51 protein-coding genes and 5 pseudogenes (2 of these 56 only partly in view) are annotated in these 56,551 nt (G+C 64.4%); 22 read left to right on the top strand and 34 right to left on the bottom strand.

Features of this window, described 5'->3' with window-relative positions; all coding sequences use genetic code 11:
• Both RS901_RS34115 and RS901_RS34120 read right to left on the bottom strand, forming a co-directional pair.
• On the bottom strand, nt 1–759 hold the 5' portion of the coding sequence (locus tag RS901_RS34115; protein WP_316155037.1) for a TauD/TfdA dioxygenase family protein. It extends 90 nt beyond the left edge of the window; only the first 759 of its 849 coding nucleotides appear in the window; its start codon is at nt 757–759; its stop codon lies beyond the left edge, outside the window.
• A 58-nt stretch (nt 760–817) separates the two neighbouring features.
• Nucleotides 818–1,789, bottom strand: a complete 972-nt coding sequence (locus RS901_RS34120; protein ID WP_316155038.1) for a quinone oxidoreductase — start codon at nt 1,787–1,789, stop codon at nt 818–820.
• A 145-nt stretch (nt 1,790–1,934) separates the two neighbouring features.
• Here RS901_RS34120 and RS901_RS34125 point away from each other — a divergent pair, with 145 nt between their 5' ends.
• The gene (locus RS901_RS34125; protein WP_410054208.1) at nt 1,935–2,993 is read left to right on the top strand and encodes an AraC family transcriptional regulator; all 1,059 of its coding nucleotides are present in this window, start codon (nt 1,935–1,937) and stop codon (nt 2,991–2,993) included.
• A 4-nt stretch (nt 2,994–2,997) separates the two neighbouring features.
• On the opposite strand, the gene RS901_RS34130 is transcribed toward RS901_RS34125, so the two are convergent.
• Nucleotides 2,998–3,990 (bottom strand): AraC family transcriptional regulator, encoded by a 993-nt coding sequence (locus RS901_RS34130; RefSeq protein ID WP_316157360.1) that lies wholly within the window; start codon nt 3,988–3,990, stop codon nt 2,998–3,000.
• Between the two features lie 225 nt (nt 3,991–4,215).
• On the opposite strand from RS901_RS34130, the gene RS901_RS34135 reads away from it, so the two are divergent.
• From RS901_RS34135 to RS901_RS38955, 11 genes are all read left to right on the top strand, one after another.
• Nucleotides 4,216–5,274: a 3-keto-5-aminohexanoate cleavage protein gene (locus tag RS901_RS34135; protein ID WP_316155040.1), complete on the top strand. Its 1,059-nt coding sequence runs from the start codon at nt 4,216–4,218 to the stop codon at nt 5,272–5,274.
• A 105-nt stretch (nt 5,275–5,379) separates the two neighbouring features.
• Entirely contained in the window at nt 5,380–6,717 is a 1,338-nt protein-coding gene (locus RS901_RS34140) for an MFS transporter (RefSeq protein WP_316155041.1), read from the top strand.
• Between the two features lie 65 nt (nt 6,718–6,782).
• The gene (locus tag RS901_RS34145) at nt 6,783–8,795 is read left to right on the top strand and encodes an acetoacetate--CoA ligase (RefSeq protein WP_316155042.1); all 2,013 of its coding nucleotides are present in this window, start codon (nt 6,783–6,785) and stop codon (nt 8,793–8,795) included.
• A gap of 39 nt (nt 8,796–8,834) precedes the next feature.
• Nucleotides 8,835–9,815, top strand: coding sequence for a quinone oxidoreductase (locus RS901_RS34150; RefSeq protein WP_316155043.1), 981 nt, complete (start codon nt 8,835–8,837; stop codon nt 9,813–9,815).
• A gap of 16 nt (nt 9,816–9,831) precedes the next feature.
• Entirely contained in the window at nt 9,832–10,680 is an 849-nt protein-coding gene (locus RS901_RS34155) for a TauD/TfdA dioxygenase family protein (protein WP_316155044.1), read from the top strand.
• Nucleotides 10,681–10,688: 8 nt separating this feature from the next.
• Complete coding sequence (locus RS901_RS34160; RefSeq protein ID WP_316155045.1) at nt 10,689–12,368, top strand: fatty acid--CoA ligase; 1,680 nt, start codon at nt 10,689–10,691, stop codon at nt 12,366–12,368.
• A complete protein-coding gene (locus tag RS901_RS34165; protein WP_316155046.1) occupies nt 12,358–12,783 on the top strand; it encodes a carboxymuconolactone decarboxylase family protein in 426 nt (141 codons plus the stop codon). The genes RS901_RS34160 and RS901_RS34165 overlap by 11 nt, the downstream gene beginning before the upstream one ends.
• Before the next feature lie 14 nt (nt 12,784–12,797).
• Nucleotides 12,798–13,130 carry a Rieske (2Fe-2S) protein gene (locus RS901_RS34170; protein ID WP_316155047.1) on the top strand — a complete coding sequence of 111 codons (333 nt, stop codon included), beginning with the start codon at nt 12,798–12,800 and terminating at the stop codon, nt 13,128–13,130.
• A gap of 137 nt (nt 13,131–13,267) precedes the next feature.
• The gene (locus RS901_RS34175; RefSeq protein WP_316155048.1) at nt 13,268–14,305 is read left to right on the top strand and encodes an AraC family transcriptional regulator; all 1,038 of its coding nucleotides are present in this window, start codon (nt 13,268–13,270) and stop codon (nt 14,303–14,305) included.
• A 19-nt stretch (nt 14,306–14,324) separates the two neighbouring features.
• Complete coding sequence (locus tag RS901_RS34180; protein WP_316155049.1) at nt 14,325–14,981, top strand: hypothetical protein; 657 nt, start codon at nt 14,325–14,327, stop codon at nt 14,979–14,981.
• Nucleotides 14,982–15,289: 308 nt separating this feature from the next.
• Nucleotides 15,290–15,436, top strand: coding sequence for a hypothetical protein (locus RS901_RS38955; RefSeq protein ID WP_410054248.1), 147 nt, complete (start codon nt 15,290–15,292; stop codon nt 15,434–15,436).
• Nucleotides 15,437–15,468: 32 nt separating this feature from the next.
• Here the strand turns inward: RS901_RS38955 and RS901_RS34190 are convergent, their stop codons facing one another.
• The gene (locus RS901_RS34190; RefSeq protein WP_316155050.1) at nt 15,469–16,605 is read right to left on the bottom strand and encodes a zinc-binding dehydrogenase; all 1,137 of its coding nucleotides are present in this window, start codon (nt 16,603–16,605) and stop codon (nt 15,469–15,471) included.
• A 262-nt stretch (nt 16,606–16,867) separates the two neighbouring features.
• On the opposite strand from RS901_RS34190, the pseudogene RS901_RS34195 reads away from it, so the two are divergent.
• Nucleotides 16,868–16,987 (top strand): annotated as a pseudogene (locus tag RS901_RS34195) (porin); the annotation flags it as partial.
• Between the two features lie 70 nt (nt 16,988–17,057).
• On the top strand, nt 17,058–17,273 hold the full coding sequence (locus tag RS901_RS34200) for a hypothetical protein (RefSeq protein WP_316155051.1): 216 nt from the start codon (nt 17,058–17,060) through the stop codon (nt 17,271–17,273).
• A gap of 95 nt (nt 17,274–17,368) precedes the next feature.
• Here RS901_RS34200 and RS901_RS34205 read toward each other — a convergent pair whose 3' ends face one another.
• The 10 genes and pseudogenes from RS901_RS34205 to RS901_RS34240 form a co-directional block, all read right to left on the bottom strand.
• The gene (locus RS901_RS34205) at nt 17,369–17,722 is read right to left on the bottom strand and encodes a hypothetical protein (RefSeq protein ID WP_316155052.1); all 354 of its coding nucleotides are present in this window, start codon (nt 17,720–17,722) and stop codon (nt 17,369–17,371) included.
• Nucleotides 17,723–18,665: 943 nt separating this feature from the next.
• Nucleotides 18,666–19,868 (bottom strand): annotated as a pseudogene (locus RS901_RS34210) (2-isopropylmalate synthase); the annotation flags it as partial.
• A 28-nt stretch (nt 19,869–19,896) separates the two neighbouring features.
• Nucleotides 19,897–20,994, bottom strand: coding sequence for an amino acid dehydrogenase (locus RS901_RS34215; protein ID WP_316155053.1), 1,098 nt, complete (start codon nt 20,992–20,994; stop codon nt 19,897–19,899).
• A gap of 272 nt (nt 20,995–21,266) precedes the next feature.
• Nucleotides 21,267–22,667: an amino acid permease gene (locus RS901_RS34220; RefSeq protein ID WP_316155054.1), complete on the bottom strand. Its 1,401-nt coding sequence runs from the start codon at nt 22,665–22,667 to the stop codon at nt 21,267–21,269.
• 265 nt (nt 22,668–22,932) lie between these two features.
• The gene (locus RS901_RS34225; RefSeq protein WP_316155055.1) at nt 22,933–24,027 is read right to left on the bottom strand and encodes a branched-chain amino acid aminotransferase; all 1,095 of its coding nucleotides are present in this window, start codon (nt 24,025–24,027) and stop codon (nt 22,933–22,935) included.
• A 3-nt stretch (nt 24,028–24,030) separates the two neighbouring features.
• Nucleotides 24,031–24,471: a DUF6537 domain-containing protein gene (locus RS901_RS38960; RefSeq protein WP_410054249.1), complete on the bottom strand. Its 441-nt coding sequence runs from the start codon at nt 24,469–24,471 to the stop codon at nt 24,031–24,033.
• A 42-nt stretch (nt 24,472–24,513) separates the two neighbouring features.
• Nucleotides 24,514–24,702 (bottom strand): annotated as a pseudogene (locus RS901_RS38965) (hypothetical protein); the annotation flags it as partial.
• Nucleotides 24,703–25,433: 731 nt separating this feature from the next.
• Nucleotides 25,434–25,553: pseudogene (locus RS901_RS39045) on the bottom strand (IS30 family transposase); the annotation flags it as partial.
• A 152-nt stretch (nt 25,554–25,705) separates the two neighbouring features.
• Nucleotides 25,706–26,749 carry a virginiamycin B lyase family protein gene (locus tag RS901_RS34235; protein ID WP_316155056.1) on the bottom strand — a complete coding sequence of 348 codons (1,044 nt, stop codon included), beginning with the start codon at nt 26,747–26,749 and terminating at the stop codon, nt 25,706–25,708.
• A 331-nt stretch (nt 26,750–27,080) separates the two neighbouring features.
• Nucleotides 27,081–27,980, bottom strand: a complete 900-nt coding sequence (locus RS901_RS34240) for a LysR family transcriptional regulator (RefSeq protein WP_316155057.1) — start codon at nt 27,978–27,980, stop codon at nt 27,081–27,083.
• A 123-nt stretch (nt 27,981–28,103) separates the two neighbouring features.
• Between RS901_RS34240 and RS901_RS34245 the strand changes: the two genes are divergently transcribed.
• The 3 genes from RS901_RS34245 (at nt 28,104) to RS901_RS34255 (ending at nt 30,686) form a co-directional block, all read left to right on the top strand.
• Entirely contained in the window at nt 28,104–29,066 is a 963-nt protein-coding gene (locus RS901_RS34245) for a tripartite tricarboxylate transporter substrate binding protein (protein WP_316155058.1), read from the top strand.
• A gap of 40 nt (nt 29,067–29,106) precedes the next feature.
• Nucleotides 29,107–29,931 (top strand): substrate-binding domain-containing protein, encoded by an 825-nt coding sequence (locus RS901_RS34250; protein WP_316155059.1) that lies wholly within the window; start codon nt 29,107–29,109, stop codon nt 29,929–29,931.
• A 236-nt stretch (nt 29,932–30,167) separates the two neighbouring features.
• Nucleotides 30,168–30,686 (top strand): ATP-binding protein, encoded by a 519-nt coding sequence (locus tag RS901_RS34255; RefSeq protein ID WP_316155060.1) that lies wholly within the window; start codon nt 30,168–30,170, stop codon nt 30,684–30,686.
• A gap of 211 nt (nt 30,687–30,897) precedes the next feature.
• Here the strand turns inward: RS901_RS34255 and ilvD are convergent, their stop codons facing one another.
• The 3 genes from ilvD to RS901_RS34270 form a co-directional block, all read right to left on the bottom strand.
• Nucleotides 30,898–32,757 carry a dihydroxy-acid dehydratase gene (gene ilvD, locus RS901_RS34260; protein WP_316155061.1) on the bottom strand — a complete coding sequence of 620 codons (1,860 nt, stop codon included), beginning with the start codon at nt 32,755–32,757 and terminating at the stop codon, nt 30,898–30,900.
• 75 nt (nt 32,758–32,832) lie between these two features.
• Nucleotides 32,833–34,062, bottom strand: coding sequence for an ISAzo13 family transposase (locus RS901_RS34265; RefSeq protein ID WP_316149395.1), 1,230 nt, complete (start codon nt 34,060–34,062; stop codon nt 32,833–32,835).
• Between the two features lie 362 nt (nt 34,063–34,424).
• Complete coding sequence (locus tag RS901_RS34270) at nt 34,425–35,783, bottom strand: IS1182 family transposase (RefSeq protein ID WP_316153348.1); 1,359 nt, start codon at nt 35,781–35,783, stop codon at nt 34,425–34,427.
• A 116-nt stretch (nt 35,784–35,899) separates the two neighbouring features.
• Here RS901_RS34270 and RS901_RS34275 point away from each other — a divergent pair, with 116 nt between their 5' ends.
• Both RS901_RS34275 and RS901_RS34280 read left to right on the top strand, forming a co-directional pair.
• Nucleotides 35,900–36,235, top strand: coding sequence for a DUF3175 domain-containing protein (locus RS901_RS34275; RefSeq protein WP_316155062.1), 336 nt, complete (start codon nt 35,900–35,902; stop codon nt 36,233–36,235).
• 85 nt (nt 36,236–36,320) lie between these two features.
• Nucleotides 36,321–37,343 (top strand): class I fructose-bisphosphate aldolase, encoded by a 1,023-nt coding sequence (locus RS901_RS34280; protein WP_316155063.1) that lies wholly within the window; start codon nt 36,321–36,323, stop codon nt 37,341–37,343.
• Nucleotides 37,344–37,357: 14 nt separating this feature from the next.
• Here RS901_RS34280 and RS901_RS34285 read toward each other — a convergent pair whose 3' ends face one another.
• From RS901_RS34285 to RS901_RS34295, 3 genes and pseudogenes are all read right to left on the bottom strand, one after another.
• A complete protein-coding gene (locus RS901_RS34285) occupies nt 37,358–38,200 on the bottom strand; it encodes a LysR substrate-binding domain-containing protein (RefSeq protein WP_410054250.1) in 843 nt (280 codons plus the stop codon).
• An 87-nt stretch (nt 38,201–38,287) separates the two neighbouring features.
• Nucleotides 38,288–39,646 carry an IS1182 family transposase gene (locus tag RS901_RS34290; RefSeq protein WP_316153348.1) on the bottom strand — a complete coding sequence of 453 codons (1,359 nt, stop codon included), beginning with the start codon at nt 39,644–39,646 and terminating at the stop codon, nt 38,288–38,290.
• An 80-nt stretch (nt 39,647–39,726) separates the two neighbouring features.
• Nucleotides 39,727–39,858: pseudogene (locus RS901_RS34295) on the bottom strand (helix-turn-helix domain-containing protein); the annotation flags it as partial.
• A gap of 114 nt (nt 39,859–39,972) precedes the next feature.
• Here RS901_RS34295 and RS901_RS34300 point away from each other — a divergent pair.
• Nucleotides 39,973–40,917 carry an NAD-dependent epimerase/dehydratase family protein gene (locus RS901_RS34300; RefSeq protein WP_316155064.1) on the top strand — a complete coding sequence of 315 codons (945 nt, stop codon included), beginning with the start codon at nt 39,973–39,975 and terminating at the stop codon, nt 40,915–40,917.
• A 183-nt stretch (nt 40,918–41,100) separates the two neighbouring features.
• On the opposite strand, the gene RS901_RS34305 is transcribed toward RS901_RS34300, so the two are convergent.
• From RS901_RS34305 to RS901_RS34350, 10 genes are all read right to left on the bottom strand, one after another.
• Nucleotides 41,101–41,631, bottom strand: a complete 531-nt coding sequence (locus RS901_RS34305) for a VOC family protein (RefSeq protein WP_316155065.1) — start codon at nt 41,629–41,631, stop codon at nt 41,101–41,103.
• Nucleotides 41,632–41,664: 33 nt separating this feature from the next.
• On the bottom strand, nt 41,665–42,609 hold the full coding sequence (locus tag RS901_RS34310) for a Gfo/Idh/MocA family oxidoreductase (RefSeq protein ID WP_316155066.1): 945 nt from the start codon (nt 42,607–42,609) through the stop codon (nt 41,665–41,667).
• 137 nt (nt 42,610–42,746) lie between these two features.
• The gene (locus tag RS901_RS34315; RefSeq protein WP_316155067.1) at nt 42,747–43,085 is read right to left on the bottom strand and encodes a Dabb family protein; all 339 of its coding nucleotides are present in this window, start codon (nt 43,083–43,085) and stop codon (nt 42,747–42,749) included.
• Between the two features lie 56 nt (nt 43,086–43,141).
• Complete coding sequence (locus RS901_RS34320; protein WP_316155068.1) at nt 43,142–43,444, bottom strand: YciI family protein; 303 nt, start codon at nt 43,442–43,444, stop codon at nt 43,142–43,144.
• Between the two features lie 13 nt (nt 43,445–43,457).
• Nucleotides 43,458–44,339, bottom strand: a complete 882-nt coding sequence (locus RS901_RS34325) for an intradiol ring-cleavage dioxygenase (protein ID WP_316155069.1) — start codon at nt 44,337–44,339, stop codon at nt 43,458–43,460.
• Between the two features lie 30 nt (nt 44,340–44,369).
• Entirely contained in the window at nt 44,370–45,338 is a 969-nt protein-coding gene (locus tag RS901_RS34330) for a sugar ABC transporter substrate-binding protein (protein WP_316155070.1), read from the bottom strand.
• 64 nt (nt 45,339–45,402) lie between these two features.
• On the bottom strand, nt 45,403–46,368 hold the full coding sequence (locus RS901_RS34335) for an ABC transporter permease (RefSeq protein WP_316155071.1): 966 nt from the start codon (nt 46,366–46,368) through the stop codon (nt 45,403–45,405).
• A complete protein-coding gene (locus RS901_RS34340) occupies nt 46,365–47,345 on the bottom strand; it encodes an ABC transporter permease (protein ID WP_316155072.1) in 981 nt (326 codons plus the stop codon). The genes RS901_RS34335 and RS901_RS34340 overlap by 4 nt, the downstream gene beginning before the upstream one ends.
• Nucleotide 47,346: 1 nt before the next feature.
• A complete protein-coding gene (locus RS901_RS34345; protein WP_316155073.1) occupies nt 47,347–48,855 on the bottom strand; it encodes a sugar ABC transporter ATP-binding protein in 1,509 nt (502 codons plus the stop codon).
• Nucleotides 48,856–48,864: 9 nt separating this feature from the next.
• Nucleotides 48,865–50,205 (bottom strand): amidohydrolase family protein, encoded by a 1,341-nt coding sequence (locus RS901_RS34350; protein ID WP_316155074.1) that lies wholly within the window; start codon nt 50,203–50,205, stop codon nt 48,865–48,867.
• Between the two features lie 224 nt (nt 50,206–50,429).
• Here RS901_RS34350 and RS901_RS34355 point away from each other — a divergent pair, with 224 nt between their 5' ends.
• The gene (locus RS901_RS34355) at nt 50,430–51,344 is read left to right on the top strand and encodes a LysR family transcriptional regulator (protein WP_316155075.1); all 915 of its coding nucleotides are present in this window, start codon (nt 50,430–50,432) and stop codon (nt 51,342–51,344) included.
• A 39-nt stretch (nt 51,345–51,383) separates the two neighbouring features.
• On the opposite strand, the gene RS901_RS34360 is transcribed toward RS901_RS34355, so the two are convergent.
• Together RS901_RS34360 and RS901_RS34365 are read right to left on the bottom strand one after the other, a co-directional pair.
• Complete coding sequence (locus RS901_RS34360; protein ID WP_316155076.1) at nt 51,384–52,256, bottom strand: NAD(P)-dependent oxidoreductase; 873 nt, start codon at nt 52,254–52,256, stop codon at nt 51,384–51,386.
• Nucleotides 52,257–52,299: 43 nt separating this feature from the next.
• The gene (locus tag RS901_RS34365; protein ID WP_316155077.1) at nt 52,300–53,376 is read right to left on the bottom strand and encodes a maleylacetate reductase; all 1,077 of its coding nucleotides are present in this window, start codon (nt 53,374–53,376) and stop codon (nt 52,300–52,302) included.
• Between the two features lie 794 nt (nt 53,377–54,170).
• Here RS901_RS34365 and RS901_RS34375 point away from each other — a divergent pair.
• The gene (locus tag RS901_RS34375) at nt 54,171–54,869 is read left to right on the top strand and encodes an alpha/beta hydrolase (RefSeq protein WP_316155078.1); all 699 of its coding nucleotides are present in this window, start codon (nt 54,171–54,173) and stop codon (nt 54,867–54,869) included.
• A gap of 63 nt (nt 54,870–54,932) precedes the next feature.
• On the opposite strand, the gene RS901_RS34380 is transcribed toward RS901_RS34375, so the two are convergent.
• Nucleotides 54,933–56,318 carry an efflux transporter outer membrane subunit gene (locus tag RS901_RS34380; protein WP_316155079.1) on the bottom strand — a complete coding sequence of 462 codons (1,386 nt, stop codon included), beginning with the start codon at nt 56,316–56,318 and terminating at the stop codon, nt 54,933–54,935.
• A 46-nt stretch (nt 56,319–56,364) separates the two neighbouring features.
• Nucleotides 56,365–56,551: the 3' end of an HlyD family secretion protein gene (locus RS901_RS34385; RefSeq protein ID WP_316155080.1), read on the bottom strand. The gene runs 992 nt beyond the window's last position; the window shows 187 of its 1,179 coding nt (coding positions 993–1,179); its start codon lies off the right edge, out of view; its stop codon occupies nt 56,365–56,367.

Raw genomic sequence — 56,551 nt, forward strand, 5'->3', positions numbered from 1 at the left:
GTTGTCCCAGATCGCCACGCTGTCGGGTTGCCAGCGCCAGCGCACCTGGTACTCGGGGACGTATGCCTGGCTGATCAGGTACCGGAGCAGCTCGCCGGCTCCCGGGTTGGCATCCTGGCCATAGCGAACATGCGCCGCGGTGTGGAAGTTGGTGAAGTGCGTAGTGAATACATTGACGTACAGGAGCTTTTCGCCGGTCTCCGGGTGCGTCCGGACCACCGGGTGCTCGGCGTCGGGGTATTGCGCCTTGAGGGCAAGCCGCTTCTCCATCGGCATGGCCGCCCCGAAGGTGGCCTCGATGCTGTGACGGGCACGCAGGTCAGCGATCTGCGTCTTGACCCGGTCCGGCAGTTTTTCATAGGCGAGGACCATGTTCGCCCACATGGTGTCGCCGCCGAGTGGCGGGCATTCCACGCATCGCAGCACGGCGCCAAATGGCGGCGCTTCACGCCACGTGGCATCCGAATGCCAGGCGTTCTCATAGCGGTCAGGCGGCTGGTCGGGCTTCTTGTAGATGCGGACCAGGCCGGGATTTTCCGGGTCGGAGCCCGCGACCGGGTGGTCCTCCAGTTCGCCGAAGCGGCGCGCGAACGCGGCATGCTCGGCGCGAGTGAAATCCTGCCCACGGAGAAACAGCACACGGTGCCTGAGCAAGGCTTTGCGGAGTTCCGCAAACAGAGCGTCGTCGTGAATGGCATCGGCCAGCTTGGCACCGGTGATTTCGGCGCCCAGCGCATGAGTCAGTTGCTCGATTCGCATGGTGCAATAGGGAGAAGAAGTTCGGTCGATGCGGAGGTTCCAGTGCTATGCGCGCTGTTCAAGGCACCAGCACGGTGGCGCCAGTCGTCTGCCGCGATTCCAGCGCGCGATGGGCGTCGGCGGCGTCGCGCAGCGCGTAGGTCTGTTTCGGTTCGCTCGAGATCTTTCCGGCCAGCACGAGATCGAACAGTTCCGTAGCCATCGACAGCATGTGCGAGCGCGGCGTTGCGTAGTGCGCCATCGCCGGGCGCGTGACCCAGATGGAGCCCTTCAGCGCGAGGGTCAGCGCATCGAACGACACGGGGCCAGAGCTGGTACCGTTGCTGACCAGTGTGCCGCGCACCTGAAGGCTGTCCAGCGACGCCTGCAGCGTGTCCTTGCCGACGGAATCGAACACCACTGGCACGCCCTTGCCGTCGGTGAGTTCGCGCACGCGCTCGGCGATGTTTTCGCGAGACGTGACGATCGTGTGTGTACAGCCGTTCGCCCTGGCGATCTCGGCTTTCTCGTCGCTGCTGACTGTGCCGATCATCGTCACGCCCAAGGCGCGCGCCCATTGGCAGGCAATCAGACCTACACCGCCCGCCGCGGCGTGATAGAGAATCGTCTCCCCACCCTTGAGCGGGTAGACCTGGCGGAACAGGTACTGGGCGGTCATTCCCTTCATGATCAGCGTCGACGCCGTACGATCGGAGACGCCATCGGGCAGGGGAATCAGGACGTTCGCGGGCATCACGCGAACATCCGAATAGGCGCCCTGGGGTCCCATCAGGTAGCCGACGCGGTCACCCGCGCGAACATCAGTCACGCCGGGGCCTACTGCCTCGACGACCCCCACGGCATCCGAGCCCAGGCCACTCGGCAGGGCCAGCGGGTAATAGCCAGTGCGGTGATAGACGTCGATAAAGTTGACGGCGATATAGCTATGTCGCACACGCGCCTGGCCTGGTCCCGGCTCCCCGACGTCCACGTCTTCGAGCTTCAGGACTTCCGGACCCCCGGTTTCGTACAAGCGGATTGCCTGTGGCATCTGAGTTCTCCCAATTGGCGCTGGCTGTCTTCAGCACGCGGTGAAGTTGTTGGCTACTATATGGCGGCAGCGCGAAGTGTCTTTTAGTTTTCGCGCCATGTTTTTAATAATTGGCGCCAGTGCGCGTAAACACCGAGGCATGCCAATGACCATCACTCGCCAGAGAAACCAAGTGTCGGAAAACAGTCCTGATGCGCGAGCGGCTGCGCTCACCAGCTACCCGCAGGTAGCCCTGCGGCTCGGTCTGAATCCCCACGAGTTCATGCGCCGATTCGGTCTTGACCCGGCCACCCTGATGAACCGGGAACAGCGCATTCCGTTTGCGTCGCTGTGTCACCTGCTCGAAGCGACCGCTGCGGAATCATCGACGCCTTCCGTGGGCATCCAGATGGCCGAAGCGCGCACGGCGTTCGACTTTGGCGTCATCGGCGTGCTGCTCGCGCATAAGCGGACGTTGCGGGAGGTATTGAATGCGATGATGCATTACCGTCACCTGCTCAATGACGCCCTCGGGCTCTATGTCGAGACCACGGGTTCGCAGGTGATTGTTCGTGAGGAAAATCTCTGTGATATCGGTGTCTGGCCGCGGCAGACAATGGAGCTTGCAGTCGGCGTCCTGGTGCGTACCTGTGGCGCGGTGCTCGGACCCGACTGGCGTCCCGCCAGCGTACATTTCACGCATGCCGCCCCGGCGGACCTCCGGGTCCACAGCCGGATCTTCGGCTGCCCGCTGGTGTTCGAGAGCGAGTTCAACGGCTTCGTCTGCCTTGCGAGCGATTTAGACCGGCTGAACCCGATGGCGGATCCCGAACTGGTGCGCTACGCGGAGGGACTCGCCGAGTCCGCCAGCGCCGGCGGCCGGCAGACCATCAGCGCCGAGGTCCGCAACGCGATCTACCTGTTGCTCCCGGTCGAGCAGGCCACGGCCGAGCACGTGGCGCGTCACCTGCACCTGAGCGTGCGGTCGCTGCAGCGCCATCTGGAAGATGCAGGAACTACGTTTTCAAACCTGCTCGACGAAGTACGGCAGGAGCTTGCCGTGCGCTATATGAGCAACGAGCGCTACCCGATCGGACGGGTGGCCTCCCTGCTCGGTTACACACAGCAAGCATCCTTTACCCAATGGTTTTCCCGGCGCTTCGGCATGGCGCCGCGCACCTGGCGCGCGACACGGCCATCGCATCCGGACACGCGCGCCACCTGAGCCGCTACTTGACGCGCGCGGAACGCCACGCACGCGGCGTAGTGCCGAACCTCGCAGTAAACCACTGCGTAAACGAAGACTGGCGGGAATAGCCCAGCAGCGTCGCCACCTGGCCGATCGGGTAACGCCCGTTGGTCAGGTACCGCACCGCAAGCTCGTGGCGCACGTCCTCGACAAGATTCGAGAAACTCGTGCCCGCCGCCTCGAGCTGACGCTGCATGGTCCGCACGCTCAGATGCAGATACAGGGCGACCTCGTCCACGGTGGCTTGCTCGATCGGCAGCAGCAGGTGGATGGTTTTGCGCACGTCGAGCACGATGGACTCGGGACCCGAAACATTGAGCGGACGGGCCATGCTTTCGGCGTACTTCACCAGTTCAGGGTCGGCATTGGGATTGGGGCGATCCAGATCCGCTGCCGCGCAGACGAGACCGTTGAAGTCGCTGTCGAACTCGACCGGGCAGCCAAAGAACTGGCGATGAAAACGCCGGTCTTCCGGAGCCGGATGCGTGAAATTTACGCTCCAGGGCTTCCAATGCTCGCCCAGCAGTGCAACGCAGGTGCGCGACAGCAGCCCGACGGCGAGTTCCGTTGCCTGACGCGTCGAAATGCCTGGGGACGCCATGATCTCCTCGCGCACCACGACCTTGTCGCCGCCGCTCTCCACATGGATGGCGAGGGCTTCATTCAACAAATGGCGATACTGCATCGCAGCCAGCAAGACTTCGCGCAACGTGCGTTTGTGCGACAGCACCAGCTCGATCATGCCGAAATCGAAGGGCTGGCGCGTATCGGCCATCTGCAACCCGAACGTCGCGCAGTTGGACTTTCCGGCAGCCGTCTCCAGTAGCTGGCAAACGGATGAAATGGGAAGGCGGCGCTCGGAATCCGCCAGGACGGCCGCATCCAGCCCGACTTGCCGCAGGAGATCCTGCGGAGACAGGCCGAAGCGTCTTGCCACCTGCAAAAAGCCACTCAGGGCTCGTGCACGAACCATCGGATCGGCCACTTTCTTATCCTTGTCTTTAAAAGACCGCTCACGGGATCACTTCTTCGCGTTTACGCGGAGTGGCGCGAAAACGAAAAACTATGGCGCCTGAACCGAAAAGTCTAATGCATCGGCCGCCTACAGTGGAGCCCATGCCGAAGCCCACTCCGACCGGACCGGCATCCGACACACCCGAAAGCGCCAAGGCGGCGCAATCCCATCCAGGAGACAACCATGCAATTCCTCGACGATTCGCTGCACCCCGAAAACCAGCAGAAGGTAGTCATCACCGTCGCACCGTACGCCCCGGAATGGATGCCGTCGGACTTTCCCGAAGACATCGCCGTGACCATGGAGGAGCAGATCCAGAAGGCGGTCGACTGCTATGAAGCGGGCGCCCGTGTGCTTCACCTGCACGTTCGAGAACTCGACGGCAAGGGTTCCAAGCGCCTGTCGAAGTTCAATGAACTGATCGCCGGCGTGCGCAAGGCTGTGCCTGAGATGATCATCCAGGTGGGCGGCTCGATCTCGTTCGCGCCGGAAGACGAAGGCCAGGCAGCGAAGTGGCTGTCGGATGACACCCGGCACATGTTGGCGGAACTCGATCCCAAGCCGGACCAGGTGACAGTGGCCATCAATACCACCCAGATGAACATCATGGAACTGATGACACCGGACACCGTGGCGGGTACGACGCTTTCCGAGCCGGCGCTGCAGCACGCCTACCGCGAAATGACCGTGCCGGCCGGCCCGGGCTGGGTGGAGGAGCACCTGCGACGCCTGCAGGCTGCCGGCATCCAGCCGCACTTCCAGCTCGCCGGTATTCACTCCTACGAGACACTCGAGCGCATGATCCGCCGCGGCATCTACAAGGGTCCGGTGAACCTGACCTGGATCGGCATCGCCGGTGGCGTGGACGGCCCCAATCCGTTCAACTTCATGCATCTCCTGCAACGCGCGGCAGATGGCATTTGTGTCACGTCCGAATCGCTTCTGCGCAACGTCCTGCCGATCAACATGATGTCGATGGCCATGGGCTTCCATCCGCGCGTCGGCACGGAAGACACCCTGACGGACCAGCGCGGCAACCGCATGACCTCTGTGCAGCAGATCCAGCAGTGCGTGCGCGTCGCCAATGAACTCGGCCGCGAAGTTGCCAGCGGCAAGGAAGCGCGCGAGATCTACCGCATTGGCACCTGGTACGACAGCGTCGACGAGACGCTCGCTGCCAACGGCATGGCGCCCAACCGTCTGCCGGGAGTCCGGGGCGTGCCGCTGCGCGCCGTAGCCTGACGGCGTGCCGCCTGGCCCGCCATCAAGGTGGGCCAGGCACCGACCGCACCGACCGAATACACAGGGGGCTTTCAAAGCAAAAGCCCCCGACTCGGAGACCGCATCATGAACTTCCATTCCGCCGCCCCGGGCAACAATGACCGCGACGGCTACCTCGTCAGCAAGCCGAAGGCCTGGTTCGCCTTTGCCATGACCTTCGCGCTGATGCTGTTCGACTACATCGACCGGCAGGTCATCGTCTCGCTGTTCCCGCACCTGAAAGCCGCCTGGGGGCTGTCGGACATGCAGCTCGGTGGCCTGGTGTCGATCATCTCGATCGTCGTTGCCGCTGGCGGCCTGCCCGTGGCGCTGCTCGCCGACCGCTTCGGGCGGGTCAAGAGTATTTTCGTGATGGCAACGGTGTGGAGCCTTGCCACGATCTCCTGCATGTTCACCCGCAACTACAGCCAGCTCTTCCTGGCCCGTGCCATCGTCGGTGCGGGCGAAACCGGCTACGGCTCGGTCGGCGGCGCCCTGATCGCGAGCCTGTTTCCCAAGCGGCTGCGCGCCACGCTGCTGGGCGCCTTCCTCGCTGCGGCATCGATCGGCTCCGTGCTGGGCGTAGTGCTGGGCGGCGTCGTCGCAGCGCGCTGGGGCTGGAAAGCCGCGTTCGGCGTGGTTGGAGTTCCCGGCTTGATCCTGGCCGGCCTGTACTTGCTGGTGCCGGATTACAAGACCGTAGAGATTGCACCGCGCACCGAGCGCCAGCCATCGACGATGGGCTTCGTCACGCAGACCGTGCGCGCACTGACTGGTTCACCTACCGTCTGGTGGACATGCATCGGCGCGGCGTGCCAGCTCATTGTCGTCTCGACGATCTGGTCGTGGCTGCCCAGCTACTTCAACCGGTATCACGGCGCCGCCGCCGACAAGGCGGCCATGCTGGCCGCGATCATCGTGCTCTGCGGCGCAGCGGGATCCTTCTTCTGGGGCGTGGCGGCCGACGCCGTCGCCGTCCGCCGTCCGCGCAACAAGCTGGTGCTGATGGCCTCGCTGTCCACCGCGACGCTGCTGGTTTTCATGACCGCCTTCGGCGTCCCGATGGGTGCCAACGCGCAGTTTCTGCTGATTGCCTTCGGCGGCCTGCTGATGATGTGCACGGTCGCGCCCGCTTCCAGCGTGGTATTCAACGTGATCCATCCCGGCCTGCGCTCCACGGGTGCGGCGATGCTGGCCCTGTTCCAGAACCTCCTCGGGCTGGCTGTCGGGCCCTTCGTGGGCGGCCTGGTATCCGATGCGTGGGGCCTGCAGACGGCGCTTGCGGTCATGCCTGCCTTCGGGCTGCTTGCCGCGCTGTGCTTCCTGCGCGCCATGCGTACGTATGAAGCGGACCTGGCCAAGGTTGCCGACGTCCGCATGGATGCCGCCACGCGCGCAGTGTCCCCGGTCGCCGTATCCGCCTGAGACCACACCGACTTTCACCTTCCGGCTGCGTCGTGACACGACGCAGCCACCTTGAGTATCCAGCAATGAGCAATTCCACTACCTCGGCTTCCGTAGTCAGCTTGCCTGAAGCCGAAGCGCCCGCCTGGGCGCCATCGCCGGACGTCGTCCGCCGCGCGCGCATCACGGCGTTCCAGCGCTGGCTTAAGCAGGAGCGCGGCCTTGTCTTCGCCGACTACGACGCCTTGTGGCAGTGGTCGGTGGAAGAGATCGACGCCTTCTGGCTGGCGCTGTGGCAATGGGCCGACATTCCGTCGCCGCAGGCACCCCGCGTGGCGCTCGCCGACGCCAGCATGCCGGGCGCGACCTGGTTCCCCGGCGTGCAGATGAACTACGTCCAGCAGGTGTTTCGCCACGCCACCACAGAACACCCCGCTATCGTTCATCGCAACGAGTCTGGCGAGACAGGCGAGATAAGCTGGGCCGAACTCGAACGGCAGGTGGCGTCGGTGGCCGCGACACTGCGCGGCATGGGCGTGGACCGGGGCGACCGTGTGGCGGCGTTCCTGCCCAACACCCCCCAGACCATTGTTGCGTTCCTGGCGGTCGCGAGCATTGGTGCGGTGTGGTCCGCATGCGCCCCGGATATGGGCGAGCTGGCGGTCCTGGATCGCTTCCGCCAGATCGAGCCCAAGGTGCTGATCGCCGTCGACGGCTATCGCTATGGTGGCAAGGCGTTCGACCGTCGGGCGCTCTTGCATACACTGTTGGCGCAGTTGCCCAGCGTGGAGCGCATCATCCTGGTTCCCGACCTGACGGAAGAGACGTCGTGCTACGACTTCCGCGGCGGCGTCACCTGGACCGAAGCGACGGCGATGGACGTCCCGCTCGACCCGGAACTAGTGCCCTTCGATCATCCGCTGTGGATCGTCTACTCCTCCGGTACTACCGGCCTGCCCAAGCCCATCGTGCACTCGCAGGGCGGCATCGTGCTGGAGCATGTCAAGCTCACCACGCTCCATCTCGACCTGAACCCGGGCGACCGCTTCTACTGGCAGGCCAGCACGGGCTGGATCATGTGGAACCTGCAGGTCGGCGGCCTGCTCGCCGGGGCGACGGTGTGCCTGTTCGACGGCAACCCTGGTTACCCGAACATGGAGACGCTCTGGCGTTTCATCGGCGAGGAGAAGATCGACTTCTTTGGCGCCGGCGCTGCCTACTTCCAGTCGTGCCTGAAGGCGGGCGTCGAGCCGCGCGCCGTAGCCGACCTGTCGCGCCTGCGCGGCATCGGGTCGACCGGATCGCCGCTGTCGCCGGAGGGCTACCGCTGGATCCTCGACCATGTCGGTCCGGTCTGGATCAACGCGCTGTCTGGCGGCACGGACTTCGCGGGCTGCTTCGTGGCCGGTGTGCCGACGCTGCCCGTCTACCTCGGCGAGATGCAGTGCCGCTGCCTGGGCGCCCGCGTCGAGGCCTTCGACGAAGCCGGCCGGCCGCTGATCGACGAAGTCGGCGAACTGGTCTGCACCGCGCCCATGCCGTCGATGCCGCTCTGCTTCTGGAACGACCAGGACAACCTGCGCTACCGCGACAGCTACTTCGACACCTACCCCGGCATCTGGCGCCACGGCGACTGGGTGCGCATCACGCCGCGCGGCGGAGCCGTCATCTACGGCCGCTCGGACGCCACCATCAACCGGCACGGCATCCGCATGGGCACGAGCGAGCTGTACCGCGCCGTCGAGGAACTGCCTGAGGTGCTGGACAGCATGGTCGTCGACCTCGAATACCTGGGCCGCGAGTCCTACATGCCGCTGTTCGTCGTGCTGCGGCCCGACGTCGAACTGACGCCCGAACTGCAGGGCACCATCCGCGACCGCATCAAGGTGGCGCTGTCCGCCCGGCACGTGCCCAACGACGTCTTCCAGGTGGCCGCCATCCCGCGCACGCTGTCCGGCAAGAAGATGGAACTGCCGATCAAGAAACTGCTGTTGGGGCAGCCACTGGAGAAAGTGGCGAATCCCGACACCATGGCGAATCCCGAAAGCCTGGCCTGGTATGCCGGCTTTGCACGCGACCGCGCTGCGGCCGCCCGGTGAATCCGCCAGTCAACCATGGAACGAATCAGGAGAACGAAGATGGCGAAGGCTGTCCGCTTTTATGAAACCGGTGGTCCCGAGGTCCTCCGTTATGAAGATGTTGAAGTCGGAGAACCCGGCCCGGGCCAGGTGCGACTGCGCCACGAAGCCGTGGGGCTGAACTTTGCCGACATCTATTTCCGCACCGGCCTGTATCCGGCGCCGCTGCCGTCGGGCATCGGCACCGAGGGCGCTGGCGTGGTGGTGGCCGTGGGGCCGGACGTGACCAATGTGTCGGTCGGCGATCGCGTGACCTACACCGGCGCCTACAACACGCTCGGCGCCTACTGCACCGAGCGCCTGATCCCCGCCGCCCCGCTGATCCGCCTGCCCGACGGCATCGCCTGCGAGACCGCCGCCGCGATGACCATGCGCGGCCTGACGTCGTCCTACCTGATGCGCCGAATCTATGACTACAAGCGCGGCGACACCATCCTGCTGCACGCCGCCGCCGGCGGGGTCGGGCTGATCGTGTCGCAATGGGCCAAGCTGCTCGGATTGACGGTGATTGGCACCGTCTCCAGCGAAGCCAAGGCCGAGGTGGCGCGCGCCCACGGTTGTGACCACACCATCAACTACAGCACCGAGAACATCGCCAAGCGCGTGCGCGAACTGACCGACGGCGCCGGCGTCAATGTAGTGCTCGACAGCGTCGGCAAGGACACTTTCGAAGCCAGCCTGGACTCGGTCAAGCGCCGTGGCCTGGTGGTGTGCGTGGGCACCTCGTCGGGCCCGATCCCGCCGTTCAATCCGCACATCCTCGGCCTCAAGGGTTCGCCCTTCCTGACCCGCCCGGCGCTGGCCGACTACATCGCCGACCCGGCGGAAAAGGCCGCGCTGGCAGGCGAATTGTTCGACCACGTGGCGTCCGGCCGCATCCGCATCGAGACCAACCAGCGCTACGGCCTGGAAGATGCGGCGCAGGCCCACCGCGACCTGGAGTCGCGCAAGACGACAGGCTCGTCGGTCTTCATCCTCTGACGACGGGACCCGCATTATGCATATCGAGCAACTGACCCATGCACTGGGCGCAGAAATCACCGGCGTGAAGCTCGCCGACGCCATCCACGACGACGGCCTCTTCGCCGAACTCCGTAGCGCGCTGCTGAAGCACCGTGTCATCTTCCTGCGTGACCAGGACATCAGCCGCGCGGAACACGTGGCCTTCGCCCGCCGCTTCGGCGAATTGGAAGATCACCCGGTCGCCGGCAGCGACCCGGAGCACCCAGGCCTGGTGCGGATCTACCGCACGCCCGAGCAGCCGAACGACCGCTACGAGAATTCCTGGCATTCCGACGCGACCTGGCGCGAGGCGCCGCAGTTCGGCGCGGTGCTGCGCTGCGTTGAATGCCCGCCGGTCGGGGGCGACACCATGTGGGCCAACATGGTACTCGCCTATGAACGGCTGCCGGAGCACGTCAAGACCGAGATCGCCGACCTGCGCGCCCGCCACAGCATCGAGGCAACCTTCGGCGCGGCCATGCCCATCGAGAAGCGGCTGGCGGTCAAGGCGCAGTACCCGGACGCCGAGCACCCGGTGGTGCGCACGCACCCCGAGACCGGCGAGAAGGTCCTGTACGTCAACGTCTTCACTACCCACTTCACCAACTTCCATACGCCGGCCCGCGTGCGCTATGGCGCCGACGCCAATCCCGGCGCTGCCGACCTGCTGCGCTACCTCATCAGCCAGGCCACCATCCCCGAATACCAGGTGCGCTGGCGCTGGCAGCCCAACAGCGTGGCGATCTGGGACAACAGCGCCACGCAGCACTACGCCGTGATGGACTACCCGCCCTGCCATCGCAAGATGGAGCGCGCCGGGATCATCGGAACCAAGCCTTTCTGAACACCGACATGCAAGAGAACCTGATCACGCCGACGCCGTCGGCCTATGCCTTCCCGCTGCTGGTCAAGCAGTTGCTGCTGAATGCGATGAGCATCCACGGCGAGCAGGAAATCACGTACCGCGGCGAGCGCCGCTACCGCTTCAGGCAATTCCGCGAGCGCATCGGCCAGCTCGCCTCCGTGCTGCGGGCGCTGAACGTCCGCCACGGCACCACCGTCGCGGTCATGGACTGGGACAGCCACCGCTACCTCGAAAGCTATTTCGCCATTCCGATGATGGGCGCCACGCTGTTCACGGTGAATGTCCGGCTATCGGCGCAGCAGATCCTCTATACCCTGAACGACTCGAAGGCGGAAGTCATCCTCGTACATGCCGACTTCGTCCCCATGCTGGAGGAGATCAAGGCGGAACTGAAGTCGTTGCGGCGCGTGATCGTCATCGCCGACGGTGAGGCGGTTCCGGCCAATACCCTGCCGTTGGCCGGCGAGTACGAGGCGCTGATGGACCAGGCTTCGGCCGACTTCGACTTCCCCGAGTTCGACGAGCGTACCAAGGCCGCGACGTTCTACACGACCGGCACGACCGGCGACCCCAAAGGGGTCGCCTACAGCCACCGCGACATCGTCATGCACGCGATGTCCACCGCCATGAGCCTGTGCTCGCCGCGCGAGGGGCAGCGCCTGCACCGTGAGGACGTCTACATGCCGATCACGCCCATGTTCCACGTGCTGGCCTGGGGCATGCCGTACATCGCGATCATGCTGGGGCTCAAGACCGTGCTGCCAGGCCGCTACATCCCCGAGCGGCTGGTCAGCCTGCGCGAGTCGGAGGGCGTGACGTTCTCCCACTGCGTGCCGACTATCCTCCAGATGCTGCTCGATGCGTCCGACGCGCAAGGCAAGGACCTGTCCGGCTGGAAGCTGATCATCGGCGGTTCGGCCATGTCGCCGGCGCTGTGCGAGGCGGCGCTCGATCGAGGCATGGACGTGTTCACCGCCTATGGCATGTCGGAAACCGGCCCCATCGTCTCCCTGGCGCAACTGCCGCCGGGATACCAGCCGAAGGATCGCCAGGAAGAGGTGCGGATGCGCTGCGCAACCGGCCGCCCGGTGCCGTTCGTCGACTTCCGCATTGTCGACGGCAACCTGAACGACGTAGCGCGCGACGGGAAGCAACAGGGCGAAGTCGTGCTGCGCTCGCCTTTCCTGACGAAGGGTTATGTCGGCAAGCCGGAAGCATCGGAAGAACTTTGGACCGGCAGCTACCTGCATACGCAGGATATCGCCGTCATGGGCCAGGATGGCTTCGTCCGGATCGTCGACCGCATCAAGGACGTGATCAAGACGGGCGGCGAGTGGGTGTCCTCCATCGAGGTCGAAAGCCTGATCACGGGCGTGGCCGGCGTGCAGGAGTGCGCGGTGGTCGGCGTGCGTGACGAGAAGTGGGGCGAACGGCCGATGGCGTTCGTGGTGCGCAAGCCCGACGCGAACGTAGGCGTGGAAGCGATCCGTGACGGACTGATGCAGCACGTCGATTCGAAGCGCATCAGCAAGTACGCGGTACCCGATCCGGACCGCATCGCCTTCGTCGCCGAGATCCCGAAGACGAGCGTCGGCAAGATCAACAAGAAGTTGCTGCGCGAGCGTGCCGTCCAAAAACCCGTCCCTGGAGACCAGCATGAACCGTGATGCCGATCCGACCGCCACGCCAGTCTGCGATGAACTGCGGGCCAGCGGCTACTGGAATTCTGACTGGGATGCGGCCGCTGAACTCGATCCGGTCTGGACGGAACGGTTCGTGGCGATGGGCATGCATCCGCTGAAGGCGGGCGTGCTGGACCCAAAAACCATCGAGTTCATCTGCATTGCGGTGGACGCGTCCTGCACGCACCTGTACGCGTCCGGTACGCAGCGCCATATTCGCAAGGCGCTCGCACTCGGCGCCACGCGGGAACAGATCACCGCGGTGCTGCAACTCGTCAGCGTGCTGGGCATCCACTCGATGAGCCTGGGCGGCCCGCTGCTGATCGAAGAACTGGAGCGCGCGCGCAATGGATCGGACGTCACGGACGTTGGGGACGCCAACGAGCGCGCGGTGGCATGACGGAGGAAACACAAATGGACGCCACGCAGAAGCCAGTCACGGTCGCCAGGACGGACGAACTCCCGCCCGGCCAGCGCAAGCTCATCTTTATCGACGGCAAGAGCATCGTGCTGTTCAACGTCGAGGGAACCATCCACGCCATCGACAACTCTTGCCCCCATAACGGAGCGTCGCTGGCCAGCGGGAAGCTGCAGGGCACCGTCCTGCAATGCCCCGCCCACGGCTTACGGTTCGATCTGACGAAGCCCTGTGAGCCCGGCTCGGCAAGCCTGTGCCTGCGCAAATTTACCGTCCAGGCGACTGGAGACAGCCTGGCGTTGCTGGTGGACGCCGCCGGCACGCCATGATCCGGGCACTGCCCTGCCCACCGAGGTTTGGCTGGATGCATCTCTCCTCGCGGCATCATTATCAGTCCATGCGACTTGCGGTATGACGGCGCCGGGGGGCACCTTCGCCGGCATCCCGAGACTTCTGGAGACACACCATGCCCTACCTGCTGCGCAGCGGCAGTCTGGCCAACTACGCCGAAGTGGCGCGGTCCGCAGGACTGAATCCCCATCAGCTTTTGGCCAAGGCCAGCCTGAGCCGCTATGCCCTGCTCGACACGGACATCCGTGTCCCGGTCGAGGCCGTGAGCCAGCTCCTCGAGGCCTCGGCGGCCGCGTCAGGCCGGATCGACTTCGGCCTGCGCATGGCCGAATCCCGCCAGCTCGCCGACCTGGGCCCCCTGGGGCTTGCCATGCGGGAAGCGCCCAGCCTGCGCATGGCTCTCGATTCGATGGCACGCTATCTGCGCCTGCACAACGAGGCGCTTTCGCTTCATATCGAGGGATCCGGCGAACTGGTCACGGTGCGGGCCGAACTGCTCGGCACGGGTGACGGCGGCCTGCGCCAATCCATCGAACTGGTGGTCGGGGCGATCCATCGCGCGCTGCATTGCCTGCTCGGGCGCCTGCACGGCGTGCCCCTGGTACCGCACCGCGTCTATTTCACCCACGCGGCACCCGCCAACACGGCCACGCATACCCGACTGTTCGGCACAACGGTGTCGTTCAGCCAGGAGTTCGACGGCATCACGTATCGCGCCGACGACCTCGAAGTCCCGTTGAAGGCCTACGACCGTTCCACAGTATCCGAAGCGCGCAGACATCTCGATTCCATGCTCGCCGAACGCGGGGAAAGCATGCCTGACAATGTGAGGCGGCTGGTTGCATGCATGCTGCCGCAAGGCAAATGCTCGGCCGACGAGGTCGCCCGGCAGTTGGGGATCGATCGCCGCACGGTCCATCGCAAGCTCCGGCTTTCCGGCCAGAGCTACCTGACGATTCTCCATGAAGTGCGCGCCGATCTCGCGGTGCGCTACATCGCAAATATTGAACGACCGCTCTCGGAAGTTGCAGCATTGCTTGGATTCACTTCGCTTTGCGTTTTTTCCAGATGGTTCGCCATGCGGTTTGGTTGCAGTGTGTCGGAATGGCGCGGTCGGCCTGCGACCTCGGTCCAATCCGCGTCTGCGCCGTGACGGGAACAAGGAACCAACCATGCAGAACCAAAGAAAATCGGCCGATGCCATGCTGCCGACACTGGGCCGCCTGCATCGCGAGGTGCGGACGATGAGCCGGCGGGTGCATCGCCAGTCGATCTTGCGGACTCTCGATGGTGTCGGCGACTACGCCCGGAACGTGTCCGCGGTGATCAACGATATCCTGGATCAAGGCGACGCCCATGAGAGGGTCGTGTGCTTCGCTTCGGCAGTGGAGTTTGGCATCCCGATGCATCACCAGAGCGAGCATTGCCGTCTGGCAGCCATCCATACGGGTTCCAGTGCGATGCGTGTGTTGTACTGGACGGCGGTCCGGCGAATGCGATCGAACTGGCCAGCGCTGGATGCGGAAGCGGATCGCCATGCGAGGACCCGCACATCCCATGTAACTGAGGCATCCAGCCCGGCAAGGAAGCAGCCGGAGACGGTGCTTTGCCGACAATGCGAAGCCCTGCGCAGCGATGCGCGGACTTCCCACGGTCACGACGCATTGCATCCCATCTCCGGAATGTATTTCCGATTGGTTGCCAGCGGTGTGCTGACCGAAGCGTGCGAGCACAAGTGCCGAATTTGCAGCACCAGGTGGACGCAACACAGGCGTGCTGCAAGCCTGTTCGTGAGTTGGTCCATTTCGAGGCAAGCGGCTGGTACATAATGCAGCCGATTTGACCAATGATCGCGGACCTGGCTCTCGCTGAGAAACGACGGCTTTGCACTCGAAAGCTGTCGTTACAGTCGATCGAAAGCCAATGGCCGAGATGGGTCGGTCAGAGACGGCCGCGGCATCACCGGCAGCAGCCGTGACCGGCCAATTGGACAAGGGCATGACGATCTTCGCGCGGATCGCCATGCTGAGGCTGCACGCAACGCCGGGCTGGCAATGCCGCCGACGCAGGTGCTGATCTATGGCAACGCCAAGCGGGTACGCCGTTGACGCTCGCGGCACCCAGCGTTGCGCTGGACTTGCCCCTGCGCGTGCTGGTGCGCGATGACTGCCAGGGCAGCACCCGGGTGAGCTTCCACACCGCCGCGGAACTGGAAAGCGCTCACCCATTGCCGGCCGGCCGGCAGCGCCGCGCCGCTGGCTGTGGCGCAGCGGCTGATTCTTGACACGGTGGGCGCGCAAGGTGCCCCGGGGTGATTTATCCGGCCATGCCCTTGTTCGGGTTGATCAGGTACTTCTCCCCCGTCGCGCGCTTGTTGTAGACGGCGATCACGTCCAGGTCCAGCACCTCGGCCAGCGAGATCTCTTTCGAGTAGTGGCTGGCAAAGGTGGTCTTCAGCTCCGCCACCACGCGTTGCTTCAGCGCGTTGGCCCGCTCGCGCCCGATCTTCTGCAGGAACGGGAACAGCAGCCAGCCGCCCATGCCCCACGCCATGCCGAAGTTGCGGTTGAACTCGGTCGGGCTTGTGTCCAGGCCGCCGTAGAGGTAAACCTGCTTGTGGGTGGTCGAGCCATACCGGCTGTATTCGCGGGCCGTCTTGTTCAAGGCCGCTTCCATGCAGGTGAGGATCTGGCCGCCGAGCTTGCCGCCGCCCGTGGCGTCGAACGCGATCGTTGCGCCAGTGGCGACGAGTGCCTCGGTGAGGTCCTGCATGAACGTGGGCGACGCGGCGTTGCAGACGTGGACCGCACCTTGTGCCTTGAGCAGGTCCGCCTGCTCTTGCTTGCGCACGATGTTCACCAGCTTGATGCCATCCTTGAGACAGATCTGATTGAGCATCTGGCCCAGGTTGGAGGCCGCGGCGGTGTGCACCAGGGCGCTATGTCCTTCGAGCCGCATGGTCTCGACCATGCCCAGTGCGGTGAGCGGGTTGACGAATGACGACGCGCCGTCAGCAGGCGTGGCGCCTTCGGGCAGGACCAGGCACTGGTCCGCGGAAATGCAGCGGTACTGCGAGTACATCGCGCCGCCGATGGCAGCCACGGTCTTGCCCATCAAGGCTTGCGCCGCAGGGGACGAGCCTGCATCAACGACCACGCCCGCGCCCTCATTGCCAACCGGCATGGACGCATCCAGGCGGCCCGCCATGCTGCGCATCGCGCCTTCCGGAACGCGCGCGGTGACTATGGGGCGCTCGGCCGTGCCGCTGGCCTTGGCCGTGCTCATGTCGGCCGCACCGAACAGCAGGCCGAGATCGGACGGGTTGAGGGGAGAGGCTTCAATGCGGATGAGCACTTCATCCGGGCCAGGGAGCGGCGTGTCGATGCTGTCTAGCGACAGCTCGAGTTCACCGCCGCTCTTGATTTGCGAACGAAGTTGAAGTGCGGTGTGCATTCGATGTCTCCTTGGTTTGTCGGTTTGTCGGTTTGCGGTGAGCGGGGTAGCAGCGTCGGGCTGTTTTCGCCAGCAGTCAGCAATGTAGCAAGTTCCTGCGAATCCCGTACTGGGCCGGAAATTCAGGTCATGCGTCGGCCGACAGGCCATCATGCATCGCGCTGATAGCGGTGGCTATGTCAATCACCTGGCGGTCAGCGCTCCCACAATCAATCCAACCACTGGCGCCAGTGTCCAGTAACCGGGGGGGAGTCGCTTTTCGATGCAGAGTGGGGGGCTCTCGGGTTCCCGCTGGGGCCTGCGCGGGACGGAAAGCCTGGGCGGTGATCTTCAGGCGCTGTTCGTGCTCGAAAGCAGCATAGGAAGCGACAACGGCACTCTGTAGCAGGTTAATGCCTCTGCCAAGGACGCTTCCGCTACACTGGCCGGCCCATTGGAGATTTCAGTCCGGCATGGCCACCGTCGAACGTACGGCTTATCTGCATTTTCCCAAGGTCTTTTCGGCGGCGGAATTGCAGGCCTTATCTGGTCACTACACGGGCCCCACACAATTTGGGCTTCCAATATTCGGTAATTTCGAACCGATCCGGCCAGGAGAGATTTCGGAAACGGCCGTCAACCGGTCCGTCGCTGGTAATCGAGCAAGACTGAAATCTCGCCAGGCCTAGAGATAGACGGGAATCGCTGGCTGGTGGGGATTGTTAAGCAATGCGCCAACGAAAAGACGCTCTGTTGCCAGCAGAGCGTCTCGCGTTCGTCAGAGTCAAGATGCCGCCGACTGCAAAAGCTCCTCGACGCCAGGCTGCTCTTTCGTCCGGCTTTGACTAGTTTTGTTGACGTAGCCCTCCGGAGCGCACTCGCTTGGCATAACGCCTTGGTTGCGAAGGTGTGCCGCGACCATCTCGCACCATTTGAGCAACTGGTGCTTGTCAAGATCCGCGACCACGTCTTCACCGAAAAGATTCGAAAGCTCAAGCGCGACTCCTGAAAATGCGGCGCCGTCATCTCGAATGGTCAATACCCCGTCGCCATCCTGGTCGCACATCTCAATCCTTGTGGCAGACATATCCATTACCTCCTGAAGCTTCGTAACCGTCACTTGACTCGTAACCGTCATATCAGGCGCTCCCCGCCTTGTCGGTCGCTTGGCCAGCGTATCTATGCTAGAAGATCGACTTCCCTCCCACCAAGGGGAGTAATGGGCCCGGGGCCGCACCGTCCTTGACGGCCGGGCGGATTCATCTTCGGCGTAGCAGGGAGCTAAGGAGTGGGAGCGTCAAGCGTGCCATGGAGATGATGCTCGTCTCGATATGCTCGATGCAAAATGTACGAGGGACTGATCTCGGAGTGACGATGCTAACTCATGGGTCCGACGCAGCCCGACGACAATCTGGCGGCATCCACCGAAGAAAGGTCAAGTACTGCTTGGAACTCACAGTACGACCGCTCAGGGAATCAATTCCACCCTCTCACCTCTGCACCGGTGGACGGCCGAGTCGGCCGGGTCGCTGCCGTTGACTCAGGACCCAGCTACGGCGGTTCCCGGTCAGCAAGAGACGATCGCCTGCGGTATCAAGCTGATATTCGAACGGCGCATCTACATCAGATATCGGTCCTATTGGAGTTCAGTCTTCCCCCCTCAACGTGCGAGAGGTTTCGGTGCGCCAGTCGTAAAGGAGGGTTGCAGCATCCGGGCGCGGAGGGCGCAGCAGGTCGTGGAGGGCGGTGTCGGAAGCGGGCATGGGGCCCTCTGGCGTAACCCGAGCACCTGTCGGTCCAGTCGAGTTCAATGACCGTGCAGTCAGGCTGGGAAAAAGAGAGGCTGAAACATGGGTAGACCGCCCGCTATGGCGCGCACCTCGCCCATGCCATTGCCAATGCGGGCAAGACGGTGGCGACGGCGCTGCCGGTGGTCATTGATGTCGCACGCCTCGCGCAGGTACCGGAGCTTTGGCGTCGGCTTGTCCCGACGTTCGGGAAGCGGAGCAGGCGGCGCGGTCCTGAGCGCCGCCTGCTGTAGCTCCCAGCGGCGTGACCGGAAGCGCCTATCAGGCGCTGACCGTACGGGATTCCACCACGCCAAGGGCAATGTCCCTCAGATCGTCATCAGTGATCTCGGCCTTCGTATCCGCCAGTCGCTTGAAGCGAGCGAAGGCAGCGGATAAGACTTCGTCGTCGGGAAAGTGCATCCCGAGCTCCTGGACCCTGTGCCTGAAGGCATTCCGGCCGGAAAGCTTGCCAAGCACGAGCGCGCCTTTGTCCCATCCGACGTCTTCCGGTCGCATGATTTCATAGGTCTCGCGTGCTTTCAGGATGCCATCTTGATGAATACCGGAAGCATGGGCGAAGGCATTTGCACCGACCACCGCCTTGTTCGGTGGAACGCTGAATCCCGTGGCCTCGGCAACGACCCTGGACGCAGCGAGCAAATGGGTGGTGTTCACTCCAACATCAAGTCCGAACAGGTCGCGCCTGGTCTTTACTGCCATCACGACCTCTTCCAGAGACGCATTGCCTGCGCGTTCGCCAAGCCCGTTAATAGTGCATTCGATCTGACGCGCGCCACCATGTCTGACGGCCGCCAGAGAGTTGGCAACGGCCAGGCCGAGATCATTGTGGCAATGCACTGACCATACGGCCTTGTCGGAGTTGGGGATACGCTCGCGAAGCCTCCTGAGTCCTTCGGCGAATTCGGCGGGCATGGCATAGCCAACGGTGTCGGGGAAGTTGATCGTAGTCGCCCCTTCGCTGATGACACCTTCGATCACACGACAGAGGAAATCCGGGTCCGATCGACTCCCATCCTCAGGGCTGAATTCCACGTCGTCCGTAAATTTTCGCGCGAAGCGGACAGCAGTGCGGGCCCGCAGAGATACCTCCTCCGGGGTCATGCGCAGCTTCTTCTCCATGTGCAACGCTGACGTTGCAATAAAGGTGTGGATGCGGGATCTTCTCGCGCTGCTCAACGCATTGGCGGCTCTCTCGATATCCCGCTCATTGGCACGGGCAAGCGAGCAGATCACGCTGCCTTTTACTTGTCGGGAAATCTCCTTGATAGCTTCATGGTCACCATCCGAGCTGGCTGCAAAGCCAGCTTCGATGACATCGACGTTCAGGGTGTCGAGATGTTCCGCGATCGCGATTTTCTGCCTGATGGTCATCGCCGCGCCGGGCGACTGTTCGCCATCGCGCAGGGTGGTATCGAAGATGACGAGCTTGTCGTCGGCGCTGGTCGAACTGTGGGGCTTCTGGTTTCCGTTCATTTACCTACTCCTGGGTCAGGGCGACCGCTCAGTTCGGCTCGATGCCGTGCGACAACACCTCATTCGCCCACGTCACGGCCGCGCGTGCAGGCGGCTGGCCCGTCGACTCTACGCGTTGCGCCAGTCCGAGCACCCGATCGCGGATACCAGCGACTTCGTCGCGAAGGGCTGAATCGTCGACGCCGCCGAGGTACTCCCGGGCGCAACTTACGATGCCGCCGGCATTGATGAGGAAATCGGGCGCATAGAAGATGCCGCGCTGATGCAGGGTGTCACCCTCGGCCAGTGAGGCGAGTTGGTTGTTTGCGCCGCCGGCGATGATCTGGAAGCGGCAGCATTCGGCCACGGCCGCGGTGATGACGGCACCCAGCGCACAAGGCGCGAATACGTCGGCATCCACTTCCGTAATGACTTCCGGCGATACGACACGTGCGCCAAATTGCTGTTGCGCCTGCGCTGTGCGCCCGGCGTCAATATCGGCCACGGTCAGGGTGGCGCCCGCTTCATGGAGGCGGCGGCAGAGCTCCCAGCCTACCGACCCCAGACCCTGGACTGCCACAGACAGGCCGCTGAGCGCCTTGCGGTCCAGGCGGTACTGCGCCGCCGCTTGAATACCGACGAACACGCCGTAAGCCGTCCACGGCGATGGGTTGCCACCGAATCCGCCGTCGCGCGGCATGCCGCTGACATAGCGGGTTTCGGCCTGGACAGCGCGCATGTCGTCCACCGTCGTGCCCACATCTTCAGCCGTGATATAGCTGCCTCGCAGCGACTCGACCATGCGGCCGAAAGCGCGGAAGAGCTGTTGGCGGTCCATCTGCGCCGGCGAGCGCAGGATCACAGCCTTGCCGCCGCCGAACGGAAGCCCGGCGAGGGCGTTCTTGTAGGCCATGCCCTGCGACAGGCGCAGGGCGTCGGACAGCGCCTCGGCCTCGGCTGCATAGGTCCAGTACCGGCAGCCGCCGAAGGCGGGGCCCAGTCTGGTGTTGTAGATGGCGATGATGGCCTGCAGGCCGGATTCCGGATCGGTGGCGAGCGTCACGCGCTCGTGGGACAGGCCTTCGCCAGTGCCGAACAGGCGGACAGCGGCCGCCGCGTGGGTACGGTCGTTCAACTTCTTCTCCATGACGTGGGGAATGCAAAGCTGTAGCTCTGCCTTCCTTGGCACACCGCCTGGGTTGCAGTGCGGTGCGGCTTTGATGGGGCGCGGAGCCCCCATCGCGTTCGGCTGCGGGCGATCGTGTCGCGCCGGCGCCGGGTTGGCATCTTACCCAGATTCTGGGTGCGAGAAGGGCTGGGGTTTTCGCTTACTCCAGGGTCGGCCTCTACCTCCATTCACATGTTCTTTACTTGGCAAACGGTGGCGTCCATGTAGGCTTTTACGGCTGGCCCCGAGTGCTACCTGGTGCCGCCACCGTGCAGCACCGCATTGCGGCGCGCGTACAGGAAGTAGACCGACAGCCCGATCCCGAGCCAAGTGAGAAAGGCGATCCAGGTCAGCGCTTGAAGGTGCGCCATCAGGAACAGGCAGAAGCCCACCGATAGCAGCGGAACCACCGGCACGCCGGGACAGCGGAAGGCCCTCTTCAGTTCGGGACGGGTCCGCCGCAGCACCAGCACCGCGATCGAAATCAGCGTGAAGGCAGAGAGCGTGCCGATATTGATCAACTCGGCCAGCACGTTGAGCGGCACGAATGCGGCGATCATCGCAAACACGATGCCGACGGTCCAGGTGGCAAAGAACGGCGTGGCGTGCACCGGATGCACCGACGACAGCTTGGCGGGCAGCAGGCCGTCGCGCGACATGGCAAAGATGACGCGGGTCTGCCCAAATGTCATTACCAGGATCACCGTGGTCATGCCGAGAATGGCGCCCAGGTCGACAAAGCCGGCCACCCAGTTCTGTCCCGCGTACTGCAGCACCAGCGACACCGGATGGTCGATGCCGGCGAACTTGACGAAGGGGACGACGCCGGTCATGATGGCCGCGACAATCACGTATAGCACTGTGCAGACCGTCAGCGAGCCGATGATGCCGACCGGCAGGTCGCGGTGGGGATTGCGCACTTCCTCGGCGGCCGAGGTCACCGCATCGAAGCCGATGAAGGCGAAGAACACCAGCGCCGCCGCATTGAAGATGCCGGATACCCCGAACGGCGCGAATGGCTGCCAGTTAGCCGGCTTGACATGCCAGACGCCGACCGCGATGAACAGCACCACCACCGCAACCTTGATCGCCACCATCACGTTATTGAGGCGGGCCGACTCGCGCACGCCGCAGGACACCACCCAGGTGGTGATCAGCATGATCAGGAAGGCCGGCAGGTTGAACACGGTGTGTACGCCTGGCACCGCCCCCGGAGCGGCCGTCAGCGCCGCCGGTAAATGCAGGCCGAAACCCGCCGCCAGCGACTGGAAGTATCCCGACCAGCCCACCGACACCGCCGAGGTAGCCAGGCCGTATTCGAGCAGAAGGTCCCAGCCGATCATCCAGGCGATGATTTCGCCCAGAGTCGCGTAGCTATATGTATAGATCGATCCCGACACCGGGATGGCGGAGGCGAACTCGGCATAGCACAGCGCGGCGAAGCCGCAGGCCATGGCCGCAATGACGAAAGACACGGTCAGCGCCGGGCCGGCGGTCAAAGCGCCAGTGCCGGTCAGCACGAAGATGCCGGTGCCGATAATGGCGCCGATGCCCATCAGCACGAGGTCCACCGGACCCAGCACCTTCTTTAGGCCGCCAACGTGGCTGTCCGCCAGCATGGCGTCAATGTTTTTGGTTCGGAACAAGCTCATATAGGTGTCTCCTGTATGTGCTGCCGTGCGATCGCACGGGCCCGCGCCGGGGATGGCAACGAGTCATGCGGGCGCGATGGCATCCGGGGAGCGTGCTGCTGGGGTCGACGGCACGGCTTGCCAGCACGCTGGTAGCGCGCCGGCCCCGATATTTGTTGGAATTACCCGGACCGCCCAGGTCGCGGGGACAGACATCAAACCGAATCAATACGGCGCGCACGGCCCTCCGATTCCTTGCACGCCACCGAAGTGAAACACGCCGGTCTCAATCGACGTGATGAACCCATCCGAACGGGTCGGCGATCTTGCCGCGCTGGATGCCGGTCAGCAACGAACGGAAGCGTTGTGTGACTTCGCCTTCCCCACCATTGCCGATCGTGAACTCCCCACCAGCGTGACGTACCTGCCCGATGGCGGTGACGACTGCGGCCGTGCCGCAGGCAAAGGTTTCCTTAACCCGGCCACTGGCTGCATCTGCGCGCCACGTCTCGAAGTCGTATGGTGTCTCATTGACCCGAATACCCTCGTGCCGGGCCAGTTCGATGATCGAAGCGCGTGTAATGCCCGGCAGGATGGTCCCTGTTAGCGGGGGCGTGCGCAGAGAGCCGTCATCCATCACGAAAAACACATTCATGCCCTCGAGCTCCTCGATCCAGCGGTGCTCCGCCGCGTCAAGGAACACCACCTGGTCGCAGCCATTGGCCGAGCCCTCGGTCTGCGCGATCAGGCTGGCCGCGTAGTTGCCGCCGCACTTGGCCGCGCCAGTGCCGCCAGGGGCCGCGCGGGTGTATTGATCCGAAACCCATACGGTCACCGCCGACTTGCCGGGCTTGAAATACGGGCCGACCGGGCACGCAATCACGCAAAATACAAACTCGGCCGACGCGCGCACGCCGAGGAAACTCTCCGAGGCGAACATGAATGGACGCAGGTAGAGGCTACCGCTGCCACCTGGAATCCAGGCTCGGTCAATATCGACGAGCGCTTCCACGGCTTGCAGAAATGTTGCCTCGGGCAGGTCGGCCATCGACATGCGGGCAGCGGAGGCGCGAAAGCGCCTTGCGTTCTCCTGTGGTCGGAACAGGGAGATCTTGCCGTCCTCGCCACGGTATGCCTTCATGCCCTCGAAGATTTCCTGCGCGTAGTGCAGTACTGCGCAAGCGGGATCGATTTGGAAAGGATGGCGTGCTTCGACCCTGGCTTCATGCCAGCCGCGACCGTCGGTCCAACGGATCGTGACCATGTGATCTGTGAAGATGCGTCCGAACGTCGGATTTGCCAACTTGGCAGCGATCTCATCGGCGGAGGTGGGGTCGGGGCGAGGCTCTACAACGAACTGCAATTGATTTTCCGTGGTCATTTTTCAGTGTTCCAAGAATGTTGGGCCATATGGCCCTGGCCGTCGCGGTAGCGTCGTCAGGGCGGTTGCCTGACAAGGGTGGAGAGCTACTCGCCCAAAAGCGTCGCGCCTTCGCGCGCCCCACCACCGCCAAGCCGGACGCGCTCGCCACAGGAATCCAGTCTGATGCATTCGGAGCCAGGCTGCAGCACTCTGCGCGCCCCTGCGATATCGGGCCCGCAACGCCGTCCGGCGCTGCGCCGTCTTCTGCATAATGACCTCCTTCACATGGCCGAAACTGCGAATATTGTCCGGTGGTGAAGCCTGTGCGGCGGCAGGGTCCAGTTTGTCGGCGCTCAGGGACTGCGCAAGCTCAACCGCCGTGGCAAGATACTCGGCAATCAGTTGCCGCTCAGCACGTCGTTCGGTAGTCCCGCCGAATACATCGAAGGCGGTGCCGTGCAAGCCCTTCAGGCGCGCCAGCAGACAGACGCCGTCATGGCGCCAGCCCAGCGGCGGGCTCCGGTACCCGGAGATAAAGCCGGCGGTATTCATTCCCGCGGCCCGGTCGCGCGCCTATTGCAGCGGTGGCAGCCGTACCAGTGCCTGGGTGCCGCTCACGTAGACGCGGCCTTTTGCGGGAGTGTATTAGTCGTCCAGGCTGGCCGCGGCCTGGGTTTCGCGCAAGTTGGCGATAGTGTGGCAATCACGATGTCTGTCTCCGCATGCTTCTTTTGTCCGAAGGAGTGTAGGAAGCGCCCGCGCCATCGTAAAATCAAAAATTCCAAAACCTGATATCCGCATAACAAATAGCGGAAGGATGGTCACGGCCAAGTTTCGCGAGGCACCGCAAGGGTTCTGCAAGGAGACTACACTGCGGCAGTTCCGCTACTTCGCCACGACCGCCGAGATCGGGCAGTTTCGATGGCTGTCACCGCCGAGCATGTGTCGCAATCGGCCGTCCCCAATGCGGTGCAGGCACTCGAGCAGCATCAGACGGAGCGCCATTCGAGTGCCTGCCGCAAGGCGTCGCGCTGACCACCGAAGGTCACCAGTTCTACTCGCATGGAAGATCCTGGATTCGGAAGAAGACGCTCTGCGTGAGTCGCGCGTCCAGGTGCATGAATTGCAGGGCACCGTGCACCTGACCGCCTGCTGCACCGTGCTGGGCGACTTCCCTGCCCGGCCTGCTGGCGCGCGCACCAATTACCCGGACAGGGCGTGGAGGGCCTGAATCTGAAATGACGATTCGTGGAAGAAGATGGGCCTGCTGATCGACGCCCCGATGCCTGGCCGTCATTGGCGAGGACCACTTGGGCAATTGGTCGTTGTTCGCCAGTATGTGGCAGCCGAACAGGGTGTGAGCAGAGTTCCGCCGCTTCTCGACTAACGCGTCACCGCTTGAATGGCAGCTAGGCTATGCGGATTCAACCGGTCGATGCAACAGCTTGATGGAATCGTTCAGCCGGTGTATCGAAGTCTAGTGTCTTGCGCGGGCGTTCGTTGAGCCGCCTGGCGATGGTGTTGAGCTTGGCTTCGCTGCCCGAGCGCAAATAGGCACGGACGTTTCCGCTGCAGCTTTCACGCACCAAGTCTTCGGCATGCGCGAGTTCGGTGCCACACGCAGCAAGCGCACAACCCCGCGCGGGATGCTCGCAATGAGTTCCGGCACATTCGACAGCGTCACAGCAGTGCGCCATCAATTGCCGCTGGCATCGGCCGCGCCAGACCGGTAGCGCAGCAGATGGTCGGTGCCGGATTCGGACAGCCAGACTTCTCCCGGGCGGCCCATCATCTGGCGTACGTTCGCGTGCGGGCGCGGTAGCGTGAGCACTTCGAATCGCTCGGCGCGCGGGTCGAAGCGCACCAGCGCGTTGGCGCTCCATTCGCTAAGCCAAACGATGTCCCGGTCGTCGACGAAGATCGCGTACGCATGCGGGTCGTGGCCGGGCAGCCGCCATTCGCGCCATTGATGCGTTGCCGGGTCGAACACGCCGACTTTGCCAGCGCTCCACTCGCTGACCCAGATGCGTCCTTTCGAATCGGCCCATACGCGTCGTGCCCCCTGATTTGGCGTCGGCGGCTCGATGACCTGCGCCGCGCCGCTGGCGGGATCGATGCGACCGAGATAGCTGCCGGCCAGTGACGCGAAGTACAGGCTGCCGTCAGGGCTCACACAAATGCCGTAGGGGCCGGGCCCGCGCGGCGCATCGAAAACGCGCATGCTGGCGCGCGCTGGGTCGAGCTCGCCGTAGATGCCGCTCTGCCCCGTGAACCACAGATGCCCTCCCTTGTCGAAGACCGCTGTATTCAGATTGGCGTTCGGCCGGTCCTTCGGTAGCGGGAAACGCGTCACGGCAAGTGTCTTCGGGTCGACGCGCACGATCGCGTTCTGGCCGCCGTCCGTGATCCATGCCGCCCCATCGGGACCGACAATCACGCCGTGCGGCGCCGACCCTGCGCCGAGCTGCACCCTGTCGGCCTTGCCGCCGCGCGGGTCCAATCGTCCGACCGCGCCCTGTGCCTGCGCTGTGTACCACACGGTGCCGTCGGGCGCCGGTGCGATGTCGTGCGGCGCGCTGCCTGCGGGAACGGAAAACGTCTCGAACAATGGAGACTGCGCCTGTGCCGAAGCCATGGCGAGCAGGACGCTCAGGAGGGAAGATGCACATAACGGGGCCAGCACGGATTCAAGAATCCTGCTCACCGCTGCCACAACTCTTCCCTTCTCGACTTCCAGCATGTCCTCCTCCATGGCCGAGGATGCGTCGCAAAGTGCACCGACGCCTTCATTGTTGCACTGATCCCGGCCGGTGGGCAGGACTCGGCCAGTTTCGACCGTAGGGCACCGCTTAGCTTATGATAGGACCGATGTGCTAGCAAAAACGGACCCTCGCTCACGCATACGTGCCTATACCAACGGCCTGCGATGCAAATTGAAAGCCCGTCGACCTGGCACCCTTGATATTGCAGATGCTCTCGATGCAGCCACATCGCATTGACGCATCGACGGACTCCGCCTGCCCCCGACGCGCAGGCGGACAGGCAACAAGAAGCCCAGAACAGGCTTCCATCTAATTGCCCCCCATTTCCAAGGTGATCGTCTCATACAACGCCTGCGCGGCAGGCTGCAATGGCCTGTCGCGACGGCGTATCAGCGCGAGGACGCGGTCTACGTCAGGTTCGACCAGGGGGATTGCGCAGAGCCGGGGATGATCCCGAGGCACCGCCATGCCAGGCAGCACGGCCATGCCAAGCCCAGCTTCAACCAGCGCCAGCACGCCGACGACGTGGTTGGCTTCGTAATGAATGGTGGGGCGTCGCTCGAGGTGGGCGATGGCATTTTCGATCAAGGCGCGATTGCCGCTTTGCTTCGACACGCTGACCATCCGTTGCCCCGCCAACTCCTCCCAGGCCACGCACTCCCGCCCGGACCATTCGTGGTCGCGCCGCATTGCCAGGCGATAGCGCTCGGCGCGGACCGCGCGGAACTCGATGTTGGGCTCCTGGGCGCCCATGAAGTTGAGCCCGAAATCCGATTCTCCCGACATGACGCTGGCCAGTACGGCATTTGCGCTTTCGTCAATCACGCGGACGCGCACGCCCGGATGCCGGCTGGCAAACACGTGGATCGCATGGGGCAGGAAATGCAGCGCGGCAGACGGTATGGCAGCCACTGTCACCAGGCCGCGTTGAAGCGTGGCCTCGTCGCCGAGCCGGAACACCGCGTTATCCAGGATGTCCAGCGCAGCGCGGGCTTCTTCCAGGAACTGGCGGCCGATATTCGTCGTCTCCACGCGGCGCGTGGTCCGGTCCAGTAAGCGAGAGCCGAGCGTCTTTTCCAGCTTTTCGATCCGCCGGCTTAGTGCTGGCTGTGAAATGTGCAGGGCTTCGGCCGCCATACGGAAGCTTCCTTTTTCGGCCGTCGCGACAAAGGCCTGCAAGTCTTCCAGGGCGAAATTAATGCGTGGCATGCATTGAATCATCAGAACATTGCAATTCACAGAATAGTCTTGCGTCGATACGCTTGCAATGCCTGATCGGGACGTTGTGTCGTGCCGAGAAGCGCACAAGAAGACGTATCTCGGAGACTTATCTTGAAACTCGCAGTTCGCCATCTCGCGCTCGCCCTTACCCTGAGCGCCTGCACCTTTACCGCCTGGGCTGAAGCCTGGCCCGCAAAGCCGGTGAAGTTCGTCGTGCCGTTTGGACCCGGCGGCGCCAACGATCTGGTTGCCCGCGCCGTGGCCGAGGCAGCGTCGAAGCAGCTTGGCCAACCCATCATCGTAGAGAACAAGCCTGGCGCCGGTTCGGTACTGGGCGCCGACTATGTGGCCAAATCCGCGCCGGACGGCTATACCTTCCTGGCGCCAGCGGCCGGCGTGATCACCAACGGGATGATCAAGGCCCACCTGCCGTACAAGGAGCAGGATCTGGTGCCCGTGGCCATGCTGGCCGTCAGCCCGTCGGTCATCGTGGTGCCCGCCGACTCCCCGATCAAGGACCTCAAGAGCCTGGTTGCCAGCGGCAAAGGCGGAAAGAGCCTGAATTTTGCTACGGCGGGTACCGGCAGCACGCCGCACTTCGTCGCGGAGATGCTGAAGCTGGCAACCGGCGCAAAACTCGAGATCATCCCCTACAAGAGCGGCTCGGAAGGCATGGTCGCCGTTGTCGGAAAACAGGTGGACGCGACCTCAGAGGCCAGCGTGGTGGTGCTGCCGCAGGTCAAGGGCGGCAAGCTGCGAGCGATCGCTTCCACCTGGAATACGCGCATTGCCGCGATGCCGGACGTGCCCACCACCACGGAACTCGGCTATCCCGGCATCTTCATCGGTCACTGGTCCGGCGTCTTCGCACCGCGCGGTACCCCTGACGCGATCCTCGACAAGATGAACAAGGCCATCGACGCCGCCATCAAGTCACCGGAGCTGCGCGCCAGGCTGATCCCGCAAGGTATCCAGCCGATGGGCGGGACGCGGGCTGACTTTACCAAGTTCCTGGCAGGCGAAAAGGCTCGCCTCGGCCCGATCGCGCGCGCAGCCAATATGAAAGAAGACTGACGGGCGGCACGGCCCGCACCAGTGAATAACAGGAGACGACATGAAGCTGAAGATCCTTGCCACCAGGCCAACCTTGCTGGTTCTCATGCTCTGGCTGGTCTCTCCGGCCTGGGCAGACGAGATCCGCGTGATTACCTCGGGCGGCTTCACCGCCGCCTACCAGCAACTCGTGCCGCTGTACGAGGCCGCTACGCAGGACCGTGTCATCACTGCCTATGGTGCGTCGATGGGCAATGCGCCCGATTCCATTCCCAGCCGGCTGGCACGGGGCGAGACGTTTGATGTGTTGATCCTGGCGGACTCGGGTCTTGAGGAGCTGGTATCGGAAGGCAAGGTGGCCGCCGGCAGCCGGGTCGACCTGGCCCGCTCGCTGATCGGCATGTCCATGCGCAAGGGCACGCCAAAGCCGGACATCAGCACGACCGAAGCCCTGAAGCAGACCCTGCTCAACGCTACATCCATCGCGTATTCCGCCAGCGCCAGCGGGACGTATCTCTCCAACGAGCTGTTCCCCCGGCTTGGCGTCGCGGACGAGATCAAGGACAAAGCCCGCAAGATCTACAGCGAGCGTGTCGGCGCCGTGGTGGCGCGAGGCGATGCCGAAATCGGCTTCCAGCAGGTCAGCGAGCTGCTTCCCTTCAAGGAACTGGACTACGTCGGTCCGTTGCCAGCCGAGTTGCAGCAAAAGGTGTTCTTTTCCGCGGGAACGATCGTAGGCCGACAGACACCGGCATCTTCCCGGTTCGTCAGCTTCCTTGCCTCGCCGGCGGCGGCTGCGATTGTCAGCAGCACGGGATTGGAACCCGTGGCCACCCCTCTGCCGCCACCGGCGCCTCCGGCTTTGGGCCAGCCGCGGAAACCTTGACCCTGGGGCCGGTGCCCGCGGCCCGAGCCCACACTCCACCGTCAGCAACGATGGTTGCGTTTAGCTTGCCGCCTTCCCGTTCATTGCGGTACTATTTTTTTTATGAATCGGTTCCACATCAAATCGATTATTACCGCCACGAATGTATTGGCGGAATAGCTCTCGACTTGAAAGTTCGCAAGCAACCCGTCCAGAAGGCGGGTTTTTGCTTTCTGGGCCCATCAGAGGACTTGGAAATGATGAGCAAGAGAGAGGGCAGTTCGGACCAGACAGCCGTTCTGCATATGGTCTGCGGCAAAATCGCTTCGGGGAAATCAACACTGCCGAAGCGCTTGGCGTGCACGGAGAATGCTTTGGTGATCAGTGAGGACGTCTGGATGGCGCATCTCTATTCAGGCGAGATCCGCGCGTTGGAAGACTATGTACGTTGCTCGGGGCGCATCAGGCGGGTGCTCTCGGACCACGTCCGGACGCTCCTATCGGCCGGTATGTCCGTGATTCTGGATTTCCCCTTCAACACCATCGACAGCCGTGCATGGGGACGCGAGTTATTTAATGGAGCTCGCGTGGGACACCTGCTTCACTATCTGGAAGTCAATGACGAGATTTGTAAGATGCGCCTCAGGGCACGGAATGCCTCAGGCGAGCATCCGTTCGAAACGAGCGATGCCCAGTTCGATCAGATAACGCAGTACTTTGGCCCGCCTTCGACAGCCGAAGGGTTTCAGATCGTGTGGCACGCTGCTACGCAATAGGCCGCGTCAGACCAGATCAAGCGAGAGAGCCTAACTTGGAGTCCTAAAGGTCGTCGGCTTCTGAGAGCAGACATCCGCAACGTCTCGGACCACGGTCCCTTGTGGGGTCGCTTTGAGACCCTCACCCCGCCCCGCAGATCAGCGAAAAACCAAAAAAAACCGCTCCAAAGAGCGGCCTTCTCGACAAACGGGCTAGCGCTTCGCCCCGGGATCAGTCATCCAGCAACGACAAGTCCCGCACCGCGCCCTTATCCGCCGACATCACCAGCTTGGCGTAAGCCTTCAGCGCAGCAGACACCTTGCGCGGACGCGCCTTGGCCGGCTTCCACCCCTTGGCGTTCTGCGCCTCGCGGCGGCTCGCCAGTTCCTCGTCGGACAGCAGCACGTTGATCGTGCGGTTGGGAATGTCGATGCGGATCTTGTCGCCATCGCGCACCAGGCCGATGGCGCCGCCTGCCGCAGCTTCGGGCGAGCAGTGGCCGATGGACAAACCCGAGGTGCCGCCGGAGAAGCGGCCGTCGGTCAGCAGCGCGCAGGCCTTGCCCAGGCCCTTGGACTTGATGTAGCTGGTGGGGTAGAGCATCTCCTGCATGCCGGGGCCGCCCTTGGGGCCTTCGTAGCGCACGATCACCACGTCGCCGGCCTTGACCTTGTCGTTGAGGATGTTCTCCACCGCCTCGTCCTGCGATTCGGTGACGTGGGCCGTGCCTTCGAACACGAGGATGCTCTCGTCCACGCCGGCGGTCTTCACCACGCAGCCGTCGAGCGCGATATTGCCCGTCAGCACCGCCAGGCCGCCTTCCTTGGAAAAGGCGTGCTCGTAGGAGCGAATGCAGCCCTCGGCGCGGTCCAGGTCCAGGCTGGGCCAGCGCGTGTTCTGGCTGAACGCCACCTGGGTGGGAATGCCTGCCGGGCCGGCCAGGTAGAAGTTCCTGACGGCTTCGTCCCGGGTGCGGCTGATATCCCACTGCTCCAGCGCGTCCTTGAGCGTGGGGGCATGCACCGTGGGTACGTCGGTGTGCAGCTTGCCAGCGCGCTCCAGCTCGCCCAGGATGGCCATGATGCCGCCCGCGCGGTGCACGTCTTCGATGTGGTACTTGTTGGTGTTGGGCGCCACCTTGCACAGCTGCGGCACGACGCGCGAGAGGCGGTCGATATCGGTCATGCCGAAGTCGATGCCCGCCTCGCTCGCGATCGCCAGCAGGTGCAGGATGGTGTTGGTGGAGCCGCCCATGGCGATGTCCAGCGTCATGGCGTTCTCGAACGCCTTGAAGCCTACCGCGCGCGGCAGGACGCGTTCGTCCTCCTGCTCGTAGTACTGGCGGGCCAGTTCCACGATGCGGCTGCCGGCGCGCTTGAACAGCTGCTCGCGGTCCGCGTGGGTGGCCACCACCGTGCCGTTGCCGGGCAGCGACAGGCCCAGCGCCTCGGTCAGGCAGTTCATGGAGTTGGCGGTGAACATGCCCGAGCACGAGCCGCAGGTGGGGCAGGCGGAGCGCTCCACCTCGGCCACGTCGGCGTCGGAATAGGCGCTGTCGGCGGCGATCACCATGGCGTCCACCAGGTCGAGCTTCTTGAACTCCATGGCCTTGGTGACGGGGTTGGCCAGGCGCGTCTTGCCTGCTTCCATCGGGCCGCCGGAGACGAAGATCACCGGGATGTTGAGCCGCATGGCGGCCATCAGCATGCCGGGGGTGATCTTGTCGCAGTTGGAGATGCACACCATGGCATCGGCGCAGTGCGCGTTGACCATGTATTCCACCGAGTCCGCGATGATGTCGCGGCTGGGCAGCGAATAGAGCATGCCGTCGTGGCCCATGGCGATGCCGTCATCGACCGCGATGGTGTTGAATTCCTTGGCCACGCCGCCCGCGGCCTCGATCTCGCGCGCGACCAGCTGGCCCAGGTCCTTCAGGTGCACGTGCCCGGGCACGAACTGGGTGAAGGAATTGACCACCGCAACGATGGGCTTGGAAAAATCTTCGTCTTTCATGCCGGTGGCGCGCCACAGGGAGCGCGCCCCCGCCATGTTGCGGCCGGCGGTGGAGGTTTTGGAACGGTATGTGGGCATTTTATTGCTGAAGAAATATCGCAGAAAGGAAGCGGGCCACGGGAATAAGGATCCTAGCAAAAATAACTTGAACAATTACGTCTTGCGACGAGATGTTCGAGGTTTGATGCGGTAGTTCCACTCGCCATGAAATTCGTCGCGCTCAATGGCCACGGCAGCGAGTTCGGCGTCGCTGACCTTGATACCTGCGTCGTACATGTTCTCGTCCAGTTCCGCACGCACTTTCAGCCCTTCAGCGGTACTCACGCTGCCGATGAGGTTCACTACCACCTGACGCGTCAACAGCGGTCGGCCGCGCCAGTTGTTCGTGATATGGCAGAACAGGCGATGCTCGATCTTGTTCCACTTGCTCGTACCCGGCGGAAAGTGGCACACCTGCACAGCGAAACCGAGTTCGTCGGCCAGTCGCTGCAACTGCACCCGCCACAGCCGCACACGATACCCGTTGCTGCCACCGCAGTCGGCGGTGACCAGCAGTCGCCTGGCTTTCGGATACAACGGACGGCCCATCTCCAGCCACCAGCGACGGATGCTTTGAACCGCGAACTCGGCGGTGTCGTGGTTGATGCCCACGCTGACCCAGCCCTCGTTGGCCGTCACATCATAGACGCCATACGGGGCAACCTTGCCCAGTTCATCGTCGATGAAATCGTGCACACGCGCCTGCTCGGGTTGGCCCTTGGGCTGCCATTCGCGGCCAGCGTTCTTGAAATCGCCGATCAGCTCCTTCTTTTTCGTGTCCACCGAGATGACCGGCTGACGCTGGCGCTGATACTGCGCCACCTTGTCGGCGATGTAGTGGAACTGCGCGTCGCGGTCGGGGTGCTGCGCGCCTTCGCGTGTCTTGCGCACCGATTGCAAGCTGTAGCCCGTCTGCGTCAGCAGATCGCAGATCGTGCGCTGACTCACGCGATGCCCCAGCCGGTTGAGCTCTTCGGCCAGACGGGTGGTGCTCTTGCACGTCCATCGTAGTGCTGACATCGGGTCACCCCGGCTGGTCGGCTCCACCAGTGCATCCAGGTGCTCCAACAACCTCGCATCGAGCTCAGTTAGCCTCTTGCGCCCGCCTCCCGGGGCACGAATGCGCTTGGCCGTCATGTCCCGCGTCGCTCCACCGGCCGCTTCGAGTTCGGCCAGTCCCGCATAGATCGTGGTGCGCGAGATGCCTATCGCTTTGGCCACCAGACTCACGCCCCCACGCCCCAGGCTGCGCGCTTCGGCGGCGGCCCATAGGCGCAACGTCGCCTCATCAAGGCGCGCCTGCAGGGCCCGAAACTTCGCTTCGACTGCCTCGCTGATATCCATGTGCGCATCGTATAGACGCGAGGACAACTGTTCAAGTTATTTTTGCTAGGGTCCTAAGGGCCCTTGCGCGCCCGTGCGAACAACCTCTTGAGCTGCGCCCTGGGCAAAGCGGCAATTATCCCACACCGCCCGGCCTGCCATGCCACCACGCACCGGTCCCGCCTGAGCCCCCCAGGACGACGAGAAGTTGCCTAGGCTAGGAGTCCGTCGGACTTGAGCCCGGGCGAATCCGAATGATCGGTGCGACGAGATTTTTGGACGGCAATCGCGCTGATCGAACGCTCTTGATGGTTGACGAGGCACTGTGATGGCACATTGGAGCGCCTTAGGGGCTCGGCTTTGGGTAGTCGAGGCGCACTTTGCTATCCAACCGCTCGCAGAACGTGCATGCGCTTGATGTTCCAGGCCATGGTCACAAGACTCCATTCGCCTTGCGCCTTGTCCAGCCCGCGCATGCTCATCTGGCGCCAACCCATTACCCGTTTGATGATGCCGAACACCGGCTCCACCGTCTGCTTGCGCAAGCTGTAGAGGGCGCGCCCGGCTTGTGTGCCCAGTCGGTGCGCCATCTGCACAACCGGGTCCGTGGTCTGGGGCTGCGGCACATCGGGGGCAAAGCGCTCCAGCACAGGGGCATGATGCGGCTCCCGCCTTAGCGCCAGCAGCGGCTCGATCCCTGCATCGTGGCACGCGATCACGTTGGCCTGACTGAAGAAGCCGTTGTCCGTGATCAGCGTGCGCACCTCGCCCAGCACCGCAGGCAACGCCGCGATCTGCTCCAGCGTGGGCACGACTTCGCGCTTGTCGTTGCACGCCTGGCTCACGTGCTGGGTGACCACCATCATCGTCTCTGTGTCTACCCCGGCTTGCGCGTTGTAGCTTTGTTCGAAGCCACCCCCCGAGACGGGCATGATGCGTGACTCTTCATCCGTGAGGTTCACCTGATCGCCATCCTTGGGCCCCGCCTCTGGTGGCTCGGGATCCTTGCCGCGCGGCTTCTTGCCAGCGTCCCGCTGAGACTTGCGCTTAGCCGTCTTGGCCTCGTACTCCTGCTGTTCGAGTTGATGACGCTCGGCGGCGCGCTGCTCGATCTTTGCCTTGGCCAGCGCCATCGCGCTCAAGCGGTCTTCGCGTCGAGCGATCTCCGCCGGCACGTCCATGCCATCCGGGATGGCTGCGCGGTCGCTGTTCTCGGCCAGCGCAAGCAGGGCCTGCACTTCCTGTCGTAACTGCGCCTCGATCTTTTGGGCATGACCCCACGACAGGGCGCGGTGCTTGCTCGCGTTCGCGTCGATCTTGGTGCCGTCCAGCGCAATGTGCCCGAGCTTGAGCAGTTTCATCTCGCGCGCCAGCACCAGCACCTGCACAAACAGCGCCTCCACCTCCTTCAGGAATCGACGCCGGAACGTCGCCAGCGTGTCGTGATCCGGGTGGGTGTTGGCTGCCACATAGCGGAAGGCCACCGAGTCGTAGGTCGCGCGTTCGAGCTTGCGGCTCGAGTGCACGCCATTGGCATAGCCGTAGATCAGCAAGCCCAGCAACACGGCGGGATGGTGCGCCGCCGAACCCCGGCCCGCGTATTGGCGTGTCAGTTCGCTCAGATCGAGCTGCTCGATGACTTCGACTACGAAGCGCGCCAAGTGATCATCGGGCAGCCATTCGTCCACTGAGGGCGGCAACAGGTACGCGGTATCTCGGTCTACGGGAACGAAGCGGCTCATCGGGTAGGTCTTTGGTTGTGCGCCAGCGATTATCTCGGACAACGTCATCTTGCGGAAGACTGCAAAGCCCGACAAACTCCTAGACGGATCCCGATAAAGCTATGGGAGGACCGGAAATGGCTGCCGCGAAATCCACCCGCAGGCCGGCAAAGGGCCGCGCCAAGGCTGGCGCCAGCAAGGGGCGGCGCTGGTCGCAGCAGGTAACCGAGCACAGCAACGCGCTGGACCTCGAACCGCACCTCTTCGCCTCGGACAACCCCGAGGAAATTGCCGCTTCGCTCAAGCGTTCCGCCGTGAGCAGCCGGCGCCGCAAAGGCACGGCGTTCCAGTCGGCGATGTCGATGCTCAATTTCTACATCAATCGCGCCGGCCGGCATCTGCCCGAGGCGCGTCGCGCCACGCTGGAAAAGGCCAAGGGCAAGCTGCGTGAAGCGTTCGGGCGGCCACCTTAGGCAGGCGCTACGCGCCCCGCCCTGCTTGCGCGACGGCATTTTCGGGCCAATGCTTGTTCCTATGTCACCTGCACGGAGCCTGATCATGGACAGAAAAAGCGAACTGCAAGCCACCGTGGACGCCCTGGCTCAAGCGGGCAAAGGGTTGCTGGCAGCCGACGAGAGCGGCCCGACCATCGCCAAGCGGTTCGAACGCATCGGGGTGGAGTCGAGCGAGGAAAACCGCCGCGCGTGGCGCAACCTGCTCTTGTCGGCCCCAGGTCTTGGCGAGTTCATCAGCGGCGTGATCCTGTATGAGGAAACCCTCGGCCAACGCGCCGACGATGGCACGCCGCTGCCGGAACTGGCGGCGCGCCAGGGCATCGTGCCCGGCATCAAGGTGGACAAGGGCAAGATCCCGCTCGCCCTGGCACCCGGGGACGAGATCACCGAGGGTCTCGACGGGCTGGCCAAGCGGCTTGCCGGCTATCGCCAGCAGGGCGCTCGCTTTGCCAAGTGGCGTGCGGTCTACAACGTGTCTGACAAACTGCCGGGCTGGGCTGCCGTCCAGGCCAATGCAGAGGCGCTGGCGCGCTATGCCGCGATCTGCCAGGAATCAGGCGTGGTACCAATCGTCGAGCCTGAGGTGCTGATGGATGGCGCGCACTCCATGGCACGTTGCGCCGAGGTCACCGCGGCCGTGCTGCATGCAGTCTTTCATGCCTTGGACCGGCATGCGGTGGTGCTCGAGCACATGCTGCTGAAGCCCAGCATGGTGCTGCCCGGCAAGGAGGCCGGGCACGCGGCGCCGGCCGAGGTCGCCATGCAGACCGTCCAGGTGCTCCGGCGCACGGTGCCGGCGGCGGTGCCGGGCATCTTCTTCCTGTCCGGCGGCCAGACACCCACCGAGGCCACCGCCAATCTGGACGCCATGAACCGGCTTGCCCCGCTGCCCTGGCGGCTGTCCTTCTCCTACGGGCGCGCCTTGCAGGAGCCGCCCCTGCTGGCCTGGCGCGGCAACGCCGCCAACGCGGCGCAAGCGCAACGGGCGCTGCTGCAGCGCTCACGGCTGAATGCCATGGCCTGCCTGGGGCAATACGACGCGGCGCAGGAGAACGCTGCGGGCTGAGCTTGCCGATGCGCCTACGCCCCTTCGGCGTAGGCGCGCAGCCCCGCCGCCAGCGCGGCAAACGTCACCGCGCATCGCGCGCTCTCGCGCAGGTCTTCGTGCATCGCGACCCAGGTATCCATGATCACCGAGAACTGGTTGGGCAGGACCCTGACCAGCCGCGGGTCCCGCGCCGCCAGCGCCGCCTGGCACACGCCGATGCCGAATCCCGCGCGTATCGCGCCCAGTTGGGCCAGGTCGCTATTGGCGCGGAAGGCCAGGGCGTCGCGCGAGAATGCCTTGAACCTGGCCTGCAAGCGGCGGATAAAGGCGTTCTCCTGATCGAAGCCGATCAACGCAAAACGGGACAGATCCGCCAGCGACTTCGGCACGCCACGGGATGCCAGATAACTCTCGTGGGCATGCAGGCCCAGTTCGATCCCGCCGACGCGCGTGGCCACCAGCGCTGCCTGCTCGGGCCGGAACATCCGGACCGCAATATCCGCCTCGCGGCGCAGCAGATCGTCGGCCTGGTTCGACAGCACCAACTCGATTTCCAGTTCCGGATGCTCGTTGTGCAGCGCCGCCAGTATCGGCGGCAACACTTCCACGCCGATGACTTCGCTTGCCGACAGGCGCACCGTGCCACGCACGCCCGCGCCGTGGCCGCTGGCGACCCGCCGCATCGCCGCAGCCGTCGCGGCAATGCCGGCGGCATAGGGCTTCAGCTCATGCGCCGCGTCGGTCGGCGCGAATCCGTCGAATGAGCGGGTGAACAGCTTCAGCCCAAGGGCGGCTTCTAGGAGTCCGTCGGACTTGAGCCCGGGCGAATCCGAATGATCGGTGCGACGAGATTTTTGGACGGCAATCGCGCTGATCGAACGCTCTTGATGGTTGACGAGGCACTGTGATGGCACATTGGAGCGCCTTAGGGGCTCGGCTTTGGGTAGTCGAGGCGCACTTTGCTATCCAACCGCTCGCAGAACGTGCATGCGCTTGATGTTCCAGGCCATGGTCACAAGACTCCATTCGCCTTGCGCCTTGTCCAGCCCGCGCATGCTCATCTGGCGCCAACCCATTACCCGTTTGATGATGCCGAACACCGGCTCCACCGTCTGCTTGCGCAAGCTGTAGAGGGCGCGCCCGGCTTGTGTGCCCAGTCGGTGCGCCATCTGCACAACCGGGTCCGTGGTCTGGGGCTGCGGCACATCGGGGGCAAAGCGCTCCAGCACAGGGGCATGATGCGGCTCCCGCCTTAGCGCCAGCAGCGGCTCGATCCCTGCATCGTGGCACGCGATCACGTTGGCCTGACTGAAGAAGCCGTTGTCCGTGATCAGCGTGCGCACCTCGCCCAGCACCGCAGGCAACGCCGCGATCTGCTCCAGCGTGGGCACGACTTCGCGCTTGTCGTTGCACGCCTGGCTCACGTGCTGGGTGACCACCATCATCGTCTCTGTGTCTACCCCGGCTTGCGCGTTGTAGCTTTGTTCGAAGCCACCCCCCGAGACGGGCATGATGCGTGACTCTTCATCCGTGAGGTTCACCTGATCGCCATCCTTGGGCCCCGCCTCTGGTGGCTCGGGATCCTTGCCGCGCGGCTTCTTGCCAGCGTCCCGCTGAGACTTGCGCTTAGCCGTCTTGGCCTCGTACTCCTGCTGTTCGAGTTGATGACGCTCGGCGGCGCGCTGCTCGATCTTTGCCTTGGCCAGCGCCATCGCGCTCAAGCGGTCTTCGCGTCGAGCGATCTCCGCCGGCACGTCCATGCCATCCGGGATGGCTGCGCGGTCGCTGTTCTCGGCCAGCGCAAGCAGGGCCTGCACTTCCTGTCGTAACTGCGCCTCGATCTTTTGGGCATGACCCCACGACAGGGCGCGGTGCTTGCTCGCGTTCGCGTCGATCTTGGTGCCGTCCAGCGCAATGTGCCCGAGCTTGAGCAGTTTCATCTCGCGCGCCAGCACCAGCACCTGCACAAACAGCGCCTCCACCTCCTTCAGGAATCGACGCCGGAACGTCGCCAGCGTGTCGTGATCCGGGTGGGTGTTGGCTGCCACATAGCGGAAGGCCACCGAGTCGTAGGTCGCGCGTTCGAGCTTGCGGCTCGAGTGCACGCCATTGGCATAGCCGTAGATCAGCAAGCCCAGCAACACGGCGGGATGGTGCGCCGCCGAACCCCGGCCCGCGTATTGGCGTGTCAGTTCGCTCAGATCGAGCTGCTCGATGACTTCGACTACGAAGCGCGCCAAGTGATCATCGGGCAGCCATTCGTCCACTGAGGGCGGCAACAGGTACGCGGTATCTCGGTCTACGGGAACGAAGCGGCTCATCGGGTAGGTCTTTGGTTGTGCGCCAGCGATTATCTCGGACAACGTCATCTTGCGGAAGACTGCAAAGCCCGACAAACTCCTAGACTGTCGATGTGCCGGCCGACGGTCGGCTGCGTCAGGCCCATTGCCCGCCCGGCTGCGGACAGCGAGCCGGTCTCCAGCACATGAAGGAAGGCCCGGTACCACTCCCAGTCTGGTTCGCGCTTGGGCATGGCTATGCATTTATTTATAGTAGCCAGCCGATTATAGGCAATTTCCTTTTAGTCACAGAGCTTGCAGACTGAAGCCGCTTTCAGCACTGGTGCCAACTCAACAGGAGATTCGCCATGTCCAAAGTCGCTCTCTTCGGCGCAGCCGGCGCGATCGGGCAAAGCGTGGCCGCCGAGCTGCGCAGCAAGGGCCGGCCCTATCGCGTGGTCGGCCGCAGCGCAGGCAGCCTGCGCACAGCCTTCGGGACGGATCCGCTCGCCGAGGTCGTCACCTGGAATCCCGATTCGCCCGAGTCGGTGCAAGCCGCCGCCAGCGGCATCGAGACGCTGATCTACATGGTCGGTGTCGACTACTGGCAGTTCCAGCTGCACCCCGAGCTGATGCGCAAGACCCTGGATGGCGCCGTGGCCGCAGGCGTCAAGCACTTCATCCTGATCGGCACCGTCTATCCCTACGGCCGGGTCCAGACCGGCAACCCGGTTCGCGAAGACCATCCGCGCGCGCCCCATACCTTCAAGGGGCGCATGCGCAAGGCCCAGGAGGATCTGCTGATGCAGGCCGATGCCAGCGGGCGGATCCGCGCCACGGTGCTGCGGCTGCCTGACTTCTATGGCCCGGGCGTGCAAGCCAGCCTGCTGCACCGCGCCGCGCAGGCGGCGGTGAATGGCGGCACGGCTGACATGATCGGGCCCGTCGACCTGCCGCACGAATTCATCTATGTGCCCGACGTGGGGCCGGTAGTGGCGCGGCTGATCGACACGCCGGCGGCCTTCGGCAAGATCTGGCACCTGGCGGGCGCCGGTGTCACGACGCAGCGCGAGCTGGTCGCGGAAATGGAACGGCAGACCGGGCGCACGCTGAAGCTGCGCGTCGCCGGCAAGACGATGCTGCGCCTGCTCGGCCTGTTCAACCCGGTCATGCGCGAGCTGGTGGAGATGCATTACCTGATGACGGACCCGCTGGTCATGGACGACTCGGCGCTGCAGCGGCTGATCGGGCCGATTCGCAAGACGCCCTACGACAAAGGTATCCGCCAGACGCTGGCTGCAGTGCGTTGCTGAGAGATCTGTGCGCCAGTCCAGACAAGCTGCAGAGGAAACGCCGGTGCGCGCCTGCCAGAAGTCCGGAAGCTGAAATAGACGGGCCGGAAGAGCCTGTTCCCTATCCATGGCGGCGATGAGCGCATCTCCGCCTTCCGGACGCCTCGCTGCCATTTCGCAATGACCGCAGTTCGCCGGACAGCCCTAGGCTGCGTTTCTGGCTCCGTGCCAGCCCGGCATGCTGGAGAACACTTTCGCGTAGGAATGCGAAAAGCCTTCGATCACATTGCCAAAGCAGTCCTCGCAATAGACCAGCTGGTAGGGACGGTCCGGGAGAAAGGTCCACACCTTCGTGCGCTGCTTGCCGCCGTTGGCGACGATGCGCGCTGCCAGCCCTCCAAGATCGGGATCGGTGAAGCATAGGTGGAACACACCCTGGCGCCAGTATTTGAAGGTATCCTCGCGCGGCTCCACCGCCGGCGTGATGAACTGGAACAGCTCTAGTCCGACACCATTGGCGGTGACCAGGTGCGCCTGGTAGGCCTTTTCGAAGCGGGGCCCGAAGATCTCCGCCACTTCCGGCACCCCCGGCGTAAGCTCGATGGTGCGCCGGTAGATTAGCTGGAAGCCGAATACGGCGCCATACCAGGCGATGGCCCGGTCGATATCCGGCACCGTCAGTCCGACATGGTTGAATGCGCGCGGCACGGGCGTCTCGCTGTTGTTGCTGGACATTGTCCTTCCTCCGAAAAAATCCTGCTCGTCCTATTACAGCGCGACGGCTTCGCCGCCCCGTTCGCTTGATTGCACGATGGCCTCGAACAACTTGATGTTGTCCACCAGTTCGCCAGCCGTGAAAGGATATTGCCCCAGACCTGCCACGGCGTCGGCCCACGCCTCGAAATTGGCCAGCACGGCGTCATTAGCTTCATAGACGCGCTCCATGCGCGGCACCCCGGTACCGCTGCAATGCGTCAGGCGAGTGGGCAGGCCCTGGTCGACGTTGCCGTGGGATACGATCTCCACCCAGCCCTTGTCACCGAACACAGCGATACGCCCGTGGAACGGCGTGACCGAAAGGAAGCTGATGGCGGCCTGCACACCCGAGCCAAAAGCAATCGTGGCCGTGGTGAAGTCGCGCACGGGGTCCGGGAAGACCAGCGACTCGGTACGCGCCCGTACGCTGCTCGCGCCACCGGCCAGGGCGACAAAGATGTCGGTGATGTGGATGCCCACCGCCGTCATCATGCCGGCCGGCGCATGCTTCTGGTCCAGGCGCCAGTTCGACGGATCGAGTTTGCGGAACAGGTCATGGCTGACATTGGCCTCCATATGCAGCAGGCGACCCAGTTCGCCGGCACGCACCATGCGCATCAGCTCGACGATGGCGGGTTCGAAGCGGCGCTCGTGCCCCACCCCGAGTACCTTGCCCTGCCGCGCGCAGGCATCGACGATGCGCTGCGCGCCGTCCGCCGTCATCGCCAGCGGCTTCTCGCAGAAGACATGCTTGCCGGCCTCGAGTGCCGACAACACCTGCTGCTCATGCAGCGAATGCGGGGTGGCGAGGATCACGCCTTCGATATCGCTGCGCCCCAGCACTTCGGCCAGGTCGGCGGCGAGTCCCACGCCCGACTCGCGCGCGAACTGCCGCACGTCATCGGTCACCATCGGGTCGACGGCCACGACCACCTTGAACTTGGTACTTTTGCCCAATGAGCGGATGATCTGTTTTCCCCACCACCCCAAACCGGCCACTGCGACTTTCACAATCCGTCTCCTTTGAATGCTGGCCTGCCGGTCAATCGACGCCACGAATGTCGAGGCCGGTCATGCCTACCTGAATGAACGCGCTACGTGGTCAGTGATGGTTCATCGTGCGGCCCGGCGCCGTCGTAGTCGACCTGATACCTGGCGATACGCAGGTCGCCGAGCTCACGCTTGACGCGCTGGTGCTCGGGATGGCTGGCATAGCCCTCGAGCGCGCTGCGCGAGTCGAACTCCGAGTACAGGACCACGTCGCAGGCATAGTCGACGCGACTCGAGTCGACGCCGATCTCGATATGCCGCAGGCCGGGAATCCTGCCGCGCAGGCCCTCGAAGGCACCCTTGAGCCGTGCGATGGCATCCCGCTTCTCGCCTTCGTTGTCCCCGCGCAAGTTCCACATCACGATATGTTTGACGATGGGCAAAATGACCTCCCTGGCTGAAGCGTTGTCTCTCTTTGTTTCTGCGAATGTCCGGCGCCTCAGGCCGCCGGAAAACCCATCTTTTGCTGCCACATATTGTTGAAGGCGTGAATCGCGCTCGCGGCGTAGACTCCGGCCCGCGTGAACGGCTCTTCGGCCAGCCAGCGACGCGCGGCCTCGATGGACGCAAAGTCGATCACCAGCAGGCTGCCGACCATGGTTTCGCCGTCCTCGGCCAGCAGCGGGCCGGCGAAGGCGATCTGGTTCTCCACGGCGCGCAGGTAGACCTTGTGTTCCGGGCGCACGCGCAGGCGCAGTTCGCCTACGCCGGGCTTGTCGATCAGGTGAAATACGTAAAGCATGGGGCTTGCCTCGTTATCTGTTGGCCTGGGTGGGCTTGACGGGATTGAGCACGAAGTCGTAATCGAGTGTGAAGAAGGGTGCGTCCGACTTGCCGCCGTCGGGCGTCTTGCCCGCTTCATGCCGGACCCAGTCGGCCACCAGCGAGGAGCGCACACCGAACACCGCGTCGGAATCCAGGTAGGTGTCGCCGTCGCGGAATACATGGGTGACCAGTGTCTCGTAGCCAGATGCCGAGATCATGAAATGCAGATGTGCCGGACGCCAGGGATGGCGCCCCATGGCGTCGAGCATGCGCCCCACCGGGCCGTCGTGCGGGATCGGATAGCACTCCGCCACGATGGACTTGAAATCGAAGTGCCCGGACGCATCAGCGTGCAGCGTGCCACGCCCCCGTGCGCAGGTGCGCTCCGGGTCCTGCACATCGTAGAAGCCCTCGGCATCGGCCTGCCAGACTTCCAGCCTGGCGCCTGGCACGGCCTCGCCTGTGATGCTCCTGACCTGCCCGCTGACGTAGCAGGGCTCGCCCGTCATGCCGTTGCCCACGTCGGCGCCGAGTTCGTACTCGGGCGCGTCGTCGACATAGAACGGGCCGAACACCGTGGCCTCGGTGCAGCCCAGCGGCTTGCGGTGGTTCTGCGCGGTCACCAGCGTGGACAGGCCGAGCGTGTCCGAAAGCAGGATGAACTCCTGGCGGCTGGGGTTGCAGGTATGGCCCACGTCCGTCAGAAACCGGATGCCGGCGGCCCACTCCTCCTCGGTCAGCCTGATCTCCCTGGCGAACGCGTGCAGGTGTTGGATCAGGCTGGTCATGACCTCCTTGAGGCGGCGGTCCTTCATATCGGTATTGCGAGCCAGTACCGCCTGGGTAATGGTCTCTTCATCGAGATTGCGCATGGTAGTCATTCCTTGATTGCCTGCGAGGCGCTACGCCTTCGCGCCGTCTTCCCAGCGCGGGCAGGTGCGTTTTTCCACGGGCACGTCGAGCGGCTGGTAGTTCGTCTTGTCGACCACCGTGGCAGGGAGAACGATCTCCTGCTTTACCGGCAGGCCGCGCAGCTTGCGGATCGCAGCCATGGTGCCGAGACAGCCCTGGGCGAAGCCGTTGTAATCGCCGGTGGCCAGCATGGTGCCGGCCTTGATGGCGTCAATTGCTTCCTTGGTGCCGTTGATGCCGGAGACGAGCGCCTTGCGGTTGGCACCCTGCAGGGCCTCGATGGCGCCGATCGCCATGGCGTCGTTGGCGGCGAACACCCCATCGATCTGCGGGTAGGACTGCATCAGGTTCTCCATCACCTGCAAGGCCTGCAGGCGCTGGTAGTTGGCCGGCTGCGAGGCCAGCAGCTTGACGCCCGGGAAGGCCTTGAGCGCATCCTGTACGCCGCGCACGCGGTCGACATTGGTCAGCGAGCCTTTGACGCCCTCGAGAAGCACCACATTGCCCTTGCCGCCCATGGCCTTGAACAGGTGGCTGGCGGTCTTCAGGCCAAGCTCGTAGTCGCTGGCGCCCACGAAGGAAACGAAGCTGCCGACATCGCTGCGGTCAGTGACGTTGACCACCGGGATATTCGCCGCGTTGATCTTCTTCACGCCCGGACCCATCGCCTTGTAGTCCACCGGCACGAACACCACGGCATCGGACTTCTTGACGATGACGTCCTCGATCTGGCTCATCTGCTCCGGAATGCTGTCCGGCTTGGTCGGGATATAGTGCGTGAGCTTTGCATTCATACTTTTGGCCGCCGCGTCCGCGCCCTGGCGCAGTACCTGGAAGTAGGGGTTGGTCTGGTTCTTGGTAAAGACGGCGATCCTTTCGCCGTCGGCGTGGGCGGCCGGCATGGCCAGCAGGCCGAAGGCCAGCATGGCTGCGATCTGCTTCAGGTTGCGCGCTTGCATGTTCTGTCTCCTTGGTTTTGGGATATCGCCGGCGCGGTATGGGCCGGCGTTGCTGCTGTATTTCTTATCTGGTGCCAAGCCGGCGGCGCGACAGGGTGTCGAGGAATACCGCCAGCACTACGATGATCCCGGTGACCAGCGGCTGCCAGTTGGCGCTGATGGTCAGCAGGTTCATGCCGTTGAGCACCAGCGTCAGGATGATGGCGCCCACCAGCGTGCCGGATACCCGGCCCATGCCGCCGAACAGCGACGTGCCGCCGATCAGTACCGCGGCAATGGCCGGCAAGGTCAGCGTCTCGCCGATATCCCCCTCGGCGGAGTTCAGGCGCGCCAGGAACACCACGCTGGCCAGGCCGGCCATCGCGCCGCTCACCACATAGACCAGCACCAGCCGGCGCGTGACCGGCACGCCCGACAGCCTGGCGGCCACGGGGTTGGCGCCGATGGCGTAGATCTCCTGGCCGTAGGTGGTCTTCTGCGATATCGCGGTGCCCGCCACGAGGAAAGCCAGCATCAGGAAGACCGGGATCGGCACGCCCCACAGGTAGCCGCTGCCGATGGCGCGGAACTCGGGCGCGAAGCCGTGGATGGTTTCGCCGGCCATGAACCAGTAGGTCAGCCCGTGCAGCACCCAAAGCATCCCGTAGGTGGCGATAAAGGGCGGGATGCGCAGCACCGCCACCAGCAGGCCGTTGCCCAGCCCGATCAGCACGCCGCTGCCCAGGCCGACGCCCACGCCCAGCGTCGTCGAGCCGGTGGCCTTCATGACGCTCGCCGCCAGGCAGGCGGACATCGCCACATTGGCTCCAACGGAGAGATCAAGGCCGCCGGTCAGGATCACCAGCGTCAGCCCCGAGGCCAGCAGGAACAACAAGCTGGCCTGTCGCAGCACATTGAGCAGGTTGTTCAGCGTCAGGAAGGCGTCCGACGCCACCGCCAGCGCCGCACACAGCAGGCCGAGCGCGAACAGGCGGTAGGCAAAGGAGCGGGCGTCCGTCGACAACGGGGCCCATGCGGTCACGGCATTCATGCTTTCCCCTTGATGGATTCGATCAGCAACACCACCAGCACGAGCAGCCCGATAGCCGCAACCTGGATCGAGGACTGCACCCCGACCAGGTTCAGGCCGTTGCGCAACACACCGACGGCCAGCACGCCAAGCACCGTGCCCGGCAGCCAGCCATTGCCGCGATCGAAGGTGGTGCCGCCGACCGCCACCGCGGCGATGGCGTCGAACTCCAGCCCGATCGCCGCCGTCGGATGGCCGGCGTTCATGCGGGCGGTCAGCAGCAGCGCGGCAACGCCAGCCATCACGCCGCCCAGCGCGTACACCGTGACCAGCCAGCGGTTGATGCGCACGCCGGCGAACTTGAGCGCCTCACGGTTGCCGCCAAGCGCGAACACATAGGCGCCGAAGCGGGTGCGATAGAGCAGCCAGTGAAACAGGCCGTAGAACGCCACGGCGATCCACAGCGGCACCGGAATGCCGAGCAACTCCCCCGAGTAAAGCAGCGGAATGGTGTCGCCGATGCCCACCACGCTCTGGCCGTCGGTAACCACCAGTGCCAGCCCCTGCGCCACGCCGAGCGTGCCGAGCGTGGCGACGAAGGGAGGAATCCCCAGGCCGGCCACCAGCGTGCCGTTGAGCACGCCGAACAGAAGCCCGATGCCAAGCGCCGCCGCCAGCGCAAGCAACAGCGAGCCGGTCGCCACCATCACCATGGCGAGAGCCACGCCGCACAGCGTAAGGACCGCGCCCATCGACAGGTCCAGCCCTTCCGTCATGATGATCAGCGTCATCGGCAAGGCGATCAGCAGCAGGATGGTGGACTGCGTGCCCACATTGAGCAGGTTGGCGAGGCTCAGGAAGCCGTGGCCGCTGGCGGAAAAAGCCAGCGTCAGCAGCAGCAGGACCCAGACCGAGCCGGGTAGCTTGCCGAGCGCCGGCATCAGCGCCGTCACAAGCGGCAGCGCCCCGGCGCGCGGCAGAGCGCGGGTATCAGGCATATCAGGCATCGTTCATCCCCAGTTGCAAAATGCTTTCCTCGGTCATTTCCCCATGCAGGAGTTGGCCGGCGATACGGCCTTCGCGCATGACATAGGTCCGGTCGCAGACATTGATGATCTCCGGCAGCTCGGAGCTGATCAGCAGTACCGCCGCGCCCTCCTTCACCAGGCTGTCGATCAGCGCGAAGATCTCGGCCTTGGCACCCACGTCGATGCCGCGGGTTGGCTCGTCGAAGATAAACAGCCTGGATTCGGCGATCAGCCATTTGCCGATCACGATCTTCTGCTGGTTGCCGCCCGAGAGGAATTGCGCAAGCTGGTCGCCGCCGGGCGTGGCAATACGCAGCCGGCCGATCTCGCGCGTTGCCAGCGTGTCGGCCTTGCCGCTGCGATACAAGTGCGCGGGGAAGGCGCGCCGCAGCCCGGCCAGCAGCAGGTTGTCGCGCACGGTGCGGATCAGGGCCAGCCCCTCGGTCTTGCGACTCTCCGGAATCAGCGCCGCGCCGAGCGCGCGCGCCTTGTCCGGGCCGCCTTGCATCGGCTTGCCGAAGATGCGGATCTCGCCCTGGCGGATCGGGTCGGCGCCGAACACTGCCCTGGCCACCTCGCTGCGGCCGGAGCCAACCAGCCCCGCCAGGCCGACGATCTCGCCGGCGCGCACCTGCAGATTGATGTCCTCGATACCGTTGTCGGCGCTGACGCAGTGCACCTCCAGCGCGAGTTCTCCAACGGGGCCGCCGCGCGCACGGGTGTAGCTCATATCGACCTTGCGGCCCACCATGCGGGCCACCAGCTCATCGGACGTCGCTTCGCCCGGCAGGTAGCTGCCGACCTTGCGGCCGTCGCGCATCACGGTGATGCGGTCGCCCAGCGCGAACACTTCGGCCATGCGGTGCGAGATATAGATCATCGACACGCCCTCGGCCTTGAGCTTGCCGATCACCGCGAAGAGCTTCTCGGTCTCGCGGTCCGACAGCGCCGCGGTGGGCTCGTCGAGCACCAGGATGCGGGCGTCCTGCGACAGCGCCTTGGCAATCTCCACCATCTGCTGCTGCGCCACGCCGAGGCGGTGCACGGGCATATGGGTGCTAAGGTCCATGCCGAGGATATCGAGCAGGCGGCGCGCCTCGGCATGCATCCTGGCATGGTCCACCGAGCCCGGCACGCGCCCGCGCGGCTCGCGCCCGAGGAAGATGTTCTGCGCGATATCCAGGTACGGCACCAGCGAGAACTCCTGGAAGATCACGGCGATGCCGAGCCGCATCGTATCGACGGGGCTGGCCACGCGGACGCGCTGCCCACCGTGGTAGAACTCGCCGGCGTCGGCCACATACACCCCGCACAGCACCTTCATCAGCGATGACTTGCCCGCGCCGTTCTCGCCCAGGAGCATGTGCACCTCGCCAGGGTAGATCGCGAACGACACATCGTCTAGCGCCTTGACGCCCGGAAAGCCCTTGCAGATGCCGCGCATCTCGAACAGGGGGGTCACTTTGGTGATCGCGTTCATGGTCTCCTCTTATGCGTGGGCAGGCTTATGGAGCAGGCGTTCGCCGGACGCGCGCAACGCCTCCAGCTTCGCCGGCAACCCGTCGACCAGCAGGTGGCCGTGGCGCTTGCGTGCAACGCCGCCGACAAACACGCTGTCGACATTGGCCAGGCTGGCTTGCATCACTACCGCGCTGACCGGGTCGTGCAGCGGCATCATGTTGAGCCGCCGCGCGTCGATCAGCACCAGGTCGGCCTGCTTGCCTGCGGCAAGCGAGCCGATGCGGTCAGCCATGCCGAGCATGCGCGCGCCGGCCACGGTGATCCATTCCAGCGCTTCGCGGCAGCTCACTTCGTGGCTGGCGGCAATCTCGCCCTGCTGCGCGCGGAAGGCGGCATGGTCCAGCGCGCGCTGCACCCCGAGCGCGACGCGCGCGGCGATGAACATCTCGCCGGACAGGACGGATTCGAGATCCACACCCAGTGAAGGCGCTGCACCCAGCTTGCGCAGCCGGCCCGTGATGGGAAAACCGTGGCCCTGGGTCAGCTCGTTCTCCGGCGTCAGCGAGAAGCTCATGCCCGCGTCGACGAAGCGTGCAAGTTGCGCGTCGCTCAGGTTGTTGCCGTGCACGATATTGATGTGCGGTCCGAGCAGGCCGGCGGCTTCCAGCCGCTCCCAGCCATCGGGCGTGCGCGCGCCGCCGCCGCCCTGGTGCATGCTGGCCAGCAGACCGTACTCGCGCGCCAGGGCAAAGTCATGCAGCGCCACCTCCATCGTGGAATAATGCGGGCCGAGTATGGCCAGGCCCAGGCTTACCAGGCTGGAGCCCTGCAGCCGCCGCGCAAGGCGCTCGACTTCGCTGCGCGGATGCGGGGTTTCCCAGAACGGCGCAACGCCGGGCCTGGGATCCGGCTTGGGCGAGCCGTGCAGGAAGGCCGCGCGGATGCCGGATTGCTCCAGCGCGTCGAGCGCAGCGTCGCTATGGGCGGGAGTGGGATTGTTGTGGCACCAGTCGACCAGCGTGGTCGTGCCGCAGTCGAGCTGGTTCCACGCGCCGACCAGCGTGGCGACATGGATATCTTCCGGCGCGAAGCGCGTTGCCAGGCCGGCATGCATCTGGCGGAAGTACTCTGTCAGCGTCCAGCCGGCGGCCACGCCGCGCAGGGCGCTCTGCCAGGTGTGCATGTGGGCGTTGATAAAGCCGGGCGCCACGATAAAGCCGCGCGCATCGATCTGCTCGGCATCGGGTGCGTCGATATGCGGCGCGATGGCGGCGATGCGCTCGCCCTCGATCAGCAGGTCGCCGATGAACTCGCCATCGGCGGCCTCCATCGTGACGAGCATCGCCCCGCGAATCAGGGTACGCGTCATACCTTTTGTCTCCTTTGCCTGGTGGCTGGCCCTTGCGGTGCCGCCTACGCATTTCTTTCAGCGTTTCCTTGCCATGTGCTGGTCAGTACGCGTTGCAAACGTTTGCTGACTGCGCATGGGTTGGAGTCTATACTGGCAAAAAATGAAAAAAAACGGCGTACGAGGAAATCTTCTTTCCACTGCCCGAGAAAGTCAGGCGAACCGGGAAGAAGCGGAGACAAGGCATGGACCGCTGGACCGAAATTGAGTTGTTCGTACAAACCGCCGAACTTGGCAGCATCACCAAGGCCGCCGAAAGCCTGGAGATCTCGAACGCGGCAGCAAGCCGCTACCTGAGTTCGCTGGAGCAAAGGCTGTCCGCGCGGCTGGTCGAGCGCAATACACGGCGGCTCTTCCTGACGCAGGTGGGCGAGGAATTCCTCAAGCGCTGCAAGGGGGTGCTGGCGGAGATGAAAGAGGCCGAGGCCGACGTCAGCGCCACCGTGCTGGAGCCCAGCGGCACGCTGACCATTACGGCCTCGGTGTCTTTCGCGATGAAGCACCTGGCGCCGCTGATGCCGGAGTTCACCGCGCTCTACCCGAAGGTGAACGTCAATATCCTGACCGCCAACCGCTACTACGACATCATGGACAGCGGCATCGACCTGGCGATCCGCACGCGTGAGTTCGAGCCGGACTCCAACCTGACCGTGCGCCGCCTGGCGGAGACGCGACGGGTGCTGGCAGCCTCGCCGCGCTATCTCGACCACAAGGGCACACCGCGCAGCGTGGAAGACCTGGTCAATCACGAGATGATGATCTACGCCTACGCCAACCGGCCCAACGAGCTGGCGTTCACGCGGGGCGACGACCAACGCGTGGTGACGGTGCGGAGCAAGATGGAGTCCAACGAGGGCCAGGTGCTGCGCGCGGCCGCGCTGGAAGGCATGGGCATCCTGGTACAGCCCAAGTACATCATCTACGACGACATCGTCGCGGGCCGGCTGATCCCCGTGCTCGACGACTGGGATCTGCCCAGGCTGACTGTCAATATCGCATTCCAGACCAGGCATCACCTGCCGGCACGGGTGCGCCTGTTCATCGAGTTCCTGGTCAGCCACTTCCAGCGCATGGATTACGAGCGCAAGTGGACCTCGTAGGCCGCCGGGGGCGGCTGGCCTACTGGCAGCGGGCATTGACTAGCCAGGCTGCAAGCCCGCGGCCAGTCCCGCCGACTTGATCACGGCGGCATAGTCGTCGCCCGCCATACCCTGCGCGGCGGCGCCCTGCAGCATTTGTCCAAGCAACGCGGTCAGTCCCATTGGCACGCGCAGCTCCGCGCCGGCGTCGAGGATCAGCCCGACATCCTTGAGCATCTGGTCCACCGTGAAGGTGGGCGTGTAGTCATGCGCGACCAGTTGTGCGGACTTTGCCTTGACGATCGGCGAGGCCACGGCGCTCGCGGTGATCACCTCCCACATGGCGGCCCAGTCCAGGCCGCCCTTCTTGCCCAGCGTCAGCGCTTCGGCCAGCATGCCGCTGGTCAGGCCGATCAGCAGATTGACGACCAGCTTCATCAGGCGCGCCTCCTCGGCTTCGCCAAGATAGAACTGCGCCGGGCCCAGTGCAGCCAGCAGCGGCGTGACACGTTCGTAGGCCTCCTTTGGCCCCGATACAAGCGTCGTCAGCCGGGCCGCCTCGGCCATGTGGTTATTGCCCGACACGGTCACGCGCAGATAGCTGATGTCTCGCGCAACCAGCGCCGGCGCTGCGGCGGCAGACGTTGGAGGAGATATCGTGCTGGTGTCGATGTAGAGCGCGCCAGGTCTGGCCGCGGCAGCGACTTGGCCGGAAACGGCCGTGAACGCGGCATCGTTTGGCATGGAGCTGAACACCACCTCTGCCTCGGCAACCGCTTCGGCAAGCGACGCCGCAACGGAAAGGCCCGCCTGCCGTGCAGCCGCCACCTGCGTGGGAGCCACGTCGAATACCAGGACCTCATTTCCAGCCGCGGCCAGATGACGTGCCATCGGCAAGCCAATCTTGCCAGTTCCGATAAAGCCAATCTTCATGGTCTCTCTCCAGTTTCTCGTTTGTGAACTTGCATTCATGGGTTCATGCCGGACGCACGCCGTCATAGGCGGCCTGCAGCAGAGCCCGGATCGGCTCGCGCTCGATCGGGCGGGGATTCCAGTAGGGGTTGGCCAGGGCGATGTCGGTGGCGCTCTCGAGGTCTTGCTCGCGCATGCCGATATCGCGCAGAGCGACCGGTGTGCCATGGCGCGCGGCCAGGTCGAACAATGCCGCTGGCGCCGAAACCCCGGTCGCGCCGGTGGCCCGCTGAATGCGTGCCATGGCCTCCGGCGCTGCCGCCACGTTATACGCCATGGCATGGGGCAGCACGATGGCGTGGGTCTCGGCATGCGGCAGGTTAAAGCTGCCGCCCAGCGTGTGGCACAGCTTGTGATGGAGCGCCATGCCGACGCTGCCGAGGACGGTGCCACACAGCCACGCGCCGTACAGGCACTGCGCGCGCGCGTCGAGATCGGTCGGTTCACGAAAGACCGCGGGAATGCCGGCGGCGAGCGCCCGGATGCCCTCCTCGGCCATCAGCGACATCACGGGGTTGGCATCGCGGGCATATAGTCCTTCGGCGGCATGGGCGATCGCGTTCAGGCCGCTAGTCACGGTCAGCCCGACAGGCAGCCCGACCGTCAGTGCCGGATCGTAGATGACGGTGCGTGGCAGCACGCGCGGATCGCGGCCCGTCTTCTTCAGGCCTGCCTCCGTGAGTCCGTAGATGGGCGTCATCTCCGAGCCGGCGTAACTGGTCGGAATAGCCAGGATCGGCATGCCGGTTTCCAGCGCAATGGCCTTGCCCAGTCCGGTGGTCGAACCGCCGCCGATGGCCACCACGCAATCGGCGCCGGCCGTACGGACACGTGCCACCGCCTCGCGGGCGCTCTCCACCGGCACGTGCATGACGGCGCCCGGGAAGATGCCGGCCGACAGCGAGTCCAGCAAGTCGGAAACGCGCTGGGCCTCGGCAACCTGGTTGGGCGTGCAGAGGACCAGGGCGCGCCTGGCGCCGAGGCGCCCGACCTCGTCTGCAACCTGGTCCGACGTGCCGGCGCCGAACACGATGCGGACCGCATGCGCCTCATGGATGAATGGTTGCGACGACGACTGCATGGCTTCCTTCAGGTCTTGGTACGGATGAGCAGAACGCTATCTTTCCGTGCGCAGAAAGGAAATAGGCCGTCCGGAAAACACTCTTCAACAATGCGGAAGAATTGCCTGGCAGAACAGCAAGTCTGGCACGCATCCGCAGGTCCAATACCGTGAATCGAGACAGTGTGTCCCTTGCAAACAGCATGACTTCGAGCCGATGTGATCGTGCCGGCTGGGTTAACCCGGGCCTGCCCCCGGGCCACAACAACCCGAAGTCGACAGAAGACACGCTCAACCGCCACGGCTTCTTCCTGGGCGCCGCCGCGCAGTCCGATGCGGATGTGAGCGCCGAGGTGGGCGCCGCCGCTGGCCGATCTGCGCACCGCCGAGCACCTGGGCGCCCGCGTGGCCGAAGTGGCGCAGCAACTGGTCGCCGGCCGGCGCGTGCTGGCGGAGCTGAAAGAAGCCGCCTAAGAAGCCTGCCAACGGTGTAATGCCGTTCAGTTAAGGTATCAAGCCCCACCGTCATTCCCGCGCAGGCGGGAATCCAGCGTCTTCTGAAGTCACTGGGTTCCCGCCTGCGCGGGAACGACAGTGGTTAACTGAACGGCATTACTGCCAAAGGTGCCTTTTCCCGCATATGCCAAGGCTCACGAATATGAGCTCGCTTGGCCGCATCATTGTTCCTATAGTCGTATGGGGCACCGGGCCGAGCCGTCGTGGCATCGGTTGAAGCACGGGCCGCTCCGCCGAAGACCCTCGGCGTGCCGCCATGATCGGCGAGCCGTATTCATCCACGAACAGGAGTCCAGGTCATGAGCAACAAGCCTACGGTTGTGTTGGTGCACGGGTTCTGGGGCGGCGCCGCGCATTGGCGCAACGTCATCATTGAGCTGGCACGCAAGGGCTATACGTCCCTGCGCGCCGTGGAGCTCCCGTTGACCTCGCTGGCTGATGATGCCGAGCGCACCCGCAAGATGATTGCCCAGCAGGCAGGCCCGGTCCTGCTGGTGGGGCATTCATACGGCGGCGCCGTGATTACCCAGGTGGGTGACCAGCCGAATGTGGTCGGGCTTGTCTATATCGCGGCCTTTGCTCCCGACGCGGGAGAGAGCCCCGGCGCAATCACGCAGCAGCATCTTCCTGCCGCAGCGCCGAACCTGGTGCCCGACAGCGATGGCTACCTGTGGCTCAACCCCGACAAGTTCCATGAGAGCTTCTGCCAGGACCTGTCGCCGGACGAAGCCCTGGTGATGGCGGTCACGCAGAAGGCGCCGCTTGCCAGCACCTTTGGCGATACCATCACTGCGCCGGCGTGGAAGAAGAAGCCGTCCTGGTACCAGGTCTCCAGCGAAGACCGGATGATCGCCCCGGAGAACCAGCAGAAGATGGCGGCCCGGCTCAATGCCAGGAAAGTCCTGACCCTGGCGGCAAGCCATGCTTCGCTGGCGTCAAAGGCAGCAGAAGTCGCGGCCTTGATCGACGAGGCGGCATGCGAGGCCATCAAGGCGTAGCCACTGCCGACTCTGCTTGTCCTCTGGTGCAAGAATTTTCATCTGGAGGCGAGCACAAGCCCTTCATGCACCGGCGCCTGCCTCGTCCTTCCAATCACCACCCAACGCCAACAATAGCGCAATGCGCTGGTTAAGATGGTCGGCCTGCACGTTGACGAGATCCATCTCGGCGGCCACGAGTGCCTGCCGCTGCTTCAGCACGCTCCGCGTATCCGAGGCGCCGATGCCCGCGCGCGCCTCCTCTCGCTGCACCAGTACACGGCTTTCATCCACCCGCTCCCGCAGTTGCCTGGTGCGCTCGGCATAACCGGATTCGGCCTGCAGTCCCGCCTCCACCTCGCCCAGTGCCTGCAGCGCGGTGTTGCCATAGGCGATCAGGGCGGCTTTCTCTTCGGCGCTGTAGTAGTCCGCCCTGGCCTTGAGCTCTCCGCCCGTGAAGATCGGTGCGAGGAAGGAACCATTTAGTCCCTTGATCGGGCTGCCGGCCTGGTTGAGCAGGAACACGTCGCTCCGGATGCCGGTGATGGCTGCGCTGATGGAGATGCGCGGCAGGCGCGCCGCCTCCGCCGACTGCCGCATATCGAAGGCCGCCGCAACACGGTGCGCCGACGCTGTCAGGTCGGGCCGACGCCCGACCAGGTTCGCCGGCAAGCCCGCAGCCGGGGCCGGGGGCATGGCCGGCAGTTCCGGCCCGGTCGCGATTTCTCCGGCGGGATAGCGGCCCAGCAGCAGTTCCAGCGCCTGCGCGGCCTGGCTTCGGGCCTGTTCGGCTTTCCCGATCGCGTCGCGTTGCGCGCGGAGCGCATTGCGCGCTTCCAGCAGCTCGGTCTCCGGCGCCACCCCGATCTCGACGCGCTGGCCGGTGATCCGCACCAGTTCATCCTGAATGGCGGCGGTCTGCCGCAGTCGATCCTCCAGCTTCGCGTTCTGGATCAGCGTGAACCATGCCCTGGCAGTGGTCGCCGCGACCACGCGCTGGGCCCAGAGATAATCGTCCCTCGTGGCCGCATATTGCGATTCCGCGGCGCGAGACTGGGCGCGGATGCGTCCCCAGAGGTCGATCTCCCAGCTCGCGCCGATCGATAGGATCTGCGTTTCTGAATTGCCCGCCCTGCCCTTCACGCCTGCGCTCGGAAGCAGACCGCTGCGCTGGATGGCGACCAGCGCCTGCGCCTGCTGCACGCGCACCGCGGCCAGCCGGAGATCGCCGTTGTGCGCAATGGCTTCCCGCACCAGCCGCTGCAGCCCGGCATCGTCGAAGGTCGCGAGCCAGCCATTGGCGGCGGCGCCGGCCGTGGCCGCGTTCGCCCACGTGGCCTGTCCTTCGAGCGCCGGCACGGCCTGGCGTCGAAGGGCAGCGCCCTCGGGCGGTGTCTGCAGGGCGCAGCCGCAAAGCATGGCGACCGGAAGCGCCAGCAGCAAGGTCTTTTTCAGTTGAAACGACGACACGGACTTCCCTCTTCCAGATCTCTGGCAAATCGCAAATCGAGTGAACCTAGTGAAGCTTGAACACCAGGTAGTTCAGCTTGGAACTGACGCGCAGGAAGACCATGCGGATGATGTGAAACATCTCCATATGCTCTGTATAGATCGCGCCCGCTCCGACTGCCCCAACCGGAAGCATCAGCCCGCTGGATTGGTCGCGCAGATCGAGCTTGACCGCGAACCGGTTCGGCACCACA

The organism is Cupriavidus sp. BIC8F (assembly GCF_032465815.1).
Classification (GTDB): Bacteria; Pseudomonadota; Gammaproteobacteria; order Burkholderiales; family Burkholderiaceae; genus Cupriavidus; species Cupriavidus necator.

Excerpts from the sequence above, each read along its gene's own strand:
- RS901_RS34120 (WP_316155038.1), bottom strand. The coding sequence starts at position 1,789 with ATGCCACAGGCAATCCGCTTGTACGAAACCGGGGGTCCGGAAGTCCTG.
- RS901_RS34125 (WP_410054208.1), top strand. The coding sequence starts at position 1,935 with ATGACCATCACTCGCCAGAGAAACCAAGTGTCGGAAAACAGTCCTGAT.
- RS901_RS34130 (WP_316157360.1), bottom strand. The coding sequence starts at position 3,990 with ATGGTTCGTGCACGAGCCCTGAGTGGCTTTTTGCAGGTGGCAAGACGC.
- RS901_RS34135 (WP_316155040.1), top strand. The coding sequence starts at position 4,216 with ATGCAATTCCTCGACGATTCGCTGCACCCCGAAAACCAGCAGAAGGTA.
- RS901_RS34140 (WP_316155041.1), top strand. The coding sequence starts at position 5,380 with ATGAACTTCCATTCCGCCGCCCCGGGCAACAATGACCGCGACGGCTAC.
- RS901_RS34145 (WP_316155042.1), top strand. The coding sequence starts at position 6,783 with ATGAGCAATTCCACTACCTCGGCTTCCGTAGTCAGCTTGCCTGAAGCC.
- RS901_RS34150 (WP_316155043.1), top strand. The coding sequence starts at position 8,835 with ATGGCGAAGGCTGTCCGCTTTTATGAAACCGGTGGTCCCGAGGTCCTC.
- RS901_RS34155 (WP_316155044.1), top strand. The coding sequence starts at position 9,832 with ATGCATATCGAGCAACTGACCCATGCACTGGGCGCAGAAATCACCGGC.
- RS901_RS34160 (WP_316155045.1), top strand. The coding sequence starts at position 10,689 with ATGCAAGAGAACCTGATCACGCCGACGCCGTCGGCCTATGCCTTCCCG.
- RS901_RS34165 (WP_316155046.1), top strand. The coding sequence starts at position 12,358 with ATGAACCGTGATGCCGATCCGACCGCCACGCCAGTCTGCGATGAACTG.
- RS901_RS34170 (WP_316155047.1), top strand. The coding sequence starts at position 12,798 with ATGGACGCCACGCAGAAGCCAGTCACGGTCGCCAGGACGGACGAACTC.
- RS901_RS34175 (WP_316155048.1), top strand. The coding sequence starts at position 13,268 with ATGCCCTACCTGCTGCGCAGCGGCAGTCTGGCCAACTACGCCGAAGTG.
- RS901_RS34180 (WP_316155049.1), top strand. The coding sequence starts at position 14,325 with ATGCAGAACCAAAGAAAATCGGCCGATGCCATGCTGCCGACACTGGGC.
- RS901_RS34190 (WP_316155050.1), bottom strand. The coding sequence starts at position 16,605 with ATGCACACCGCACTTCAACTTCGTTCGCAAATCAAGAGCGGCGGTGAA.
- RS901_RS34200 (WP_316155051.1), top strand. The coding sequence starts at position 17,058 with ATGGCCACCGTCGAACGTACGGCTTATCTGCATTTTCCCAAGGTCTTT.
- RS901_RS34205 (WP_316155052.1), bottom strand. The coding sequence starts at position 17,722 with ATGACGGTTACGAGTCAAGTGACGGTTACGAAGCTTCAGGAGGTAATG.
- RS901_RS34215 (WP_316155053.1), bottom strand. The coding sequence starts at position 20,994 with ATGGAGAAGAAGTTGAACGACCGTACCCACGCGGCGGCCGCTGTCCGC.
- RS901_RS34220 (WP_316155054.1), bottom strand. The coding sequence starts at position 22,667 with ATGAGCTTGTTCCGAACCAAAAACATTGACGCCATGCTGGCGGACAGC.
- RS901_RS34225 (WP_316155055.1), bottom strand. The coding sequence starts at position 24,027 with ATGACCACGGAAAATCAATTGCAGTTCGTTGTAGAGCCTCGCCCCGAC.
- RS901_RS34235 (WP_316155056.1), bottom strand. The coding sequence starts at position 26,749 with ATGCTGGAAGTCGAGAAGGGAAGAGTTGTGGCAGCGGTGAGCAGGATT.
- RS901_RS34240 (WP_316155057.1), bottom strand. The coding sequence starts at position 27,980 with ATGCCACGCATTAATTTCGCCCTGGAAGACTTGCAGGCCTTTGTCGCG.
- RS901_RS34250 (WP_316155059.1), top strand. The coding sequence starts at position 29,107 with ATGAAGCTGAAGATCCTTGCCACCAGGCCAACCTTGCTGGTTCTCATG.
- RS901_RS34255 (WP_316155060.1), top strand. The coding sequence starts at position 30,168 with ATGATGAGCAAGAGAGAGGGCAGTTCGGACCAGACAGCCGTTCTGCAT.
- ilvD (WP_316155061.1), bottom strand. The coding sequence starts at position 32,757 with ATGCCCACATACCGTTCCAAAACCTCCACCGCCGGCCGCAACATGGCG.
- RS901_RS34265 (WP_316149395.1), bottom strand. The coding sequence starts at position 34,062 with ATGGATATCAGCGAGGCAGTCGAAGCGAAGTTTCGGGCCCTGCAGGCG.
- RS901_RS34270 (WP_316153348.1), bottom strand. The coding sequence starts at position 35,783 with ATGAGCCGCTTCGTTCCCGTAGACCGAGATACCGCGTACCTGTTGCCG.
- RS901_RS34275 (WP_316155062.1), top strand. The coding sequence starts at position 35,900 with ATGGCTGCCGCGAAATCCACCCGCAGGCCGGCAAAGGGCCGCGCCAAG.
- RS901_RS34280 (WP_316155063.1), top strand. The coding sequence starts at position 36,321 with ATGGACAGAAAAAGCGAACTGCAAGCCACCGTGGACGCCCTGGCTCAA.
- RS901_RS34290 (WP_316153348.1), bottom strand. The coding sequence starts at position 39,646 with ATGAGCCGCTTCGTTCCCGTAGACCGAGATACCGCGTACCTGTTGCCG.
- RS901_RS34300 (WP_316155064.1), top strand. The coding sequence starts at position 39,973 with ATGTCCAAAGTCGCTCTCTTCGGCGCAGCCGGCGCGATCGGGCAAAGC.
- RS901_RS34305 (WP_316155065.1), bottom strand. The coding sequence starts at position 41,631 with ATGTCCAGCAACAACAGCGAGACGCCCGTGCCGCGCGCATTCAACCAT.
- RS901_RS34320 (WP_316155068.1), bottom strand. The coding sequence starts at position 43,444 with ATGCTTTACGTATTTCACCTGATCGACAAGCCCGGCGTAGGCGAACTG.
- RS901_RS34325 (WP_316155069.1), bottom strand. The coding sequence starts at position 44,339 with ATGCGCAATCTCGATGAAGAGACCATTACCCAGGCGGTACTGGCTCGC.
- RS901_RS34330 (WP_316155070.1), bottom strand. The coding sequence starts at position 45,338 with ATGCAAGCGCGCAACCTGAAGCAGATCGCAGCCATGCTGGCCTTCGGC.
- RS901_RS34335 (WP_316155071.1), bottom strand. The coding sequence starts at position 46,368 with ATGAATGCCGTGACCGCATGGGCCCCGTTGTCGACGGACGCCCGCTCC.
- RS901_RS34340 (WP_316155072.1), bottom strand. The coding sequence starts at position 47,345 with ATGCCTGATACCCGCGCTCTGCCGCGCGCCGGGGCGCTGCCGCTTGTG.
- RS901_RS34345 (WP_316155073.1), bottom strand. The coding sequence starts at position 48,855 with ATGAACGCGATCACCAAAGTGACCCCCCTGTTCGAGATGCGCGGCATC.
- RS901_RS34350 (WP_316155074.1), bottom strand. The coding sequence starts at position 50,205 with ATGACGCGTACCCTGATTCGCGGGGCGATGCTCGTCACGATGGAGGCC.
- RS901_RS34355 (WP_316155075.1), top strand. The coding sequence starts at position 50,430 with ATGGACCGCTGGACCGAAATTGAGTTGTTCGTACAAACCGCCGAACTT.
- RS901_RS34360 (WP_316155076.1), bottom strand. The coding sequence starts at position 52,256 with ATGAAGATTGGCTTTATCGGAACTGGCAAGATTGGCTTGCCGATGGCA.
- RS901_RS34365 (WP_316155077.1), bottom strand. The coding sequence starts at position 53,376 with ATGCAGTCGTCGTCGCAACCATTCATCCATGAGGCGCATGCGGTCCGC.
- RS901_RS34375 (WP_316155078.1), top strand. The coding sequence starts at position 54,171 with ATGAGCAACAAGCCTACGGTTGTGTTGGTGCACGGGTTCTGGGGCGGC.